This window comes from Rhodococcus sp. ACPA1 (genome assembly GCF_002300195.1).
GTDB classification, from domain to species: domain Bacteria; phylum Actinomycetota; class Actinomycetes; order Mycobacteriales; family Mycobacteriaceae; genus Rhodococcus_F; species Rhodococcus_F opacus.
In genome coordinates this window covers 518707-576377 of record NZ_NSDX01000006.1, presented here as the reverse complement: position 1 = coordinate 576377, position 57671 = coordinate 518707, and the positions used below count along the sequence as shown (strand labels likewise).

The 57671-nt window shown below is 65.4% G+C and carries 42 protein-coding genes, 1 tRNA gene and 2 pseudogenes (2 of these 45 only partly in view); 22 read left to right on the top strand and 23 right to left on the bottom strand.

What is annotated here, in order from left to right; genetic code table 11:
• The 7 genes from CJ177_RS32090 to CJ177_RS32065 form a co-directional block, all read left to right on the top strand.
• Positions 1-1020, top strand: the 3' portion of a protein-coding gene (locus tag CJ177_RS32090) for an acyl-CoA dehydrogenase family protein (protein ID WP_095869462.1). The gene continues 126 nt to the left of window position 1, outside the view; only the last 1020 of its 1146 coding nucleotides appear in the window; the start codon falls outside the window, past its left edge; its stop codon occupies positions 1018-1020.
• A 2-nt stretch (positions 1021-1022) separates the two neighbouring features.
• A complete protein-coding gene (locus tag CJ177_RS32085; RefSeq protein ID WP_095869461.1) occupies positions 1023-1952 on the top strand; it encodes an acyl-CoA dehydrogenase family protein in 930 nt (309 codons plus the stop codon).
• Entirely contained in the window at positions 1949-2893 is a 945-nt protein-coding gene (locus CJ177_RS32080) for an acyl-CoA dehydrogenase (protein ID WP_257014770.1), read from the top strand. The genes CJ177_RS32085 and CJ177_RS32080 overlap by 4 nt, the downstream gene beginning before the upstream one ends.
• A gap of 4 nt (positions 2894-2897) precedes the next feature.
• Complete coding sequence (locus tag CJ177_RS32075) at positions 2898-3731, top strand: enoyl-CoA hydratase/isomerase family protein (RefSeq protein WP_061042939.1); 834 nt, start codon at positions 2898-2900, stop codon at positions 3729-3731.
• A 1-nt stretch (position 3732) separates the two neighbouring features.
• Positions 3733-4857: an acyl-CoA dehydrogenase family protein gene (locus CJ177_RS32070; protein ID WP_095869459.1), complete on the top strand. Its 1125-nt coding sequence runs from the start codon at positions 3733-3735 to the stop codon at positions 4855-4857.
• Between the two features lie 113 nt (positions 4858-4970).
• On the top strand, positions 4971-5099 hold the full coding sequence (locus CJ177_RS48570) for a hypothetical protein (RefSeq protein ID WP_257014768.1): 129 nt from the start codon (positions 4971-4973) through the stop codon (positions 5097-5099).
• A gap of 87 nt (positions 5100-5186) precedes the next feature.
• Positions 5187-6581 carry an IS1380 family transposase gene (locus tag CJ177_RS32065; protein ID WP_095869458.1) on the top strand — a complete coding sequence of 465 codons (1395 nt, stop codon included), beginning with the start codon at positions 5187-5189 and terminating at the stop codon, positions 6579-6581.
• Positions 6582-6816: 235 nt separating this feature from the next.
• Here CJ177_RS32065 and ltrA read toward each other — a convergent pair whose 3' ends face one another.
• Positions 6817-8079, bottom strand: coding sequence for a group II intron reverse transcriptase/maturase (gene ltrA, locus CJ177_RS32060; RefSeq protein ID WP_095869457.1), 1263 nt, complete (start codon positions 8077-8079; stop codon positions 6817-6819).
• A 695-nt stretch (positions 8080-8774) separates the two neighbouring features.
• On the opposite strand from ltrA, the gene CJ177_RS32055 reads away from it, so the two are divergent.
• The 8 genes from CJ177_RS32055 to CJ177_RS32020 all read left to right on the top strand — a co-directional run bounded on the left by CJ177_RS32055 (position 8775) and on the right by CJ177_RS32020 (position 18328).
• On the top strand, positions 8775-10334 hold the full coding sequence (locus CJ177_RS32055) for an amidase family protein (RefSeq protein WP_306453412.1): 1560 nt from the start codon (positions 8775-8777) through the stop codon (positions 10332-10334).
• A gap of 524 nt (positions 10335-10858) precedes the next feature.
• Entirely contained in the window at positions 10859-12214 is a 1356-nt protein-coding gene (locus tag CJ177_RS32050) for an MFS transporter (RefSeq protein WP_095869455.1), read from the top strand.
• A 314-nt stretch (positions 12215-12528) separates the two neighbouring features.
• Complete coding sequence (locus tag CJ177_RS32045) at positions 12529-12867, top strand: hypothetical protein (RefSeq protein ID WP_095869454.1); 339 nt, start codon at positions 12529-12531, stop codon at positions 12865-12867.
• Between the two features lie 53 nt (positions 12868-12920).
• Complete coding sequence (locus CJ177_RS32040) at positions 12921-14324, top strand: MFS transporter (protein WP_257014766.1); 1404 nt, start codon at positions 12921-12923, stop codon at positions 14322-14324.
• Between the two features lie 148 nt (positions 14325-14472).
• Positions 14473-15129, top strand: a complete 657-nt coding sequence (locus CJ177_RS32035; RefSeq protein WP_095869536.1) for a hypothetical protein — start codon at positions 14473-14475, stop codon at positions 15127-15129.
• Between the two features lie 54 nt (positions 15130-15183).
• A complete protein-coding gene (locus CJ177_RS32030; protein ID WP_095869453.1) occupies positions 15184-16677 on the top strand; it encodes a DDE-type integrase/transposase/recombinase in 1494 nt (497 codons plus the stop codon).
• Entirely contained in the window at positions 16674-17489 is an 816-nt protein-coding gene (locus CJ177_RS32025; RefSeq protein ID WP_061700505.1) for an ExeA family protein, read from the top strand. Before CJ177_RS32030 ends, CJ177_RS32025 begins: the two co-directional genes overlap by 4 nt.
• A 765-nt stretch (positions 17490-18254) precedes the next feature.
• Positions 18255-18328, top strand: a tRNA-Gly gene (locus CJ177_RS32020).
• 478 nt (positions 18329-18806) lie between these two features.
• Here CJ177_RS32020 and CJ177_RS32010 read toward each other — a convergent pair.
• Entirely contained in the window at positions 18807-20033 is a 1227-nt protein-coding gene (locus CJ177_RS32010; RefSeq protein ID WP_095869451.1) for an amidohydrolase family protein, read from the bottom strand.
• 56 nt (positions 20034-20089) lie between these two features.
• Positions 20090-21580: an AbgT family transporter gene (locus tag CJ177_RS32005; RefSeq protein ID WP_257014765.1), complete on the bottom strand. Its 1491-nt coding sequence runs from the start codon at positions 21578-21580 to the stop codon at positions 20090-20092.
• A 206-nt stretch (positions 21581-21786) separates the two neighbouring features.
• Here CJ177_RS32005 and CJ177_RS32000 point away from each other — a divergent pair, with 206 nt between their 5' ends.
• Positions 21787-22851, top strand: coding sequence for an Lrp/AsnC family transcriptional regulator (locus tag CJ177_RS32000; RefSeq protein ID WP_095869450.1), 1065 nt, complete (start codon positions 21787-21789; stop codon positions 22849-22851).
• 55 nt (positions 22852-22906) lie between these two features.
• Here the strand turns inward: CJ177_RS32000 and CJ177_RS31995 are convergent, their stop codons facing one another.
• Positions 22907-24259, bottom strand: coding sequence for an amidohydrolase family protein (locus CJ177_RS31995; protein WP_095869449.1), 1353 nt, complete (start codon positions 24257-24259; stop codon positions 22907-22909).
• A gap of 73 nt (positions 24260-24332) precedes the next feature.
• Positions 24333-25748, bottom strand: a complete 1416-nt coding sequence (locus CJ177_RS31990) for an MFS transporter (RefSeq protein WP_095869448.1) — start codon at positions 25746-25748, stop codon at positions 24333-24335.
• Positions 25749-25820: 72 nt separating this feature from the next.
• Here CJ177_RS31990 and CJ177_RS31985 point away from each other — a divergent pair, with 72 nt between their 5' ends.
• Positions 25821-26117 (top strand): putative quinol monooxygenase, encoded by a 297-nt coding sequence (locus CJ177_RS31985; RefSeq protein ID WP_179443326.1) that lies wholly within the window; start codon positions 25821-25823, stop codon positions 26115-26117.
• Positions 26118-26171: 54 nt separating this feature from the next.
• Complete coding sequence (locus CJ177_RS31980) at positions 26172-26990, top strand: MurR/RpiR family transcriptional regulator (RefSeq protein ID WP_037179203.1); 819 nt, start codon at positions 26172-26174, stop codon at positions 26988-26990.
• 276 nt (positions 26991-27266) lie between these two features.
• Here the strand turns inward: CJ177_RS31980 and CJ177_RS48565 are convergent, their stop codons facing one another.
• The 3 genes from CJ177_RS48565 to CJ177_RS31965 all read right to left on the bottom strand — a co-directional run bounded on the left by CJ177_RS48565 (position 27267) and on the right by CJ177_RS31965 (position 34327).
• Positions 27267-27458 carry a hypothetical protein gene (locus CJ177_RS48565; RefSeq protein ID WP_095869446.1) on the bottom strand — a complete coding sequence of 64 codons (192 nt, stop codon included), beginning with the start codon at positions 27456-27458 and terminating at the stop codon, positions 27267-27269.
• 195 nt (positions 27459-27653) lie between these two features.
• On the bottom strand, positions 27654-32459 hold the full coding sequence (locus CJ177_RS31970; protein WP_095869445.1) for an NAD-glutamate dehydrogenase: 4806 nt from the start codon (positions 32457-32459) through the stop codon (positions 27654-27656).
• A 164-nt stretch (positions 32460-32623) separates the two neighbouring features.
• Positions 32624-34327 (bottom strand): CdaR family transcriptional regulator, encoded by a 1704-nt coding sequence (locus tag CJ177_RS31965; RefSeq protein WP_179443325.1) that lies wholly within the window; start codon positions 34325-34327, stop codon positions 32624-32626.
• Between the two features lie 163 nt (positions 34328-34490).
• On the opposite strand from CJ177_RS31965, the gene pruA reads away from it, so the two are divergent.
• Both pruA and CJ177_RS31955 read left to right on the top strand, forming a co-directional pair.
• Positions 34491-36128: an L-glutamate gamma-semialdehyde dehydrogenase gene (pruA, locus tag CJ177_RS31960; protein WP_095869444.1), complete on the top strand. Its 1638-nt coding sequence runs from the start codon at positions 34491-34493 to the stop codon at positions 36126-36128.
• Positions 36128-37111, top strand: coding sequence for a proline dehydrogenase family protein (locus CJ177_RS31955; RefSeq protein WP_095869443.1), 984 nt, complete (start codon positions 36128-36130; stop codon positions 37109-37111). Before pruA ends, CJ177_RS31955 begins: the two co-directional genes overlap by 1 nt.
• A gap of 988 nt (positions 37112-38099) precedes the next feature.
• On the opposite strand, the gene CJ177_RS49495 is transcribed toward CJ177_RS31955, so the two are convergent.
• The 5 genes from CJ177_RS49495 to CJ177_RS31925 all read right to left on the bottom strand — a co-directional run bounded on the left by CJ177_RS49495 (position 38100) and on the right by CJ177_RS31925 (position 45541).
• Positions 38100-38549: a hypothetical protein gene (locus CJ177_RS49495; RefSeq protein ID WP_373560062.1), complete on the bottom strand. Its 450-nt coding sequence runs from the start codon at positions 38547-38549 to the stop codon at positions 38100-38102.
• 125 nt (positions 38550-38674) lie between these two features.
• Entirely contained in the window at positions 38675-38812 is a 138-nt protein-coding gene (locus CJ177_RS49490; protein ID WP_373560061.1) for a hypothetical protein, read from the bottom strand.
• 899 nt (positions 38813-39711) lie between these two features.
• Complete coding sequence (locus CJ177_RS31935) at positions 39712-41103, bottom strand: short-chain fatty acid transporter (RefSeq protein ID WP_373560065.1); 1392 nt, start codon at positions 41101-41103, stop codon at positions 39712-39714.
• Positions 41104-41206: 103 nt separating this feature from the next.
• Positions 41207-42145 (bottom strand): ornithine cyclodeaminase family protein, encoded by a 939-nt coding sequence (locus CJ177_RS31930; RefSeq protein WP_095869440.1) that lies wholly within the window; start codon positions 42143-42145, stop codon positions 41207-41209.
• Between the two features lie 21 nt (positions 42146-42166).
• Positions 42167-45541, bottom strand: a complete 3375-nt coding sequence (locus CJ177_RS31925; RefSeq protein ID WP_095869439.1) for a molybdopterin-dependent oxidoreductase — start codon at positions 45539-45541, stop codon at positions 42167-42169.
• A gap of 113 nt (positions 45542-45654) precedes the next feature.
• Here CJ177_RS31925 and CJ177_RS31920 point away from each other — a divergent pair, with 113 nt between their 5' ends.
• The gene (locus CJ177_RS31920) at positions 45655-46359 is read left to right on the top strand and encodes a GntR family transcriptional regulator (protein WP_095869438.1); all 705 of its coding nucleotides are present in this window, start codon (positions 45655-45657) and stop codon (positions 46357-46359) included.
• A 331-nt stretch (positions 46360-46690) separates the two neighbouring features.
• Here the strand turns inward: CJ177_RS31920 and CJ177_RS48555 are convergent.
• The 6 genes and pseudogenes from CJ177_RS48555 to CJ177_RS31890 all read right to left on the bottom strand — a co-directional run.
• Positions 46691-46980 (bottom strand): annotated as a pseudogene (locus CJ177_RS48555) (IS30 family transposase); the annotation flags it as partial.
• Positions 46981-47339: 359 nt separating this feature from the next.
• Entirely contained in the window at positions 47340-47714 is a 375-nt protein-coding gene (locus CJ177_RS31910; protein WP_373560068.1) for a hypothetical protein, read from the bottom strand.
• 88 nt (positions 47715-47802) lie between these two features.
• Positions 47803-48129: pseudogene (locus CJ177_RS31905) on the bottom strand (LLM class flavin-dependent oxidoreductase); the annotation flags it as partial.
• Positions 48130-48469: 340 nt separating this feature from the next.
• Positions 48470-49615: an acyl-CoA dehydrogenase family protein gene (locus tag CJ177_RS31900; RefSeq protein WP_095869437.1), complete on the bottom strand. Its 1146-nt coding sequence runs from the start codon at positions 49613-49615 to the stop codon at positions 48470-48472.
• A gap of 153 nt (positions 49616-49768) precedes the next feature.
• Positions 49769-51217, bottom strand: a complete 1449-nt coding sequence (locus CJ177_RS31895) for an APC family permease (protein ID WP_095869436.1) — start codon at positions 51215-51217, stop codon at positions 49769-49771.
• Between the two features lie 290 nt (positions 51218-51507).
• Positions 51508-52719: a cytochrome P450 gene (locus tag CJ177_RS31890; RefSeq protein WP_095869435.1), complete on the bottom strand. Its 1212-nt coding sequence runs from the start codon at positions 52717-52719 to the stop codon at positions 51508-51510.
• A gap of 77 nt (positions 52720-52796) precedes the next feature.
• On the opposite strand from CJ177_RS31890, the gene CJ177_RS31885 reads away from it, so the two are divergent.
• Positions 52797-53585, top strand: a complete 789-nt coding sequence (locus CJ177_RS31885; RefSeq protein WP_095869434.1) for a FadR/GntR family transcriptional regulator — start codon at positions 52797-52799, stop codon at positions 53583-53585.
• Positions 53586-53863: 278 nt separating this feature from the next.
• Here CJ177_RS31885 and CJ177_RS31880 read toward each other — a convergent pair whose 3' ends face one another.
• The 4 genes in view from CJ177_RS31880 to CJ177_RS31865 are tightly spaced (at most 55 nt apart) and all read right to left on the bottom strand, a layout consistent with a single transcriptional unit that may run on beyond the window.
• Complete coding sequence (locus CJ177_RS31880) at positions 53864-54838, bottom strand: acyl-CoA dehydrogenase family protein (protein WP_095869433.1); 975 nt, start codon at positions 54836-54838, stop codon at positions 53864-53866.
• The gene (locus CJ177_RS31875; protein WP_095869532.1) at positions 54835-55914 is read right to left on the bottom strand and encodes an acyl-CoA dehydrogenase family protein; all 1080 of its coding nucleotides are present in this window, start codon (positions 55912-55914) and stop codon (positions 54835-54837) included. The genes CJ177_RS31880 and CJ177_RS31875 overlap by 4 nt, the downstream gene beginning before the upstream one ends.
• A 14-nt stretch (positions 55915-55928) precedes the next feature.
• On the bottom strand, positions 55929-56723 hold the full coding sequence (locus CJ177_RS31870; RefSeq protein ID WP_095869432.1) for an enoyl-CoA hydratase/isomerase family protein: 795 nt from the start codon (positions 56721-56723) through the stop codon (positions 55929-55931).
• A 55-nt stretch (positions 56724-56778) separates the two neighbouring features.
• Positions 56779-57671, bottom strand: the 3' portion of a protein-coding gene (locus CJ177_RS31865) for a CaiB/BaiF CoA-transferase family protein (RefSeq protein WP_257014763.1). 355 nt of this gene lie beyond the right edge of the window; only the last 893 of its 1248 coding nucleotides appear in the window; its start codon lies beyond the right edge, outside the window; the stop codon is at positions 56779-56781.

The window sequence follows — 57671 nt, the reverse complement described above, 5'->3', positions numbered from 1 at the left end:
GACTTCTCGCAAAAGTTCGTCGGCAAGCTGGCCGACAAGGGCTGGCTGACCCCACACTGGCCAACCGAGTACGGCGGCGGCGGTCAGGGCGCCTGGCAGCACTTCGTGCTCGGCGAGGAGATGTGGAAGCGGGGCGAACCGCGCGGACCGCAGTACATGAACGTCAACTGGGTCGGCCCGGCCATCATCAAATACGGGACCGACGAGCAGAAACAGGCACTGCTCCCGCCGATCGCGCGGGGAGAAGTGTTCTGGTGCCAGGGATTTTCCGAGCCCGAGGCCGGAACCGACCTGGCATCGCTGAAGACTCGCGCGGTCCGAGACGGTGACGAGTTCGTCATCAACGGCCAGAAGATCTGGACCTCGTACGCGAACGCCGCCGACTACTGTTTTCTGCTGGCGCGCACCGGATCCACGGCGGACGGCCGCAACGGCATTTCGGTGTTCCTGTTGCCGATGGACACACCCGGCGTCGAGGTCCGGCGAATCGACTGCCTGGTCGGCGAGCATTCGTTCAACGAAGTATTCCTCACCGACGTGCGGCTGCCCGTGAGCGCCCTGCTGGGCGAGGAAAACACCGGCTGGAACATCGTCCGACGTACCCTCGTCTATGAGCGGGTCGGGGCGCCACGCTATGCGCGGGCCGCCCTCGTACTCGACGGGCTCGCCGAGTGGGCCACGGACCGTGGCGAGTTGGCCGACCCCGGGGTCCAGGAGCAGTTCGGCGAGGCGCGGGCGTTGTGTGAGGCCGCGAGGGTTCTGGTGTACCGCGTGATCGACGAACGCGCCAAGCAGAAGGAACCATCCCCGCTGGCCTATCAGGCACGCGCGGCGATGGTGCAGGCCGAGCGCGCGGTCGGAGATCTGGCGTTGGACGTCATGGGGAGCGAAGCCCTGGTCGAGCACTCCCTCGGTGACGCCCAGTTCCGCAACTCTCTCGGTGCCGGAATCGCGGCCGGCAGCTACGAGGTCCAGCTCAACTTGATATCGCGCCTTATCCTGGGAATGCCGAAGGAATAGACATGGATTTCGAACTCTCGCAAACGCAGCGTCCTATCCTGGACGCGCTCGATGCACTGCTCGGCCGGTATGCCGGGGTGGAGCGATGTCGCAAACTCGCCTCGGTCGAAGGCTATGACCACGCCCTCGAACGAGAGCTGCGGGTCTCCGGCTTCTTCGACCTGTTCGACGAGGACAGTGTGGGTCCGCTCGGGGCGACGCTCGCGGTGGAGCGGATCGGCGCGAACTTGGGCACGATCGCCGCCGCGGCGCACCTGCTGGTGTGGCCCGCGCTCGGGATCGAGCCGCATGAGGGCCCACTCGCCCTGGTCCAGGACGGTGTGGAACGGCCCGTCCGGTTCGCGGCGGAGGCCACCTCGATCCTGGTCGCCGGACCGGATCGGTGCACACTGTCGGCGTCGACGGTGAGCACCGACTCCGCGGTGCCCTCGGCGTACGGGTTCTCGTTGGGACGGCTCGTCCCGGCCGACAAGGAACTCGAATTGGCCCCGGGAACGGCGGCGACCATGCTCAATTGGTGGCGTGTGGGCGCGTCCGCCGAGGCGGTCGGGATGATGCAGCAGGCACTGGACATCGCGGTCCAGTACGCCAAGGACCGGCAGACCTTCCGACGCGCGATCGGGTCGTTCCAGGCGCTGCAGCACCGCCTGGCCGAACTGACCATCCTTGTCGAGGGGGCCCGCTGGCTCACCTACGAGGCGGCCTTCCATAACGCACCCGCGGAGGCGTCGGCCACCGCGGCGGCGCACACGATGGCCGCCCTGGGCCGGCTGACGCGGGAGACGCACCAGATCATGGGGGCGATCGGGCTCACCCGGGAGCACGATTTACACCTCTACACGCTGCGCCTGCAGGCCCTTCGGACCGAGCTGGGTGGGTTGCGCGGGCATCGGCGGGCGCTGGTCACCGCACGCTGGGGCGTGCCCGCATGATGGACCGACCCGCGGGGTTGACCCCGGACCAGCAGGCACTGGCGGAGACGGTGCGCGGCTACTGCCGAACCCGGTGCACCGAGGACATCCAGCGCGGACTCGGTGCGCGTTTCCCGATCGGCTTCTGGACCGGCCTGGCCGACCTCGGAATCTTCGCCCTGGCGATGCCCTCGGAGGAGGGCGGGGCGGGCGAGATCGTCGCGGCGAGCATCGAACTCGGCCGGGCATCGGCACCCGGACCGGTGGCGGCGACCTTCTTCGCCGCACACGCGCTGCCCGAGGACCGGTCCGGTGCACTCGTCGCGGGCGCGGAACTGGTGTCGCTCGGGGTTCCGCCGCTCATGCCCTGGGCGGCGGTCGCCGAGGTGTTCATCGAATGGGCCGGCGACGGGGCGTGGCTGGCGCGGCGGGTCGGCGAGGTGGAGCCGGAGGACACGCTCGGCAACGAACCGTGGGGTCGCGTTTCGGTGGATCGGGAACGGCTCCTCGATCGTGTCCCGGCCGCCGCCGACCTCTTCCACCTCGCGGTGGCCGGGTACGCCGTGGGTGCCGGGCGGCGCGTCCTGGACACCGCGGTCGACCACGCGCGCAGCCGCGAGCAGTTCGGCCGGAGCATCGGGTCGTTCCAGGCGGTCGCGCATCCGCTGGTCAACGCTGCCCTCGAGCTCGAGGCCTCGGAGAAACTGGCTATCGTCGCCGCCCGCGCCGTCGACACCGCACCCGCGAACGGCGCGGGTCTCGCGGCGGCGGCGCGGCTGTCCGCGTCGAGGGCCGCGATGAGCGCCGCCTTCGCCGCGCATCAAACCCTCGGCGCCATCGGATACACCGTGGAGGGACCGATCGGTCATGTGACCCAACGTATCCGGCAGATCACCCTGCTGACGGATGCGGACTCCGGGCTCGGGAAGCGAGTCTTGACAGCATTTTCCGCAGAGAGGTAGAAGCATGAGCCAGCAAGTCGAGGAAGCAGCAAAGTCGACGGCCCCCGAGGTGCTGTTCGAAAAGCGTGATCACATCGCTTACATCACCCTCAACCGCCCCCACAAGGGAAACTCGTTGACAGGCACGATGATGCCCGTGATGAAGCACATCTGGGGTGAGGTCCGCGATGACCCATGGATCCGCGCGGCTATCGTCACCGGTGCCGGCGATCGACACTTCTGCACGGGGGCCGACGTGGACGCGGTCGCCTCCCGTGGCGGCATGAGCACCGGAACCGGCCCGCTTACCGACGAGGTGTACTGGTCGCCGCGTCAGAATCGGGTGTGGAAGCCGGTGATCTGTGCGGCCAACGGGCTGGTCGCCGGTGCCGGGCTGCACTTCGTCGTCGACGCCGACATCGTCGTGGCCGCGGACACCGCCAGCTTTATGGACACCCATGTCAACGTCGGCCTGGTCGGGGCGATGGAGAATATCGGGCTGGCCAAGCGCCTGCCCCTCGGGACCGCGCTACGGATGACCCTGATGGGCCGGGACTATCGGCTGCCCGCCGGGCGCGCGTACCAGCTGGGGTTGGTCGACGAGTTGGTCGCACCGGATGAGGTGATGGACACCGCGGAGCAGATCGCGAGCAGCATCGTGAAGAACTCCCCGGCGGCGGTGTCGCTGTCCCAGCAGGCGATCTGGAACTCGCTGGAGATGGGATACACCCAGGCCTGCGAGTACGGCTGGGCGTTATTGCGCATGCACTGGGCGCACCCGGACGCGAAGGAGGGCCCGCGCGCCTTCAGCGAACGGCGCCCACCGAACTGGACCACCCCCGAACGTCCGGAGGCCTGACATGGACTTCGGATTCTCGCCGCAGGAAGAACAGTTCCGAATCGAGGTACTCGACCTCCTCGACAAGTTCCGCGGTGTCGACGGATACTTCCACCGCGGAGTCGATGCCTGGAAGGCCGTACAGCAGGTCTACCGCGAACTCGGTGAGCGCGGCTGGCTCTCGCTGTCCTGGCCGGTCGAATTCGGCGGCGGCGGAATGCCGCCAGTCTACGAGTTCATCCTGTGGGACGAGATGGCGTACGCGCGGATCGCGCGACCTCCGATGGGGCCGGGTCTGGTCGCCAAGGCGTTGATGACACACGGGACCCCCGACCAGCACGACCGCTACCTCCCCGCGCTGCGCGCCGGCACCATGAACTTCTGCCTCGGCTACTCCGAGCCCGACGCCGGCTGCGACCTTGCCGCCGTGCGCACCCGCGCCACCCACGCCGGTGGGGTGTACCGCATCGACGGGGCCAAATGCTGGACCTCCAATGCCCATTGGGCCGACAACATCTGGCTGCTCGCCCGCACCGGGGAGCCCGGCAGCCGCTCCCGTGGGCTCAGCGTCTTCATCGTGCCGCTCGACTCCCCCGGCATCACCATTTCACCGATCCCGACACTCGAGGGTGGCCGCCTCAACGAGGTCCGGTTCGACCATGTCGAGGTGCCCGTCGAGAATCGGGTCGGCGAGGAAAACCACGGCTGGCAGGTCGTCGGTTCGGCCCTCGCCGTCGAACGGCACGTGCAGTTCCCACCGAAACGAGTGCGCCGCGACCTCGAGGACCTCATCGACTGGGTCGAGAAGAACGGCCTCGACGACACACCCCTGGTGACGCAGCGGCTGTCGGATCTCGCGGTCAAGGTCATGGAAGTCGAGGCGCTATCACTCGCACTCCTCGGCGAGGTCACCGCCGGCGAACCCTCGGCGGTCGCCGCGGCGTATCACAAGCTCGCCGGCACCACCCTGTGCCAGGACATCGCCCGAGCCGCGATGGAGTTCGGGACACCGGAGGCACTTGTTCGGGGCACTGACGTCGAATTCATGTGGCGCCAAGCGATTCTGGAGACCATCGGCGGCGGCACTTCCGAGGTCATGCGCGGCGTGATCGCCCGGCAGTCGTTGCATCTGGACAGCACGCTCTAACCGCCACCACGGCGGCTTCATCCGACGTCTCAGTCGAGTCCGGTCGTCGCGACGGCAACTCGGCCAACCCGTCGCATCTCTCCGTCAATTGCCCCTCAACCGCGAAAGTCACCATGACCGTCGCCGAAGCCAGCGAGAACCACACCACCATCGCCGACCTCGGCCGCGACGAAGTGCGCGCTGCCGCCGCCGAGGTCGGGCTGCGCCTAAACCTGGATCCGTGGAGACTACGCAGACCGTAACGGCGTGTGAATGACGAAAGCGCCTCCCGTAGTGAGACAATCAAGATTCTCACATCACGATCGTCCACATACGGAAGGGCACTTTCGGTGCAATCATCGCACACGTTCACGGCTGGGTCCGCGGTGTTCGACGAATACAATCTCGTGTCGGCGGCCGGGCTGGTCCCGGTCCTCGAACTCGCCGAACAAGCCGGCCTGTCGGAGCTGATCGACACCCATGTCGACCTCGCCTCCACGCGGGTGGCCTCGGGTGCCGCGAACCCGGCAGGGAAACTCACCTCGATCATCGCCGGGATGTGTACCGGAGCGGACAGCATCGACGACGTGGACACGATCCGCGCCGGCGGCACCCCGATTCTCTTCGACCAGGTGTACGCCCCGTCGACATTGGGGATCTTCCTGCGCGAGTTCACCTTCGGGCACAGTCTGCAGCTCGGGGCGGTGCTGCGCCGGCACCTGATCGCCCTCGCCGCCCGCACCCCGCTGCTGCCCGGCATCGCCGGCCGAGCCTTCCTCGACATCGACTCACTGCTGCGGCCGGTCTACGGGCACCAGAAACAGGGAGCGTCCTACGGGCACGCGAAAATCGCCGGCCGGGCCCTGCTCCGCAAGGGCCTGTCCCCGCTGGTCACGACCCTGTCCACCGCGAACAGCGCCCCGGTGATCGCGGAGATGCGGCTGCGCGCCGGCAAGACCGGATCCGGCCGCGGCGCCGCCTCCCAACTGCGCTCGGCAATCAGCACCACCCGCGCCTGCGGCGCGACGGGCAAGATCATGGTCCGCGGCGATTCGGCGTTCGGCAACAAGGCCGTCATCGGCGCCGCGGTCGCCGCCGGCATCGAATTCTCCCTGGTGATGACCCGAAATCCGCGGATCACCCGGGCCATCGAGAGCATCGACGAGCACGAGTGGACGCCGGTGCACTATCCCGGTGCGGTGACCGACCCCGACACCGGGGAGCTGATCTCCGACGCCGAGGTCGCCGAGGTCGAGTACACGGCGTTCTCCGGACGCCACAAGGTCACCGCCCGCCTGATCGTGCGCCGGGTCAAGGACGCCAACCACCCGGATGCGTTGTTCCCGATATGGCGGCATCACCCGTTCTTCACCAATTCCGACCTGCCCACCGTCGACGCCGACATCATCCACCGCAAACACGCGATCGTGGAAACGGTGTTCGCGGACCTGATCGACGGACCACTCGCTCACATCCCGTCGGGGCGTTTCGGCGCGAACAGCGCCTGGGTGCTCTGCGCGGCGATCGCTCACAATCTGCTGCGCGCCGCCGGCACCCTCGCCGGCGGCCGCCACGCCGTCGCCCGGGGTGCCACGCTGCGCCGGCACTTGGTCAACGTCCCCGCCCGATTCGCCCGGCCAGCACGCAAACCCGTACTCCACCTACCCGCGCACTGGCCCCGACAAGCGGACTGGACAACCCTCTGGGACAACATCATCGACTACGAACCGCCACAAGCGGCCTGACCCCAACACCCCGGCCACACGGCCCCGACCCAGGAACACCCAACGTGGACGAGCTGACAACCCGGTCAGCAGATCAGCCACGCCCGAACGCCGTCGCCCATCGGCATCAGCAAATAGATCGACCCGAAAATCACCGAGATCACCGATCCGTCGGGTGGCCCGGGGGAATCGCACCCCCGGGCTCCCACAGATCCCGGCGTGACAGTCTCCCGTCACCGGGCTCTTGTCATTCTGGTCACCAGACAGACGAGACGGATGGAACCCATTTCCAGTGCGCGAACATGCGGGGATACCGTGCGGTGATCCCCTGCCAGCACTCGATGGCTTTCTTCTCAGCCCGCAGCCGACGATATTTCTTGCGGATCCACCGCACCAAGTAGGCGTTGATGCGTGAGAGGACTTGATACAGGGCAGAGCGGTGAAACGCCCCGTAGTACTGCATCCATCCCCGCACGATCGGATTGATGCGTTGCGCGAGGTCGGCGAAGGCGTGACCGGTGCGGGTGTGCAGCCGCCAGGACCGCACCGCCGCACCGATCTTCTTCACAGCGTCCTTGCTGATCGCGGGCAAGAACGCGCTGAAGTGCTGCCCGTGCTTGTTCCGCGCCCTGCGCTGGCGGAACGTGAACCCCAGGAACGTGAACGACGTGTGCTCATACGAGCCGCGCCGCGTGCCGTCCTGGCAGTAGACGATCCGTGTCTTGTCGGGATGCAGACGCAACCCGACCTGTCCCATCCTGTCGCCGATCGCGGCCAGCACCCGCTTCGCTTGATGCTCGCTGGCGCAATGCACCACCGCATCGTCGACATAGCGTTCGAACGCGATACCCGGGAACTCCCGGGCCATCCACGCATCGAACGCATAGTGCAGGAACAGATTAGCCAGTACAGGCGAAACCGCAGAACCCTGCGGGGTCCCCCGGTCTCGTTGTTGCAAGACCCCGTCGGCCCGCTGCAGCGGCGCTTGGAGCCACCGCTTCACATACAGCAGAACCCACGGTTGGTCGGTGTTCGCTTCCACCGCTTTGACGATGAACTCCCAAGGCACGGTGTCGAAGAACTTCTCGATATCGAGGTCGATGACCCAGTTGCTCTTCCAGCACCGTTTCCGACACGCTCCCACCGCATCGAGCGCCGACCGGCCCGGGCGGTAGCCGTAGGAGTCGGGATGGAAGATCGGTTCGACCCTCGCCTCCAACCGCCTGGCCACCACCGTTTGAGCGACGCGATCGGCCACAGTGGGCACCCCTAGAATTCGGATTCCCGCGTCGTGCGGCTTCGGTATCTCCACCGCCAACACCGGAGGCGGAAAGTAACTCCCCGAGGACATCCGATTCCAGACCTGATAGAGATTGTTCTTCAGGTCCTTCTCGAACTCCTCGATCGAGCACCCGTCCACTCCCGGCGCACCCTTGTTCGTTCTCACCTTCTCCCACGCCTCGCGCACTTCCCACTTCGAAATCTCGAATGACTTGCCTGGCGATGTCAGCTCGCCCATGCGACTCCTCCCGGAACATGCCGGTTGATCGAGTGAACAAACCACGAATGACCTGGCCCCTTGGCTCCACCGCCACCGCGTCAAGCAGCGGTTTCACAGCTACTACGGGCCAGTCCGCCGGCGCGGACCCGCATCGGTACTCGATCCCTCACGGTTTCAGCCGCTCGGAACACTCCCTATCACCCATCCCTGAACCTTGGGGATGGGCAGTATCGGGCCACGCCTTCTCACGTTCCACGCAAGAGCGGCAGATCGGGCTCACGTCGCCTGATGCCGGACACCGCCTGGCCAGTAAGCGGGACTCCCGCCAGACTCCTCCCGGGGCTATCCGTATACCCCGGTTTTGATGTCATCCGAACCTGTTACGACATTTCATCGGCTGTAACGCTCGTCTTCCCGATCCCTGCCTGACGCATCTCGTGCGCCTTTTCCCACATCGCTCACCACGACGGTCTTCAGCCAACGCAGCAGTGGGCGGCTTGAAGCCCTCCCCCGCAGGACGGCTCCGAGGGGCCATACACCCTCATCTCTTACGCAGCACCGTTTCTGGAAGCTCTTCCTACATCAAGCTCCTTTCAACGTTCGTGACACACACGGATTGAGGCTAAACGACGCCGACTGCGATGCCTACCTCGCCGCTCTCGCGGGCAACGTCAACGCCTACCGCGCGGTGGCGGCCATGAACCGCCCCGGCGCTGGACACGCGGGAGGCAGATCGCAGCTGGCATGAACCGGCCGACAACCCGCTCAGTGCCTGGTATGTCCAGTGTCGCATGCAGACCCGCGCCGACGGGCCACTGGCCGGGCGCACGGTCGCCCTCGAGGACAGCGTGTGCCTGGCCGGGGTGCCGATGATGCACGGGGCCGCAATGCTACGCGGATTCATCCCGACCCAGGACGCCACCGTCGTGACCTGGTTGCTCGACGCCGGCGCGGTCATCGCCGGCAAGGCCCATTGCGAAGGCTTCTCGTTCTCCGGCGGCTCGCACACCTGTGCTGCTGGCCCCGTGCGGAATCCGCACAACCACCAGCGCAGCTCGGGCGGATCCTCCTCCGGCTGCGGTGCGCTCGTCGTCGCCGGCGAGGTGGACATGGCGCTAGCCGGGGACCAGGGCGGCTCGATCCGCATGCCCGCCTCATGGTCGGGTGCCTATGGACTCAAACCCACCCACGGCCTCGTCCCCTACACCGCACCAGTGGAGGCCACCTTCGACCACGCGGGCCCGATCACCGCGAACGTGGCCGACAACGCGCTGATGCGCGAGGTCCTCCCCGGTGAGGACGAGCTCGACCCCCGCCAGCGCAATCCGATCACCCACCCCCTATCGGCAGGCACTGACCGGCGAGTGGGCCGGCCTTCGGGTCGGGTACTCCGCGAGGGATTCGGCACGGCGGCCTCCGAACCCGATGTCGATGCCGCCGTCCGGGCCGCTGCCGACTCGTTGCATCGACTCGGCGCCACGGTCGAGGAGATCTCTGTACCGGCACATGCCCTCGGACCCGACATCGTCGCCCCGATCATTCTGGAAGGCGCACCGCCGCAGCTGATGTTCGAGGCAGGGCTCACTGCCAACTGGCACCACCACGGCACCGGCCTCCTCGACGCCACACGAGGTTGGCGCGACCACGCCGACGACTTCAGCGAATCGGTGAAGATCACCATGATCGGCGGCGCCCTGTTCCGCCGCCGATACGGCGGCCAGCTCTACAGCAAGGCGCTCAACCTGGTGCGCACCCTACGCGGCGCCTACGACGAGGCGCTCGGTCGCCACGACCTCCTGTTGTTGCCGACCATGCCGATGAAGGCGACACCGCTCCCGTCGGAGGACTCTCCCCGCGAGGTGATCACCCACCGAGCCGTCAACACCTGCCCCTTCAACGCCACGGGCCACCCCGCCATGTCCGTTCCCCGTGCCCTTCGTGACGGTCTTCCGGTCGGCATGATGCTCGTCGGGCGACACTTCGACGAACGATCTATCGCGCGGCGCACGCCTACGAACAGGCCCAGGACTGGACCACCCAGTAACCCGCGCGACATCCGAACTGCCACACCACCGGTAGCCCGTCCGCGCGGCCTCGGTCGAACCGCGTCCCGGTCAGCGCCACGTCACGACCTGCGGGGGCCCGGCACGGCCATCGTCGCGCTTCCCGAGACAGTGGCCCTCTCTAGCCCGTGCGCGCACCAGATCCCTGGGCTGGATCACTTTCCTCCCGTTTCAAGGTTGCCGGACTCACCAGAAGAGGATACTGTTTAGTGATGTTTCGCACATTTGATGCGCGATATCGGATCATTACCTCGTAATCAATGCCCTGAACCGTGCCGTAGGGGCCGACCGATGTGCCATCTCCTACCGGCGACCGGGTCGAGTCCGGTCAGACGGGTCGAGCGGACGGCGTGGGCGGGCGAGCGAGTTCGGCCCCAATCGGCAGCCGACCCACCGCGCCACGACACCGAGAGGACACCTTGCACACAAATAGTTCGGCCTTCCGCACCACACGTCCCACCGCCGTAGGCCGGATCGCGGCGGGCACCGGGACCGCCCCCTCGTTCTTGCCGAGCGCGACGCGTGTGGACGTTGTCGCTCCGTGCGCTCAGAGCATCGACAAGGGGCGCACGGCCCGTCGACGCGGTGAGTGAATACACGCGCGATGCGCCGGCGCCGGCGCCGGACCACGAAATCGACGGACGACGGCCCGCACCGCAAGCACAACGACGCGACCGCCCACGAAATTACACGCCCCACCCCAATCCTCAATCCCCGACCGCTGGGAGTCCTGCATGAATCCCCAACAGCCCCGACAGATCACTGAAGCTGCACCATCGCGCGACGAGTCCGCTCGGGCGGCCAGCCGGCACGCACAGCTCCGCAAGGTGGCCCTGTCAAGCCTCCTGGGAACCGTCATCGAGTACTACGACTTCCTGCTGTACAGCACCATGGCCGCGTTGGTGTTCGGGCGGTTGTTCTTTCCGTCCTCGAACCCGGCCCTATCAACCATTGCAGCGTTCGGCACCCTCGCTGCCGGCTATGTCGCACGACCGCTCGGAGGACTTCTGTTCGGGCACTTCGGCGACCGGCTCGGCCGGAAGTCGATGCTGATGGTGACGATGATGTTAATGGGGGTCGCCAGCTTCCTCATCGGAGTCCTCCCCACCTACGGGTCGATCGGCGTCCTGGCACCGGTCCTCCTCGTGGTGCTGCGGGTGGTGCAGGGTATCGCGGTCGGGGGCGAGTGGGGTGGAGCCGCACTCATGGTCGCCGAGCACGCCGACGCCCGACGCCGCGGCACGTGGACCGGGATCATGCAACTCGGATCCCCGATCGGCATGCTGTTCTCGACCCTGGCGGTCACCCTGGTCAGTCTGCTGCCGGACGGAAGCTTCTACTCATGGGGCTGGCGGCTGCCCTTCCTGGTGAGCGCAGTGCTGCTGCTAATCGGGCTCTACGTTCGAGTGAGTGTGGCCGAAAGTCCGGTGTTCGAGGAGGCGGCGGAGAAGGCGAAGCCCGGCGCGCAGGCCAAGGCGCCCGTGCTGCAGATCCTGCGAGAGCCCCGCTCGCTCATCCTGGCCTGCGCGGTAGGAATTGGGCCGTTCGCGTTGACCGCCCTGATCAATTCCCAAATCATCGCCTACGCCACCGGCATCGGCTACGGCCAGGCCGAGGTGATGCGGGCGCTGCTGTTCACTTCGGTGGTCTCACTGATCTGCATTCCCCTGCTGTCCGCGCTCTCGGACCGGGTGGGACGGCGCGCGGTGAGCCTGGTGGGGGCGGTCGGTGCCGTCTTGTTCGCCCTCCCACTGTATGCGCTCATCAATACCGGTTCCCTCGTCGTGATGATAGCTGGTCTGATGTTCGCGCAACTGCTACAGAACCTCATGTATGCCCCTCTCGCGCCGCTGCTTTCAGAAATGTTCGGAACCGGCGTTCGCTACACCGGGGTGTCTCTGGGCTATCAGTTGGCCAGCCTGATCGGGGCCGGTTTCACACCCTTGATCGCGAGCAGCCTCCTCGCGATGTCCGGGGGGTCGAGCCTGCCGCTGAGCGTCATCATTGCGGTAACGGCCGTCGTCACCATCGTCGCGATGTGCCAAATAGTCGAACCCCGCGGACGCGATCTCACCACCGATCCACTCTGAAACCCTGTCCCGAAACATAATCCGCGAATCATCACGACTGTCGCGTCCGGGAAGCCCATCCGCGAGCGTGTGAGACCACGGCACGTGAGGACCATCAACTGCACGCTCGCGAACTATGCCGAACACTCACACGCAGCAGACCCCTGATGCCTACGCACCAATTCCTCTCGGATGACGCGACCCGGTCCGTTCTCACCGTCGGAAATCGGAACACCTGTTCGAGGTTGGGTGTGGTAAGACCACTCCGCCTGCTCCCGCACCTCGCATATGAATCACGTGCACAGAAACAACACACACCACCATCAGGAACAGCGATGAACACCGACCACCCGCTCCACACCGCCGCCGTCCAGACGAGCCACCGGGCCGCAATCGACGGTCAGCTACGGAGTTACCAACGTCGAAAGCTCCGGGAGAGGCTGGCACGACAGAATCCGCACCGCCTCACCGGCGAGGCGGCAGAAATTCTTCGGTTTGCTCTGATCTGGGCGCCATACGGCGGAGCACCTGCCGAGGAAGTCTTCCAGAAATTTGGCATGGCACCGCACCGATTTGTCGACAAGCTCTGGCAGACAGTAGAAGAAGCCGGATACGACGTGAGGATAACCCGCGAATTCGCGGCCGTGTACACGACGGTCAGCAGCAGACCTTAACGCTGACCAATTACCTCTGGCGTATTCTGCGCCTTACCCACTGGTGGTGACGCTTGTACAACTCGACAGACACCAATACCGCAACACACATTACCGGCGACATTGCTCGCCGTCCGGCCATCGGACCGAAACGGTCGACCGCCCGCTGGGTCGGGATCCTGGCGATCCTGCTGTTGCTCACCGAGCAGGCCGCGCTCGCCTTCGGGTTGTTCGCCCCGGCACTACCGGCCATCGCCGAGCGGTTCCGGACCACCCACGTGGTCTGGGTGATGACTGCACTCGTGCTCTCAGCTGCGGTCTCCTCCCCCATCCTTGGCAAACTCGCCGACATCTACGGCAAGAAGCGCATCCTGGTGATCACCGCAGGCATCGCCAGCCTGGGTGCAATGGTTTCTGCAGTCGCGCCAACCTTCCCGATCTTGATCGCCGGTCGGTTCCTCGCCGGCGTCGGATTCGCCTTCACCGCGCTCGGCTATTCCCTCATTCGAGACATCTTCCCTTCACGACTGCAACCGCTTTCAATCAGTCTCGCGAACACCGGGGTGGGCATCGTCACGGTCGTCGCGCCACTGACGTCCGGTCTGCTAATCGATCGTATCGGCGTCGGCGCGGTGTTCTGGTTCTCCTTCGCGCTCTGCGCTGTCGGCGGGATCCTGGCACTCCTGTTCGTGCCGGAGACACCGATCCGAGCCAAGGCGTCGGTTGACTGGCTGGGTGCGCTGCTCCTGACGCTGGGGCTGTTCACTCTGATGCTCGGCCTCTCGCGGGGCGGCATCTGGCAGTGGACCGATCACCGCACCGTCGCGTGCTTCGCCACCGCCATCGTCAGCCTCACCGGCTGGGTGGTCTGGGAACGACGGTGCGTCGAGCCGCTACTCAGCCTCGACACGATCGCGAACCGGAAAGTCGGCCTGGCCCTACTGTCCGGTGGCATCGCTTACGGTGCAACGACTCTCATCTCGAGCATGCTGCCGATGTTCTTGCACACCCCGCCCGATAAGGTGTCCTACGGGTTCGGGTTGTCCGTCACCGAGATGGCCTGGTGGATGCTCCCCGGCGGGACACTGATCGTTCTCGGCGGCATCTTCGTCGGGCTCACCGCGAACAGTATCGGATTCCGCCGGCACCTGATCCTCGGCGCCACCCTGATCGGTGTCGGGGCGCTAGTGCTGGCGTCGCTGCCCCGCACGGCCGCCGTCGTGATCGTGGCCTATGCGATCATCGGGTTCGGTTCGATGATCTACGCGGCAATCCCGAATCTGATCCTCAGCGGTCTACCCGCAGACGAACGCGGGGTGGGCGCCAACTTCACCGGCATGGCACAGGCACTCTCTGGAGGACTGCTCTCCACAATCGGGTTCGCAGTACTCGGTGCACATGTGCTACCAGTGGGCGAACACAGAGTGCTGTTGAGCGTCGCTCGGGGTGCCGAGCAGCGGGTAGGTGTTCGTCAGTGACGTTGCCGATCTGGGTGGCGGCGTGAGTGTGGGGTTGATCTTGGTGGTCTGCACCGTCAGTGTGACGAGGAACTGATGGGTGCACGGCGCCCCCGCTGAATTCTTGGCGGAGCTCACGGGGGCACCGTGCGTAGTGCGGAAGGCACTGATGGTCACGGTAGAGGTCGATCCTGTCCGCGTCGAGTCCCGGCTGTCGAGCGGAGAGATGTCCTGCCCGTCGTGCTCGGACGGGGTGTTGGCGGGGTGGGGTTTCGCCCGGTCCCGCCCGGTGGTGGGCGTAGTCACCCCGGTGCGCCCGCGACGAGCTCGCTGCCGGGGGTGCGCGGTGACGCACGTGCTGCTGCCGGTGACGTTGTTGCTGCGCAGGGCGTATCTCGCGGAGTTGATCTGGACGGCGTTGGTGGCGAAGGCCCGCGGGAGCGGGCATCGCCCGATCGCGCAGCGGTTGGGCATCCCGGGGTCGACGGTGCGCGGCTGGTTGCGGGCGGCGGCGGCCCGCGCGGATGCGGTGCGCATCTGGTTCCTCACGGTCGCGGTCACGGCGGGTGTCGATGTCACGGTGCCGAGGGCATCGGATTCCGTGTGGGGCGACGTCCTCGCCGCGGTGGACGCGGCGCGGACCGCGATCACCGCGCGCTTCGGGAGTGCCGCGGTCCTCGGCGCGGTGACGGCCGCGCAGGTCGCGGTCGCGGCCAGTGCTGGTCGGCTTCTCTCACCAGGATGGCCGCCGGCCCCGAGATCGGATTCTGCAACACCAGTTGACCCTGCCACAGAGGAGGGTGATGCGTCATCGTCGCGGGTGTGACTGCCCGGCAACAGGTTCGGGCAGCATGAGCACCGGACGAAGGGGAGAAACTCGTTGCCTACCGACGATGAGAAACGACGTGATCGAAGCCATGCGGTCGGGTTGTTCCGCTACCAACTGATCTGCCCGGCCCTCGATACCGGGTTGTCGACGAAGGCCCGGGGCCGGCTGGTGCGAGAGATCGCAAGCCGCGAACACACCGACCCGTTCGGGGCGAAGGTGAGGTATTCGCGGGACACCCTCGACCGCTGGATCCGCCGCTACCGGGCCGGCGGCTTCGAAGAATTGATTCCCTCCCCGCGGGCGCGGTCGCCGCGGACCGACACCGCCACCCTCGAGTTGGCTGCCGCGCTGAAACGGGAGAACCCGGCCCGCACCGCCGCCCAGGTCGGGCGGATTATGCGGGCCTCGGCCGGCTGGGCGCCGTCGGAATCGACGCTGCTGCGCCACTTTCACCGGCTGGAGTTGATCGGCCCCGCCGCCGGGGACTCCCCGCCGGTGTTCGGGCGGTTCGAGGCGGAGAACCCGAACGATCGGTGGACAGGGGACGCGCTGCACGGACCGAGGATCGGCGGCCGCAAAACGTATCTGTTCGCGTTCCTCGACGATCATTCCCGGTTGATCACCGGCTACCGGTTCGGGTTCTCCGAGGACACCGTCCGTCTCGGGGTCGCGTTGGAACCGGCGCTGGCGGCGCGCGGTGTCCCGGCATCGGTCTACGTCGACAACGGATCGGCGTTCGTCGATGCGTGGCTGCTGCGGGCATGCGCGAAACTCGGCATCCGGTTGGTGCATTCGACCCCGCACCGCCCGCAGGGCCGCGGGAAGATCGAACGGTTCTTCCGCACCATCCGGGAGCAGTTCCTCGTCGAGGTCGCCGACACCACCGCCGAGGACCTCACCGCCGCGGGTATCAATCACCGAACCGCATTGTTGGAGCTCAATCGGTTGCTGACCGGGTGGATCGAAACCGAATACCACCGGCGGACGCACTCGGAAACCGGGCAGAGTCCACTCGTGCGGTGGGAGGCCGGCTGGTCCCGGCTGGGGCGGACACCGGCGATGCCGACGGCCGCCGATCTGACCGAGGCGTTCCTGTGGTCGGAATATCGGACGGTGACCAAAACGGCGACGGTGTCGTTGCACGGCAACACCTACCAGGTCGATCATGCCCTGGTCGGGCGGAAGGTGGAGTTGGTGTTCTCTCCGTTCGACATGGAGACCGTCGAGGTCCGCTACCGCGACGCCTCCCACGGGCGGGCGGTGCCGCACACCATCACCCGGCACGTGCACCCGAAAGCCCGGCCCGAAACACCGGAACCGCCGGCACCGGTTGTCACGGGTATCGACTATCTGGCGTTGACGGCGCACCTGCACCACGAGCAGGTGCGCAGCGATCGGCGGATCGGGTATCACGCCCTATACGGACCCACCGACAACGACAACGACAACGGTGGCGGTGGGCAGATTCCCGGGCAGCTGAGCATCGACGACCTCACCGATAGTCTCGCCGACGGGTCCACCGATCACCACGGGCGGCCGGCATGAGTATCCAACGCCTGCAGTCGTACTACGGGTTCACGAGGATGCCGTTCGGCCGCGGTCTGGCACCGGCGATGTTGCACCGGCACCCCGGCCACGCCGAAGCCGTCGCTCGCATCTCCTGGTGCGTCGATCAACACGCGCTCGGGGTGATCACCGGGGAGGTCGGCGCCGGGAAAACCGTCGCCATCCGCGCCGCGACCTCCGCGTTGGACCCGGCCCGACACGTCGTGATCTACCTGCCGAACCCGTCGGTGGGGGTGCGGGGAATGCTGCATCACATCGTCACCGCACTGGGCCGGGTGCCGAGTTTCTACACCGCGACACTTGCGCCGCAAGCCGCCGAAGCACTGGCCGCCGAATACGCCGAGCGGGGCCGCACGCCCGTGGTCGTGATAGACGAGGCACATCTGCTCGACAACGCGCAGATGGAAGCGATCCGGATGCTGACCAACCACGACATGGATTCGGGATCGCCGTTCGCGGCACTGCTGGTCGGGCAGCCGACGCTACGGCACCGACTGCGGCTCGGAGTACTCGCCGCGCTGGACCAGCGGATCGCGGTGCGCTACGCGCTGGCCGGGATGAGCCCGCCGGATTCGGCGGACTACATCACCCATCACTGCAAGATCGCCGGCCGCACGGATCCGTTGTTCTCCGACGACGCGGTCACCCTAATTCACAATGCGGCACGGGGATATCCGCGGGCGGTGAACAACCTGGCGGTGCAGGCATTGACGGCGGCGTTCGCCGCGAAAGCATCCATCGTCGACGAGAAGTCCGCACGGGTGGCCGTCACCGAAAGTGGCCACGATTGAGTCACTGATCGTGCGACGTCACCACGCCGACGATGCCGTCACCATTCCGACGAAGGCCCTCCCCGCAACCGCGGGCAGGGCCCTTCTCATATCGGCATCACCGTCGTCGACAGTGACGCCATCGTCGGCACGTTCAGCGACGGACAACAAGTGCTCTACTCCGCGAGCGGATTCACTATCGCGTTTCTCGTCGCGGCAGGGTCTGCACTGCTCGGTGCGGCCCTTGCGGTCGCAATTCCCAAGCACGAAAGAGAGCTCGATGACCTGTCAACCCTGAATTCGCTCGAAAGCGGAAAATAGCACCAACCGCGGTCAACGAACCACCTGCGGCGCCGCCGCTCAGGGCCGTGACGTCTCCTCGTCAATGCCTCGCTGGCGCGGTGCGAGCAGGCCACCCCCAATAATCCGCGTACTACGTAGACACGGTGGCCGTGTCCTGTCATCCCCGAACCCGCATACAAACGCGATCGTCACCAACAGGCGGGCGGCCATCGGCTGCGCAAGCGGTCCCACAGCTCCACCATCGCCAGCGAGGCCGCGGTCATCACCGACGACCCCGCCCGCGCCGCGCATGCGGTCCGCGGCTTTGAATACCAGGGGCGGCGTAACACCTCGGATCGGAACCCCTTACACAGGTGCGGGCGAGTCGAGCCCCGGCTCGAGTGTTGACCCCGCTGGATCCTCTCCGTGATCCCGTTACTCCGTGGGCGCGAGGTTTCCGCCGCGGGGTGTTGGGCCTGCCTGCAGTCGCCCAATATCGTGCGCGCCGATGTAGTTCAATGGCAGAACATCGGCTTCCCAAGCTGAATACGCGGGTTCGATTCCCATCCTCGGCTCCATCCAATCATTCCATCCATCCACCACTCCACCACGTTCGTAACCGGATGGGGCCTCGTCGACGCATCGGTGTCACCGCATACGACACCCGAGCACAGAAAACTGTCACCTTCTTCATGGACGCCACCGATGGCCCAAACGTCCACGCGAACCGAATCTCGCTGTCCGCGGCCGACGCATCCAACACCGTCGAACTGATCTTCAACGGACACGACGTTCTCCACGCATCAGTCATCCAGGCCCATCTCGGGTGTTTCAGACGTCCGTTCCGGCGCTGAGCTGCGGAGATGACGTGGTCAGCCGTACGACACCCGCGACCGGACCCCAAGGCAGCCCTAGGGCCGTAGAAGCTGGCGCAGGACACCCTCCAAACCGCCCTGCACTGAAGGGTTACCGGTGTCGCTCGGCGTCCTGCCGAGCGACACCGGCGCGCGCAGTTGTCGGTGGACTGCGCTCGATCCACCCACATGAGACCCGCTCTTAATTGTCTGGTCGGTTCACGAGCTGACCATCTTTGACGACGGCGTCGAGGTAGCGATCCGGTTGAGCCAATACGACTGCGTCCCCGAGGGGATCCGCATCCCAGATGAGCAGGTCGGCGTAGGCGCCGGGCGTGAGAATTCCGATTTTGTCGGGCATTTGGAGCAGACGTGCCGCGACTGTCGTGGCGGAGCGAATGATCTGCGTCGGTGACTGCACCTTGCTGCGGATGCGGAATTCCTCGCTCTGATACTTATGCATGCCTCCCAGGAGGTCTGACCCGAACGCGATGTTCACGTCGGCGTCCGAGGCTCGCCGCAGAGCATCGATACTGCCTTCGAGCACTTCTGCGACCTTTCGCCAACTGGTTTCCGAAAGTCCGTGTTCGCGACCCTCGCGTTCGAGTGCCCAGTAGGTGACCAGAGTGGGCACAAGGTAGGCGTTCAGTTCCTTCAGTAGGACGATGCTGTCATCGTCGAGTAGGTTGCCGTGTTCGACGCAGCGAGCTCCGGCGCGTAGTGCTCGGTTGATGGCGGCCGGGGCGTAGGCGTGGACGGTCACGTACGAGCCGACGGCGGTCGCTTCTGCGACAGCCGCTTCCAGTTCCGGTATCGAATACTGAGTCGAGTTGATGTGGTCGGTCGGCGAGGCGACACCGCCCGATGCCATGAGCTTGATGTGGCTGGCGCCTCGGCGTAGTTCCTCTCTGACCGCCAAGCGGACGTTTTCGACGCCATCGACGACACGACAGGATCCACCGCAGTAGGGATGGTCGTCGGATGCCTGAACTCCTGGGGAGCGCTTGTCGCCGTGGCCGCCGGTCTGGCTCAGTGCCTTTCCTCCGAAGATCAGGCGTGGGCCGCGGATCAGTCCTTCATCGATCGCGTGTGCGAGACCGAAGTCGGCGCCCCCGACATCGCGGACGGTTGTGAACCCGCGGGCGAGCATGTTTCCGAGGATTTGTGTGGCGCCGGCGGTGACGTAGCTCGGTGGCAGCGTTCTGAGCAATGTGGTGTCGGCGGTGACCGCGGTGGAATGGACGTGGCAGTCCACGAAACCGGGGAGAATCGACCGGCCACGCGCATCGATTACGGCGCAGTCAGGCGGTGGCTCGATGCCTTGGGCCATTTCTACGATCTGTCCGTTCCGGGACAGTAGATCGACCGAGGCGTATCCCGTGCAGTCTTCGGTGAGCACGTTTCCGTTGCGAACGAGCAGGTATGACACCTGTTTCTCCCTTTTCGAGGTGAGGCTGCGCGCCACGATCGGCGCGTGCGGGGCTGTTATCGGACGGGGTATCCGGGTCCGAGGGGAATGCCGAGGATCCACCACATGACGAACAGCAGGACCCAGCCGAGGAACATCGCCATCGCTATCGGGGCGGTCATGGCGGCGAGGGTTCCGATTCCGGCATTCTTGCGGTACTGCTGGACGAATCCCAGGGCCAGGATGAAGTAGACACCCATGGGTGTGACGACGTTCGAGCATGAATCAGCGATGCGATACAGCGCTTGTGTCGTCTGCGGGGGAATGTCGAGGAGCATCAACATCGGCACGAAGATGGGTGCGATCAATGACCACATCGCCGATCCGCTGGTAATGATCAAGTTGATCAAGCTGACGAGGATGAGTAGTCCGGCCGCGATCACCAGGGTGTGCGCGTCGGCGGCCTTCAGTAGGCCTGCGCCCCGCACCGCGATGACCTCGCCGATGTGGGTCCATCGAAAGTACGCCAGGAACTGGGATACTGCGAAGAACAACATCACGATCGGCGCGATGTCGCGCAGACCCGCCGTGATCAGCTCGGGTATGTCGCGGCTGGTCCGCACCGTTCCCACCGCCATGCCGTACACGGCACCGGTGACGGCGAACATCAGCGACAACACGACCGCAATCTCGGATACCACCGGGGATTCCAGCAGTGCGCCGCCCTCTCCGCGCAGCGGTGACCCGGACGGGAGCAATGCCAACCCGATCAGTATGAGCAGTATGGCGGTACACACCGCACTGTTGCGCAATCCGCGCCGCTGGTCGGCCGTCAGGCCGCGCGCGTTGATTTCGTCCTCGGTCTCGGCAGGCAGGTCGTAACCGTCTTGTTCGACGCGTTTGGCGATGAACAGTTCGACGACCAGCGTGATGATCAGGGCAAGTACTACCGAGGAGGCGAGCGAGAAGTAGTAGTTCGCGACCGGCCCGACTGTGACCGCCGAGTCGATTGTGTGCGCGGCCGCGGTGGTCAGGCCGGACAAGATGACGTCGGTCGGAGTTATCAGTGGGCTGGCATCCGTGCCGGCCGATATCGACACGAACGCGACCACGATACCGAGGATGGGGCTACGACCAACTGCCCGATACACGATGGCGCCCAAAGGAATCAACACGATATATGCAGCATCGGACGCGACATGCGCGATCATGGCGGTGAAGGCCAGCCCGAAAGTGACCATCTTGGGCGGCACCCGCAGCACCGCCGCACGCAGTGCAGTACTCAGGAGTCCGGCTTTGTCCGCGACCGCAACCCCGATCATGATGACCAGCGCGTTTCCCAGAGGCGGGAATGTCACGAAATTCTCGACGGCAGTGCTCAGCGCCATCGTGATTCCGTCCGACGATGCCAAGCTGCGAACGGCAACCGTGTCTCCGCTCCCGGGCATTGCAACGCTCACCGTGAAGGCAGCAAGCAGGGCAGATGCCGCAGCCAGGACCAGGCTCAGAATCCCGAACAGCCAGAACGGATGTGGAAGCTTATTTCCCACCCGTTCGACAGTGGACATGAACCTCATCAAGGTTCCAGTCATGAGCCCGTCGCGTCGGTCCACAATCTGCACGATTCCTCCACCCTTTCGAATGCAACAATTAGCAATATTATCGGTCTTATGTGAAACGTCAACCCTAAACAGCCAAACTAGTGCATCATTCAGTCATGGATGTTTGGTTGACTGAGTAGGGCATCGACACGCGCTCCACTAGGATCGAAGGTGTGCCCGACCACGAACGCCTCGACGAAGGCATCAACGAAACCGACCTGGACCTCATAGCCGCACTGCAGTGGTCACCGCGTGCCGGCGTCCGGGACCTCGCCGAGGTTCTCGGCGTCAGTGCCGCGACGGTCAGCCGACGCCTGAATCGCCTCATCGACAACGGCCACCTCCGGGTGGTCGCCCAGATCAATTGGTCCGCCCTGGACGAGGTACCGCCACGCTATGTGTGGATGTCCGCGGAACCGAAACTGGTCGCGTCGCTGGCGGCCGAAGTCTCGCAGCTGGAGCAGACGCAGTACGTGGCGATCACCACCGGGCCGAGCGACATCTTTGCAATCGTTCAACCGCGAAACCGCGCGGATGGTGCGGATCTGCTGATCGAAACACTCAGCGGCCTCGACGGCCTGGTCTCCAGCCGCACCGACACCGTCCTCAAGTCCCACAGAACAGCAGCGGAATGGCGGCTCAATCGACTCAGCCGGGAACAGTGCGATCGTCTCCAAGGCACTCGTGTTTCCGAGACGGTTCAGTCCGCGACACTGACCGAAGAAGCGTGGAGGGTGGCACGCCTCGTGCGACGAAACGGACGGATCGGGGCGACCGAGGTCGCGCGGGCCCTCGACCTTCCGCAGTCGACTGCGTACCGGGTGCTCCTGGGTCTCCTCGACCGGGGGATCGTGACCCCCCGCGTCGAAATCGAACCCGGGCTGATCGGCTACCCCATCGATGCGCTGATCAATCTGACCGTCCAACTCGGTGAACTCACCACCATCGCCGGAATACTCAGCAAGCATCCCTCGGCACGATCGGTCGCGACGGTGGCGGGAACGGCATCACTGACCTATATCGGAAGCTTCCGTTCCGAGCAGGACGTCGAGCGATTGATAACTGACGACTTGGCTAGCCTGAGTGGAATCAACCACATCGAAGTCTCCATGGTCCAACGAGTCCTCAAGCGGTACTGGATTCGCCGAGACGGGGTGCGACTTCTCGACGATGCCCTGAACTTTCCGTCGGTCAACGATGCCGTCGCCGACCCGAGATCGGTCGGCAACCTCGACTGAACAGCACTGCTGCGGCCTTCGCTCGAAGATCGCCGGGAAGGTCCGGCGCCACCCACTATGGATCTGCACTCCGCTTCGAACTTATCGAGCTTCGGCTGCGATCCGATCCGGAAGTTTCGTGCGCGTGCGTCATCGCTGTTGCGGAGCAGATCCCATCGGCCGCCCGGTACTGCGGCCGAGCTGTGGCGATGTCGGTGACGGTGCCGCCGTGGATCACGTGACGCAGGTGCCGCTCCGGTGTAGTGAGGACCGCGAGGTCCTGTTCCGGATCGCCGTCCAGCACGAGCAGATCCGCTAGAGCGCCCGGGGCGAGGGTGCCGATCTCTCGCTCCATACCGAGAAGGCGCGCAGCGGTGCTGGTGGCGCTGCGTATCACATCGATGTTCGGTTGGACGCGCGCACGGATGGTGAACTCGTCGAGTTGGCGTGTCTGCAGGTCTCCGAGCAGGTCGCTGCCGTAGACCAGGTTCACTCCTGCCCGGTGGGCCTGCTCGAGCGCGTCGACGGCCGCGGTGCGTACCTCGTCGAGCTTCTTCAGTGATCCTGCGGAGAGGCCGGACACCGCGCCGGCCTCGTACATCGCCTCGTAGGTGATGATCGTCGGTACCAGGAAGGCGTCCTGTTCGACGAGCAGACGGATCGACTCGTCGTCGATGAGGTTCCCGTGCTCGACGCATCGCACCCCGGCCTTCAGCGCCTGGTTCACCGCGCGCGGGTGGTAGGCGTGCACCGTGACGTACCGGTTGTGGTTCTCGGCCTCGACGACGGCGGCACGTATCTCTTCCGGCGTGTACTGGACTGCCGAGATCTCATCGGTCGGGGACGCGACCCCTCCGGAGACGACGAGCTTGAGATGATGCGCACCCTTGCGGAACTCATCGCGGGCCGCGTGCCGCACGGCATCGACGCCGTCCGCGATGCGTCCGAAGTCCGGTTTGAGCTGACAGCAGGGCTGCGAGTCGTCGTTGAGAGAGCGGAAGTCGCCGTGCCCACCTGTCTGCGAGAGCGCCTTGCCGCCGAAGATCAGTCGCGGACCGGGGGCCAGGCCCTCCTGCAAGGTACGTGCCATGCCATGGTCGGCACCGCCGACATCGCGCACGGTGGTGAAGCCACGTCGGAGCATGTCGCCCGCCGACCGCAACGCCCTCACCGTCGCGTAGCCCGGCGTCCATTGAGCGCGATCGGCGGCATCTGTGGAGGTCACCAGGATATGCACGTGGGCGTCGACCAAGCCGGGCATGACGGTGCCCCCGCCCGCATCGATGACTCGAATGTCACCGGCCGATGCCGGGGGTTCCCCCGCACCGCTGGCGGCGATCCGCCCGTCGGCGATGTCGATCCACACATTCTTCTGACGCTCTCCCGTCGAGGGTTCGAGCGTGTGGGCGTTTACTACCCGAGTGCGCATGGCGTCTCCTTGAAAGCTCTCGATAGTTGACGCGGCGGCAAGGATGTGGTCCTCAGCCGCCGCTCGATGGGTGTCAGTGGTCAGCGGGCCGGCTCTCGTCGAGGCTGTGGCCCGAGGTGCGTGCGCCGAAGGCCACCACCACGGCCACGGCCAGGACCAGGGCGCCCACCAGGACCAGGAACACGTTGATCCATCCAATGCGCGCGAAAAGGTAGCCGATAGCGATCGGTGCGGTGATCGCTCCGAGACGGCCCACGGCCGAGGCTGTGCCCATGGCCGTGGCACGCACCGCCGTCGGATAGAGCTCCGCGGTGTACGTGTAGTACACGCCGGCCGCCCCATTCGTGAACGCCGCCAGCAGGGCGGAACCGAGCACGAGGACCGGGGTGGTGTCGGCTAAAGCCACGACGATCGCACCGATCGTCGCTCCGAGTGCGTAGACGGCGAGGAGCCACTTGCGCTCCATCCGGTCGATCAGCACGCTGGCGACGTAGAAGCCGGGAATCTGTGCGAGAGAGGTGATGAGAGCGATGAGGAAGGAGTTCGTCAGCGTGATCCCCTTCTCCAGCACCAGAAGCGAGGGAAGCCACGAGGAGAAGCCGTAGTTCACTCCGATCAGAATGAACCACAGCAGCCAGATCATGATCGTCGTGCGGGCTAATCCCCCCGTCCACAATCCGGCCAGCGGAGCGAGCACACCCCGCTGCGGGGCAACCGGGGGCGATGCGGATGCAGCACCCTTCGCGGTGTCGATGGTGACCGGTGGAGCCCCCGCCGGCGTGACGCCGGATTCGCGTTCCATCTTCTCGACCACGTCGGCCGCCTCCTCGATCCGGCCCTTGGCCAGCAGGTAGCGGGGCGATTCGGGGAGCTTGCGTCGCCACCACAGCAGCAACACCACCGGAAGCGCACAGAGGACCGCGGCGATCCGCCATCCCACCGCGGGGTGGGGAGAGATGACCAACGGAGCGACCACTCCGGCGAGGACGTAGCCGAACGCGAGGAACCCGACGGTCCTGGTGACGAACTTGCCGCGGACACGAGCGGGGAGGAACTCGGAGATGTAAGGGGCGATGAGCGCGGTCTCCGCGCCGATTCCGATACCGGCAAGAGCACGCCAGATGAACAGCTCCGGCAGGGAGGTCGCGGTGCCCATCAGCAGGCTGCACGCGCAGAAGATGAGCAGCGACGTCATCATCAGCTTCCGTCGACCGAAGCGGTCGGCGAGAACACCGGCAACCAGCGCGCCGACCAGATACCCGAAGAAGATCGACGACAACAGCCATCCGCCGACCTCGGAGGGGATGTGCCAGATGATGATGAGCGCGGAGAGCGCGTAGCCCATGAGGGCGCCGTCGAACGAGTCGAAGGTGTAGCCGAGGCCGCCCATCACCATCAGACGCCGGTGAGGTTTCCCGGGTTCCAGATTGTCCAGTCGCGCCAGGAGGGCAGCGTTTTGCGTTTCTGTCGCACCCGCAGAGGTGGTCATGTCGATCTCCGTTCACCGTCGTTTCGGCGCAACATTAGATGCATGGCGGTGATCTGTGCAACACTTTGTTTCATGAGCATGCTCACGATCCTCACCCTTCACGTGCCCCGGGACCGCAGCGGCGACGTCGTCCGCTACTACGCGAGGGCTCGAATACTCGAGGAGTCAGGAGCCGTATCGGCACAGCTGTGCGTGAAATCGGACGATCCCGGCACCGTGGTCGTCGTCGCGACGTGGCCTGATGCGTCGGCGTACGAGGCCTGGCAGCAAGCGCCCGCGCGATCAGAGTTCTCGCAAGGAATCCTGGACGCTGCGGGTGATAGCGTGACAGCGACCAGCGAGGTGTTTCAGGTCGCCATCGACACTTGAGGCCCATGTCGTAGATCCAGTGGGAAGAGGCGCTCCGAGGTGACGGTTGGGACGATGCTCGCGCAACGGACGGAACGCGCGACCCTAGGGGCTCAGGCAGACCGGGTCCTACAGGTTCTCGCGCAGATGCCTCAGTTCGCCTCCTACGCGTCCGCGCGCGAAGTCGCCGAGCGCGCGGGGGTGAATGTCTCCACCGTCGTGCGGACCGCCCAACAACTCGAGTTCGAGGGGTGGAGCGACCTCAAGAAGGCGCTCCGCGCCGAATACCTCAACTCACTCGTGACAACGAGCCCCGAGCGCCCCATGTCAACCGATGCCGCCGCGCAAATGCTGAGGCAGGACGCAGCAAACCTCGCCACCGCCTCGTCCGCGGCCAACATCGCTGCCATCAAAAGCGTCGCTGACGCGATCAACGCGGCTCGCCGCATCATCGTGATCACCACCGGATCCGGTGCAGGACCCGCTCAGGTCCTCAGTTACCTGGCATCCATCTACGGATATGACATCCACATCGCGGCCGGCCCCGCAACGTCGCAGGCAGTATCAGTGTCGCAGATGGACGAACGTGACTGCCTCATCGTCATCAACGTGTGGCGCCTCACCCGTGCACTGCGTGGACTGACCCGACTTGGACGCGAGAGGGGCGCGACCATCGCCGTTCTCACCGACCTGCACTCGTCTCCCCTCAATGCGTACGCCGACCACGTCGTGATCACCCCGATAGAAGGCATCAACGCGACCCCGTCGCTGACAGCCATGGTCGCTGTCGTGCATGCCATCCTCGCCCAGCTCGAAAGCTCCGGTGCACGCTCCTCGGTCGGGCGCATCGAACAGGCCTGGGAAACTCTCGACCTCATGGACGATCAGCCCTAGGGCGCCGCACGCAATTCACCTCAGCCATCAATCATTTCGACCATGGTGGTTGACGGCCTGCCCACCTTCGAGTCCCATACCTTTCGGCGAACCTGCGGGGAAGGACGGTCTCGACGCGGGTGATGAGGGCTGGGCAGCGAGTTTTCACGTACCTCTTGCGATCCGTCGCAGCCGCCGATCACCGCGGACGTGATCCGAGCCCTGCGGTCCACCACCCCGGCCACCGTGACGCCGCCACGTCGTCGGCGTCACGGTCGTCCAATGCTCCGATTACAGCTACGCTGCAACGATATTGGCTTTCGCCTCGATCTTCGGCACGACCTGGTCCCAGACCCGGCACGAGCTTGCCAGCCCGTGGATCAGCATGACCGTCGGAACATTGCCCGAGAAATTCGCCATATAGGGAGTCATAAGCACCGTCATCGTGAGCGACGCCGGCCGGGCGGACGGTGCGTCATTTGACGTCATGAATACGTTCTCCGGGTTCGCCTGGTTCGATGAGCAGAGTCCAGTGGGCCCGCTCGTACGTTCTCGTTATCAACCGGGGTGCATCGAGGACGTGCAGACGGCCGTCCGAAGCGAGATCTACGGTGTGTTGGCGGCTGTACTCGTCGATCCTGGAACCAGATCGGACGGAAAGGCGTGGGGAGATGTTCGTTGGCGTCATATTGTCGAGTGCCCGATGCGCGCGCGGCCGACCATGGTCCGCACCTGTCGGGCCGCGACGGATAAGGTCGCTAGTTCCGTGGGCCCGGAGGCGAAAATTTCGTTCAAGATAGCGCGAGCACGCCCCAGTCGCGAGGTGTTGATGTGTTCCCAGTCCGCTATCTTCTCGAACGCGGTCTCAGTTGCCGCCGACCCAGACAGGACGTCGAGACACAGCAGTCGCATCGAGCCGTACACGTCGTCGCGCAGGGCGAGCCGGGCAAGGGCATTCCACCGGTCTGTGTCGTCGAGGCCAGAGATCGCGGTAAGCAGATGGTCGAGGCCCAGGTGCGCGTTGAGCGTGTAGTACAGCTCGGCGACCTCGCCGAGGTCCCGGCCTTCGAGATCGGCGATGTCGATGATGTCCATCGCGCAGAACCCGTGCAGCAGGCTGAACACCGCGGTGGCGTGGTGCTGATCGGCTCCCAGGGCGACCAGCTGTTCGGTCCGGGTCCGCACGACCTCCACGTCCGGGCCCTGCAGCCAGTTCGGCACCATCGGCATCAGCTGCGCCACGGCGCCGTATCGTGCGATCTCGGCGCCGATCGCGATCGGCTGCGGCCGGTGGTTGAGCAACCATCGCGACAGCCGATCGAGCAACCGTCGCATCTCGGCCATCATGGCATCGGACACCGCGGTATTCGTTGCGTGCGTGCGGATCTGACCGATCAGTACAGGAAGGTCGATGATCGCGCTGGCCGCCGCGAAAGCACGGACAGCGTCCACGCTGGAGGCGCCGGTGTCCTCGCAGAGCCGGAACACGTACGAGATCCCGCCGGTGTCGACTACCTCGTTGGTCACGACGGTAGCGATGATCTCGCGGCGCAACCGGTGTCCCGCGATCGCATCCGGGTAGTCCCGCCGAAGCCGGGCCGGGAAGTAGGCGAGCAGTCGGTCGGTGAATACATCCCCGCCAAGTAGATCGCTGGCCAGCAAGTCCGTCTTGAGTGCCAGCTTCACATGAGCAGTGAGGGTGGCCAGTTCCGGGGACGTCAGTCCCAGGCCCTGGCGGGCCCGGCGGTCCAGTTCGGTGTCGTCCGGCAGTGCTTCCAGCCCGCGGTCGAGGTCACGTTCGACGGCCAGCGCGCGGATCTGCCGGGTGTGAACACGCAACCGGGCCGCCGCGGTGGCCCGACTCGTACCCAGCAAGTCGTTCTGGGCAATGTTGTCGGCGAGCACCAGGGTTTCGACGTCACCGGTCATCTCCTGCAACAGGGTGGTGCGTTCCGCGGTGGTGAGACGGCCTACCGACACCAGCCTGTCGAGGAGGATCTTGATATTGACCTCATGATCGGAGCAGTCCACACCGGCCGAATTGTCGAGCGCGTCGGTGTTGATCCGGCCCCCCTGGAACGCAAAGTCGATTCGTCCCCCTGCGGTCACGCCGAGGTTGCCGCCTTCGCCGATAACCTGCGCCCGCACCCGGTCGGCATCGACCCGGACCGCGTCGTTGGACTTGTCGCCAACCTCGAGATGCGTCTCCGGGCGAGCCTTGACGTAGGTGCCGATGCCACCGTTCCAGAGCAGATCCACCGGGGCACGCAGGACGGCGGTGACCAGCTCGTGCGGCGGCAATCGCTGCACGTCCGCGGGAAGACCCAAGGCGTCACGCATCGGTGCGGAAATGGTAATCGACTTGGCGGTGCGTTCGAAGACACCACCGCCGTCGCTGATCAAAGCCTGGTCGTAGTCGGCCCAGGAGGAGCGCGGTAGATCGAACAGCCGGCGCCGTTCCTTGTATGAGGTCGCGGCGTCGGGGTTTGGATCGATGAAGATGTGCCGGTGGTCGAACGCGGCGACGAGTCTGATGTGCTCACTGAGGAGCATGCCGTTGCCGAAGACGTCTCCGCTCATGTCACCGATCCCGGCGACGGTGAAATCTTCTCTTTGGGTGTCGATCCCGATCTCCCGGAAGTGCCGTTTGACGCTTTCCCATGCCCCCTTGGCGGTGATGCCCATCGCCTTGTGGTCATAGCCGATCGACCCGCCGGATGCGAAGGCGTCCCCGAGCCAAAACCGGTAGTCGGCGGCGACGGCGTTGGCCTCGTCGGAGAAGGTCGCGGTGCCCTTGTCCGCGGCGACCACGAGGTACGGATCATCCTCGTCACGGCGGACAACGTCAGTGGGGGGCACGGTTACACCGGTCTCCGGATCGATGTTGTCGGTGACATCGAGCAGTGCTCCGATGAAGGCGCGGTAGCACTCGACGCCGGCCGCCCGGACGGCCTCGCGGTCAAGGGCCGCGTCTCCAGTCGACTTCGGCGGCCTCTTGACCACGAATCCGCCCTTGGCGCCGACCGGGACGATGAGCGCATTCTTGACTGCTTGGGCCTTGACCAGACCGAGGATCTCGGTGCGGAAGTCTTCGGAGCGGTCGGACCACCGTAGCCCTCCGCGGGCGACGGCGCCGTAGCGCAGGTGCACGCCTTCCACGCGCGGCGAATAGACGAATACCTCGAACCGGGGTCGTGGCTGCGGTAGTTCATTGAGCCCCCGGGGATCGAACTTGAGCGCCAGGGCACTCGATCGGCGGGTGTCTGGGGTGGGGCGCCGGTAGTAGTTAGTACGCGTCGTTGCCTGCAGCAGGTCGAGGTACGCACGCAGGATCCGGTCGGCCTCGAGGCCCACGACGTCGTCGATTGCGGAGCCAATCTCGCTGGCAAGGGCGGCTGCGACCACCGGGTCGGCATGATCCGGGTTGAACTGAGCGTCAAACAGCTGCACAAGTTGACCGGTGGTCACCGGATGCTGAGTTAGGACTGTGGCGATGCGCTCGGTGCTGTAGGGAAACCCCACTTGCCGCAGATACTTCGCGTACGCACGCAGCACGGCTGCCTCTTCCCAGCCAAGGCCGGCGCGGGACACGAGAGTGTTGAACTGGTCGACTTCGGCGGCACCGCACCATGCAGCGACGAAGGTGTCACAGAACCGTGGACCGAGCGCTCCGGCGCGGGGGTGCATGCGGGTTAGATCGGTCAACGTCTGGTCGTTGTGCAGCCCGAAGTCGTAGATCCACGCCGCTGTCCCATCGAGCCGGACGAGCGGGTAGGGCCGCTCGTCGAGGACGTCGACCCCGAGACTGTGCAAAATCGGGAGCACTTCGCTCAGGGAGACGCGTTCCCCGGCAATGTAGAGGGTGAGGCGCAGTTCCGTCTGCTCTCCAATGGACCGGGAGTAGAGATGGACGTCGACGCCGTGGGCGTCGAGCGCCTCGAGTCGGGTGATGTCGGCGACCGCCCGAGGCCCATCGAAGTCCTGCTTGTAGGACTCCGGGAAGCGGTAGGCGTAGTCGTCGCCGAACCCCGCCCTCGCCGGGCCCTCAACCCGCAACAGATCACGCAGATCGTCGTCCCAGGTGCGGGTGACGGCGGTCAGACTGCGCTGCAATCGATTCTGAACGGCGGCCCAGTCGCTAGCCGGGTCGCTGGTGCCGTCCGGCGCGAGATCGACGGTGAAGTGCACAAGCGCAAGCACGCTTTCGGTGACGCGCACGGTGGAATCAATATTCGAACCGGGGAACTCGTCGCGCAGGACATCCTGCATGGCAATGCGGGCTCGGGTGGCGTATCGGTCGCGGGGCAGATACACCAAGGCGGACATCTGTCGGTTCCCGGCGAGCGGGCGCAACAAGAGCAACAATTGTTCGCGGGCCGCGGCAGCGAGGACCGAAACGGCAGTGCGGAGAAGAGCCTCGGTATCGACGGAGAATAGTTCCGGTCTGGGATAGTCCTGAATGATCTCGAGCAGGCTCTGGCCGGAATGCGACTCGAGTCGATACCCGGCACGCGCGATGACCGTTCGCGCCCGCCGAGCGAGTACCGGGATGTCGAGGACATTCTCGTGTAGAGCGGTGACGGTGAACAGTCCCAGGAAATGGTGCTCGCCGATGACGGCGTCTCCATCTGTCTCGGTTACGACGACCAGGTGCGAAGGCATACCACGCCGCCCGTTAGGGAACTTCGGCCCCTGTGCCACAGTCAGTAACACGGGCCCGCCTGCCACCGGCGTCGCTGGGGTCCGCAGATCGCCAGCGTCGACGCGATACGTCCCGAGAGCGGAGGGGCAGCGATCCTCCCGTGTATCGTCGCCGCGATAGTAGTATCCGAGAAGGGTGAAGTTCCCGTCGCCCAGCCAGCGCAGCAGCGCCGCGGCATCGACGAGTTCGTCCTCGCTCCAGCTTGATTCACCCGCAGCGCTGGCCTTTTCCAGAGTGTCGGCGAGATCGCGCTGCTGAGCACGCATGACCGGCGAATCGGCATTGATCTGGCGGAGGGTGAGCAGCAGGTGCCAAACGGATTCCATCATGTACTCGCGGATCGAGTCCGAAGGCGGTGTTGCGAATTCGATCCGAATCCACGATTCGACGATCGTCTCTGCAGGGGGGCTGGCACCGACAGAGAGGTCGATGAGGGCACCGTCCGGCCCTCGGACGACCGAGATGACCGGATGCAGCAGGTGAGCGATTGTGGCCCCGGCCGACTCGACACCGGCGGTCAATGCGTCCACCAGCAGCGGCCTGTCGTCGGTGATCACCAGCAGTGCCGGACCTGTGCGTGCCTCGCGATCGGCCGGTAGGTAGGCCACCAGATCACTGGCTGCCGTACGCCGTGCGGCGAGGTCAAGGTGCTGACGCACGGTGGTGTCCACGGCCGCGGTGTCGTCCTGCGCGACATGACGGAAGAAGACCGATCGAAGACTGTCGAACTTATCGAGGTGCGCTGTGCCAAGTGTCGAAGCCTTCAGTTCCTCGGAATTTGTCGACATGCTCACTGTGAGCTCACCATTCCCTCTGTCAGGTTCCTCGCGCGTGGCCTCGTTGCCACTACCGTGACAGTCAGTAAACCTGCAGCGCACTGCGAAGTATTCGGCCCAGCGTCCGAAAAATGTTGACAGACTTTGGTTGGCCGACCAAACGCCGGGAACAGGCGTTATCCGATTTCTGTTCGGCGGTGCAGGGCAAGCTGTAATTCGAACAGCATCCGGTCGGAGGCATCCTGCAGGTCGATCCCGACGATCTCTTCGACCCTACGGATCCGATAGCGCAGGGTGTTCGGATGCACCTGGAGTACGGTCGCGGCGGCACGGACGTCGCCGTGGTCGGCGAGGTACACTTCCGCACTCTCACAGAGATTCGATGCGTGCGTGCTGTCGTAGTCGATCAGTGCATCCAGGCGTGGGTCGCGCAGTTCGGGATGCCGGCCGACGAGGTCGAGGATCTCCCCGAGAAGGACCGGAGTACGAGATTCTGCGAGCGTGGTCACTCGCCCTTCCGGGAAGGTCGCGGCAGTGCCGTCCAGGACTCGGTCCACCTCGCTCCGGGCACCGGCGACCTGTCCCAGGTCCGGCACCGGGATGGCGATCGCGGCACGCAGGACGATCGACCGCTTCGCTTCGAATTGGTCGACGAGTTGCCGGGTCCACGCCGCCACACTGCTTGCCGATTTGTAGCTCGGCAGTAGAACATACGCGCGGTCGCCGATGACGGTGGCCACCGACTCACGGCTGAACGAGCTCGCATGCAGGCGGAGCATGTTCCCCGAAGCGGCGAACTCGCCGATCGGCGCTGCGGCCTCCGTCGCGGTCGGCGCGAATCCGACGACTGCGGCCGGTCCGGTGACTGGCAGGTTCAGGGCATTGGCCACGGACGGGACGTCCACTCCTCCACCGCGCGCGCCGAACAGCCGTTGAATCAACAGTGCTTCGGTGGACGGGGCGTTGAGGCTTCGGGAGATGATGCGCGCGGCGATCGCCGACGCCCCCCGCAGCACGTCGGCCGCATCCGCGGTGAATGGTGTGTCCCCCTGCTGAACCCAGATCGAACCGAGCAACCGTGGTGCGGCCGAACCATCTTCGGAGGACTGCCGGATGCTGACCGCCAATCGCCGCTTGGTGGCAAGCTCCTCGTGTGCGGGCACGTCGACCACCTCGTCGCTTTCGCGGAGCCGGTCGAACACCCCCCATTTCTGCAGCACACGCAGATAATCTCGCGGCCCCTCCCGGCCGAGGATCGACAACGTCCGCAACTCGTCCGCCGCTTCGTCGGACGCCGAATACGCCAGCACGCGCGATTGCGCGTCCTCGATCGACACCATGCCACCAGAGTTCTGGGCCACGATCTGGGCGAGTCCGAACAGATCGGTGTCGGTGGCCAGCAGATCCGGGTCCCCCAGCCGGGCCTGCCGCCGACGGGAGCGATCGAGCATGCGCTGCACCAGCGGGAATACGTGGTCCCATCGAGCTTTCGGGTGTACGGCAACCAGCGCGACACCGGCACTGTGGGCGGCGGTCTGCAGCCCGCGGGATTCGGTCGCCATCTTCGACATCACCGCGCGCGGTCGGTGTGCGGGAGCGCGCTGTGCGACCTGGTCGAACCAACGCGCCGCCTCAGCCTTGCCGACCCCGACGTGGAGGAAGAGGTCCGGCATCGGAGATTGCGATTCGATCTCGACCGACAGGTCCGTACTATCGACGAGCGCCACCGAGGAGACCACGACGTCGTCACCGGCCGGGGCATCGACCAGCTCGACAACCGCACTGTCGAGCGCACTGAGAAGCTCACGCAGCGTGATGGTTTCGGTTGATTCCGCGGTTGCGGCAAGATCGTTCGGGAGTGTTCGATCGTCAGCGGTCACGGGCAGGTCTCCAATGGGGAACTCAGAAAGCGTCTTAGCCAAGAGTACAACTCTGCCCTGCAAAGTTTGTCCTCCTGGCTCATTGTCTGGGACTTGTTCTGGTGTTGACTTTGGCTAGTTCGAGCGGCGACTGTCGCGCCGCCACACGTTTGTAGGAGGTTCCATGGACGCCGTCACCACCACGCCCCAGCCGATCAACGAGCCGGTGGGCTCCTTCACGCCGGGGAGCCCAGAACGGGTGCGGCTGCAGGCGAAACTGGCCGAGCTGGGGTCCAACCCCACCGAGATCCACAACGTCATCGGCGGTGCGCACCGGCGCGGCACCGGCCCCGCGATCGACGTCGTCCAGCCGCACCGGCACGCCGCGGTCCTGGGCACCTTCACCAATGCCGGCGCCCAGGACATCCAGGACGCCGCCACCGCCGCCACCGCCGCTGCCCCGGGCTGGCGGGCACTGTCCTTCGAGGACCGCGCCGCGGTGTTCCTGCGCGCGGCCGACCTGCTGTCCGGCCCGTGGCGTGAAACCCTCGCCGCCGCAACCATGCTCGGCCAGTCGAAGACCGCGTACCAGGCCGAGATCGACACCCCGTGCGAGCTGATCGACTTCTGGCGCTTCAACGTCCAGTTCGCCCGCCAGATCCTCGCCGACCAACCGATCTCCTCCCCCGGCGTGTGGAACAAGCTCGAATACCGCTCCCTCGAGGGCTTCATCTACGCCATCACCCCGTTCAACTTCACCGCCATCGCCGGCAACCTGCCCACCGCCCCCGCCCTGATGGGCAACACCGTGGTGTGGAAGCCCTCGCAGACCCAGGCCGTCGCCGCGTACTGGACGATGAAACTGCTCGAGGCCGCAGGCCTGCCCCCGGGTGTGATCAACCTCGTCAACGGCCCCGGCGCCGAGGTCTCCGACATCGTCCTCGCCGACCCCCGCCTCGCCGGAATCCACTTCACCGGCTCCACCGCCACCTTCCAGCACCTGTGGCGCCAAGTCGGGAACAACATCTCGAACTACAACAGCTACCCCCGCCTGGTCGGCGAGACCGGCGGCAAGGACTTCGTCCTCGCCCACAGCTCCGCCAACCCCGACACCCTCACCACCGCACTGATCCGCGGCGCGTTCGACTACCAGGGCCAGAAATGCTCCGCGGCCTCCCGCGCCTTCGTCCCCAAGTCCCTGTGGGCGAAGATGGGCAACGACTTCATCGAGAAGGCATCGACACTGAAATACGGAGATGTCACAGACTTCTCGAACTTCGGTGGCGCCGTCATCGACCAGCGGGCCTTCGACCGCAACGCCGACGCCATCGCCCGCGCCAAGGCCACCCCCAGCCTGACCATCGCCGCCGGCGGCCACGTCGACGACAGCGTCGGCTACTTCGTCGACCCCACCGTTCTCCTCGGCGACGACCCCACCGACGAGGCCTTCCGCACCGAATACTTCGGACCGATCCTGTCCGTCCACGTCTACGACGACTCCGCCGCCGGATCGTTCGACAAGGCCCTCGACCTGGTCGACAAGGGGTCCGCGTACGCGCTGACCGGGTCGATCATCGCCGACGACCGCACCGCGATCGCCCAGGCCACCGACGACCTGCGATTCGCCGCCGGCAACTTCTACATCAACGACAAGCCCACCGGCGCCGTCGTCGGACAACAGCCCTTCGGTGGGGCGCGGGCGTCGGGCACCAACGACAAGGCCGGCTCCCCGCAGAACCTGCTCCGCTGGGCCTCCGCCCGCACCATCAAGGAAACATTCGTCCCGGCCACCGACCACCACTACCCGCACCAGGACATCTGATGGCACTCTCCGACCTGCTCCGGCCCGCCCTGCTCGCCGCAGCCCGCTCGCCCCGCATGGAACGCACCGTCACCAAGATCCCGGTGACCCGCAACCTGGTCGACCGGTTCGTCGCCGGTGAAACCGAGGACCAGGCCGTTGCCGCGACCACCTCGATCTTGGACTCTGGCCGCTACATCAGCATCGACCACCTCGGCGAAGACACCACCGACCTCGCCCAGGCCAACAACACCGTCTCGCACTACCTCACCCTGTTGTCCGCTCTGTCCCGCTTCACCCAGGACGGTGAGAAGAACAAGACGACCTTCCCGCCCTCCCCGGTGCGCAATGTTGAGGTGTCGCTCAAACTCTCGGCGCTCGGACAGTTCCTACCCCGCGACGGTCACAAGGTCGCCCTCGAGAACGCCCACAAGATCTGCACCGCCGCCGAGGAAGCCGGCGCGTGGGTTACCGTCGACGCCGAGGACCACACCACCACCGACTCGACCCTGTCGATCGTGCGCGAACTACGTCAGGACTTCCCGTCTCTCGGCACCGTGCTGCAGGCCTACCTCAAGCGCACCGAAGCGGACTGCAAGGACCTTTCCGGGCCCGGATCACGGATCCGGCTGTGCAAGGGCGAGTACAAGGAACCCGCATCTGTTGCCCATCAAGAAAAGACCGCGGTCGACGGGGCATACCTGCGGTGCCTGCGGATCCTGATGAACGGCCAGGGCTACCCGATGGTCGCCTCCCACGATCCGGCCATGGTCGGCGCCGCGCTGGCGCAGGCGAAGGCCACGGGTCGCACCACCGACGAATTCGAACTGCAGATGCTCTACGGCATCCGCGATGCCGAACAGCTCCGCCTCGTCGGCGAGCAGCAGCATCTGCGGGTCTACCTGCCCTACGGTGAGCAGTGGTACGGCTACTTCATGCGCCGCCTCGCCGAACGCCCCGCGAACTTGGCGTTCTTCCTTCGGTCACTGGTCTCGACGAACTAGACCCCGAGAATCTCGTTTCGAGACAACCACGATTGATGATCCCGCCGACATGAAGCTGACAAGCTTCATGTCGGCGAACGCAGGCATCTAAATGCGCGCGGTGACCCGGATTTGGCAACGCCTCTCCTGGTGGCATCGTGTGCGAATCGATGCTGCTCCGCACTCACAGCATCCGTACGCCGCGTGGTACCGGCGCCCACACAACACCACCAGTAACTGACTTCCGTGCAAGAACGCCTGACGTGGGCCCTCTGCGTTCAAGTTGGCGGCGGTCATCAATTGCCTTGTCTGTGTACCCAATAGACGTCCGTCTGCCCCCTCATCATCCTCGCACCGAGGTCGCCGACAGCGATACCCCGCCGCGTCAGCAACGCATCCACAGCGACGTTTGCTCCGGCATAACGATCTTTTACGTTCACCCGATCACTGCCGTAGGCACTGAACGGGATACATCTCCATCGATGCACACGAGGATTAGAACACCAACTACATGCTCGCCTTCGCCCAGAAATGGCGGCACTGGGGCGGCGGGTCCCGAGAAGAGATCCTTGTCGAGTTCGGCCTCTCCCAGGGTGTGTACTTCCAGCACCTGCTGTCACAGCTCAATCAGCGAATTGGCATAGCCGCGGGCCTTCCCGCTCCGGTCCTCCACCAGCTCGCCCAGAAATGCCGCTCACGCCTCCGGTATCGGCGTACTCACCCACGTCGGTTTGCGCAACCTACTGACTGCGATTCCAGACGACCTACAGGGAGTTAGCATGTCGCACCGGCGCATCAAACTGGCACCCCGCCGGTACAAATCAGCGCATTAGCGACGGCGGGCCGAACCAAATGTGCCCTAGCGTTTAGGCTGATCTCATACTATCTGCCACTGGAGCGGCGGCGTTGGAGATGTTGTGTCACGGTCAATCCCGCATCACCTTGCGGTGGTGTGGGATTGACCGTGTCCCATCCCACCGGATTGGCGTACGAACATGCTGTTTCGGATTCACCCCCCATCCGCTGTGTCACGGTGGGCAGACCACGGCGGACCCGTCGGTATCGCGGTGTCGTGCCGTCCTTGTCGCGGCTTGCGCACCGGCGCATGCTCGGCCACCCAGACCGCGTACAACTCGCCATGCCGACGGGTGACCTTGCGTCTGCCGAGCAGCGCGCGTGTGGCCAGGTTGACTCCGGCCACATGGTCTCGGTTTGCCGCCGACCCGGCAGCGTGGACACCCGCGTGATGGTAGCCGCCGGGGCGTGCGATCGGTTCGTCGCAGCCCGAACATAACGCGGACGATCCTCGGGTGGACACTGCGACCAGCGCGATGCCGATACCAGCGGCGGTATGAGCGAGGGCAGCGACGGCTTGGCGGCGGGCGGACTGCACGGTCCGGTTGTTGTTGACCCGTCCGTGTCCGCGGGTCTCGAGGGGGTGACCTTCGACCGCGATCATATCCGCGCGCGGCGCTGGCGTAGTCGGTGACCTGGCGGGCGAAGTGGAACGCCCGGTCCCGGTTGATCTTCCCCTTCTTGATACCCACCGCGGTGCGGTGGCTGTCTGGACGGCGATCTTCTCTTCTAGCCGTGCGCGGGCCGCGGGCGGGCGGTGGCGGCCGGTCGTATCAACCGGTGCAGCATCTGCCCCTCGCCCAGTAGGCGGGCCAGTTTGATTCCGAGGCCCCGGTCGGCGTAGGTAAAGCCCCGATAGTCCGACAACAGCCCTTCAGGATTTCGGCGCCGATGGCTGCGCCGCCGAGCGTGGACGGGGACCGGTCGACCCGACCGCGAAGGTGGGCGATTCCACGTCGTCTGCCGGAACGAGTTCAGTCGCGGCGCACCGCCACAGCAGTCCCCGGTGGTCGAGAACGAGCGTCGGCAGATGCCAGTCGCATGATCGCCCTGCCGCGCAGGTCCTGTGTTTCGGGATGGCGGCAGTCAGCCGGACCCACGGCCACTGCGCCCGCCCGCCGGGGTCGCGCCCGGTGGGCAAACTTCACCGTCAATCCAGCTCACAGCTGGCCACCGTGATCTGCGCGAGGTGCCGATCGGCGGCCGATAGTTGGGCCACCGCCGCAATCCGCGGTGGTACCTGCACCTCGGTGATCCGCAACCGGCAGGCCGGCCCCCCACCGCCGCAGCAGGCGCGGGCGGTGAACTGACCTCGCACGCCCCGGACGAAGCCCGCCGAGGCAGAGTCAACTGGTTCGGTCGGCGTCGCCAAAAACCCGGTGGCCGAATCTAATCGGTCCGACAGTGCCGTGATCGCGGTATCCCGGTACGCCAGGATCCGCCGGGTCGCCACCACCTGTGCCGTCGCCACCCGCGTGAGCCACGGACGGAACGTAAACACGGTCCGGATAGATTGGGTTACAGCCGAGGCAGGCCGAGGCGACCAAGTCCAGCCGCCCCCATCGACGTCGTCGAGACCGACCGGCTCGCCTGGCGTGCAGTAAGCACGCAGCGCCGCCGATCCTGCGTCTGAATGACAACCTGACGAGTCCCGCTCCGCACGGGAAGGCTTGGGCGAGTCGCGTGAGGTTGTCCCCGCCGCAGTGCAGGTGACGCCGTTGCCCGGGAACTCAGAGACCCAAAGCGCGAGATCCCGGGCCAACGGCTCATGGCTGGATCGGCGGATGATAGGGAAGCGTCAACGACAGGAGGGTCAGAAGCCCGAGAATGACTGGTGCGAGGGCAAGCAGATAGAGGAAGGTGAAACCGACGATGTCGCGCGCTTTGAGTCCTAGCACTCCGAGCAGCGGGAGCATCCAGAAGGGATTGACGAGGTTGGGGAGGACCTCTGCGGCGTTGTAGATCTGCACAGTCCAGCCGAGGTTGACGTGTAGATCGTTCGCCGCCTGCATGACGTAAGGTGCTTCGATGATCCACTTGCCCCCGCCGGATGGGACGAGGAACCCCAGGACGACCGAGTAGATGCCGAGCAGTGCGGGGAATAGGACCGGTGAGCCGACGCTGGTGAAGGCGGATGCCAAATAGTGCGAGACCGTGTTGCCGTCGCTGTCTGCTGCTTTGGTCATGATCGCGGCGATGGCGGCGTAGAACGGAAACTGGATCAGTACACCGGCTGTGGCCGGCACGGCCTTGGCTACGGCAGCGACGAACAGCCGTGGGCGCCAGTGCAGGAGCATTCCGAGGGTGAGGAAGAGCAGGTTGTAGGTGTTGAGCCCGGAGATTGCGACGATCGGATCTTTCTCTGCGAACTCTTGGATCGCCCAACCCGCGGTCAGGGCGACGACGACCAGGGTCAGCAGCGGACTGTACTCGAGCCACTCGCCCGGGCGGCTGCGGGGCTGGTGGTCCTCGATCGGGTCGTGGGGATCGATTCCCAGGTCACTCGCGGTGCGGACGACTGATCCGCGGGGAGCAGAGCGATGCGCCACAATCATGCATACAGCGATGATGATCGCCGCGAGCAGCAGTGACTGCCAGGAAAAGATAGTCTCTCGGAAGGAGATGACACCTGTGATGGGGAGGAGAGTGGGTGGGATGCTGGCGGGGTTTGCCTGAAGCTGGGCGGCGGATGAACTCAGTCCGAGCGCCCAACTGCCGCCTAGTCCCAGATAGGCCGCCGCACCGGCGGCGCGGTAGTCCATTCTCAGGCCTGCGCGCTCGGCAAGTCGCCGGACCAGCAGAGCGCTGAAGATCAGGCTGAATCCCCAGTTGAAGAGCGCCGAGACCAGGCTGACGAAGGCCACCATGACGATGGCTCCACGCCCGGTCTTGGGGATCAGCGCGATACGGGTGGTGAATCGGGCCACCGGCCCGGAGGTCGCGACGACGTAGCCGCCGATGGCAACCATCGCCATTTGCATGGTGAAGGGGATGAGGTCCCAAAATCCGTTGCCGAAGGTCTTTGCGACGACGGCGGGGGTGGCTCCGATACCCATTGCGGCTATCGCAACGGCGGTCACCGTCAGCAGGGCGAACACAAGTGTGCTGGGGAACCAACGCTCCGAAAAATTCGACGAGCGAGTAGCGAAGCGCGCCAGAAGACCTAGCTGCGGTTCCTCTGTATTGGTTTGTGATGCACGTGGAATGGACTCGTCAGCCATGATTTTGCTCATGTGGGGCTCCGTTGACGGTGGGTCGAGTTCAGGAGACGGGATGCAGTGCCGCGTCGTAGACGAATGCGGCGGAGGTGAGGTCTGCCAGGCCGCTGCCGACAGCCTTGAACAACGTGATCTGGTTACTGTCCTGACGGCCGTGTACTTCTTCCCGGCACAGCTGCGGAAGGTTGCCAGCGATGGACCTGGCATCGAGAATCCCATCGGCAATCGGTTGGGTGAGGTCGCCGGATTCCTCGAGTGCGACAGGGGTGTCGACGTACACGTTGCTGCGGATGATGCACTGGTCGTCGGATTCGCGCATGGTGGGTCGGAAGCTACCGATGAGATCGAGGTGGGCCCCTGGCTGGAGCCACCGCCCTCGGATGATCGGTTCGGTGGCGAGGGTGGCGCAGGTGATGATATCGGCGTTCGCTACAGCGGATGCGAGGTCGTCGGCTGTGCGTGCCTGTATTCCCTTCTGGCGCAGGTTCTCGGCAAGCCGCTCGGCGTTCGCGGCGAACTGGTCGTAAATGAGCACTGTCTGGATGTCGAACACGCTCCGGTATGCCTCTGCCGCAAGGCTTCCAATGTGTCCGGCACCGACTATCAGGTGGGTGGTACTGCCCCGACGTGCGAGGTATGAGGCGGCCAAGGCTGATGTGGCAACCGTGCGGCGGCGTGTCAATTCGTTGCCGTCTATGACTGCCAGGTGCTCCCCTGTGGAGGCACTGGCGAGAATGAAGGCGGATGACAGGGCAGGGCGGCCAGACACTGAGTTGGCAGGGAAGACGTCCACCAGTTTCACACCGAGGTATCGATCGTCCCACGATGGCATGACCAGAAGTGTTGCGTCTGTGGTGTCGTCGAGGGTGTGATGGTGTCGATTCGGCGTGGAGGCGCCGCGGATGAATCCCTTGCGGAGTGCGGGTATGAGGTCGTCGAATGCCAGCAGGGTCGCGGTGTCTTCGGCGTTGATCGTCAACATGTTGCAGTCTCCTGATTGTCGTCAAGCATCGAGGGTGAGGTCGGATAAGGGCATTGCTTGGCAGGTGAGGCACTGGTCGGTGGCGAGGTCGTCGTTCGTCTTGACCAAATGGGCGACCTGGCCGGAGAGCACGCTGATCGCGCAACTCTCGCATTGGCCGAGGCGGCATCCGCTGGGGAGCGCGACGCCCTCTCGTTCGGCGAATTCAAGTAGCGTGCCGTCGGATCTACGCCAGGTCAGTTCTTTTCCGGATCGCGCAAATCGGATGGTGGCCTGGGCATCATCGGAAATGGTGACCTCGGCGGGTGCCGAGTGAAACTTTTCGGCGAAGATGTCGAATTTGGGAACTTTCCGTTCGACGAGACCGTCGATGAGATCTTGGAGCATCTCTTCGGGTCCGCAGAAATAGAATCGTGCTCTCCGACGGATCAGATCAGCGTCGATGTGCTCGGCACGAACTCGGCCTCGGACGTCATAGTGCGTGCCTTCGCTTTCGTCCGAGGCTGGCCGACTGTAATGGTTGATGACTCGCAGAGTTGGAAGTCGTTGCTGCAGTGCACGAATTCGATCCGCGAAGACGTGGCTATCTCGATTGCGGCTGCCATAGTGCAGCACCACTTCCGGTGAGTGGTCAAATGCGCAGCCGGCCAGGGTCTCGAGATAGCTGAGGAACGGGGTAATGCCGATCCCCGCTGCGATCAGCACCACTGGTTGCGCGATCGCGGTGGGGATGACGAACAGACCGGACGGAGCAGAGACGTTGACTGTGGTCCCGGTCTGAAGTTGCTCGTGGATAAACCCGGAAAACTGCCCACCGACGACATGCCTGATCGCGAGCGTGTACGCCTGACGGTCGGTGGCGGTGGCCGGCCCGGTCAGTGAGTAGCTTCGGGACACCGCGGCTTCACCGTCCATCAGCGGATGTGACACCGTGATGTGCTGTCCCGGTAAAAAGTCTGGGAGAGGCCGCCCGTCCGATGGTTGTAACGTCAGGGCGCGCACCTCGTTACTTTCGGTATGTGTTGCCGTGACGACGAAGGGCACGGTTCCCGTCCATGTCTCAGTGGGTTCCGGTCTGATGTCGCAGCAGGCCGAACGCATCGGTACCGAGCCACTGATCGGGTCGTTCTGCTCGTCGTCGATGAGAAGGTTGTAGTTACTGCCTCGCGTGGCGACCGGGTCGAAGCCTGGCAAGCCGAGATCCGTGCCCTCTTGCCACCACCCGTACTCGGCGACGACGACTCGTGGGTGCAGCGACGAGTCGAGGCGGGCGCGCATACGGACCTCTGAGTTACGGGTGGACAAGACCACCCACTGGCCCTCCTCGATTCCGCGTCCAGCTGCCAACTCCGCACTGATGTCGACAGTGGGGTCCGGCGATCGCTTGCGCAGTGAAGAGATTCCGCGGTGTTGACTGTGACAGAAGTAGCCGTTCTTGGCGCAGGTCATGATGAGTGGATATCGGGAATCTTGTTCTTGCACTGGATGTTCGGGCACTGGAGAGTATCCGTGTTCGGCCAGACGCTCCGAGTAGACCTCGGCGCGACGCGTGGGCGTGGCGAATCCTGTCACACCGCCGTCGGCGTCCGGGGACGCGTACTTGCGGTATCGAGTTTGCAATGGGAGATCGATCCCGCCAGGGTGGCGGCGGAGTTCTTCCACGGTGACACCGAGGGGGTCGAGCTGATAGTTCCAGGCCGAGACGATGTCGCCACCGAAGAACTGGTCACCCATGCCCAGCCGTTGAGCGAGGTCGAAGATCACTTCGGTATCGGATCGGGATTCGCCGAGAGGTTCGATCATCTGCGGACGCAGCTGAATGTGCTCCTGCGCGCGCTCACTGATTTCCCATCCGACCTTGACGGCTTCGTGCTCCCACGGGGTGTTCACCGGCAGAACGATGTCGGCATATTGAGCGGTGGGATTGAGGAAGAGGTCCACGTGAACGAAGAACTCCAGGTTCTGCAGTGCCGCTGCCGTCCGACGAGGATCGGGCTGCGTGACCACGAGGTTGGCGCCGAATCCCACCAACGCGCGCAGCGGGTACGGCTGACCGGTGAGGATGGCGTTACACAGCTCGCGTCCGGAGACCCATCCTTGTGCCGGGGGTCCGAGCGGGTGCTGATCGAGTCCGAGCGCCTTCGCGCGCTGACCGGGATCGCATTGATCGACCCCAGTTACGGCGTTGACCGGGTGCTTGGGCAAGATGACATTCCCGCCTGGCGCGTCGAAGCTTCCGGTGAGCGCATACAGGCTCGCGATCGCCCGTTCGGTTTGTGTTGCGTTGGTGTGCTGGCCTACACCGGACCAAGCGTGATAGGCGACCGACTGCGCTTGGGCGAGTGCGTCGACGAACGACAGGAGCGCCTTCTCGTCTACGCCGGTGGTGGCACAGGTGCGCCCGAGCGACCAGGACCGACATGCCGCGGCGTACCGCTCGAACGCCGGAACGCATTCGACGTCACCGGCCAACGTCGAGATCGGGCGTCTGCCGAAAAGAGCGAACCGGTCGGCGTGAGCAGCGGCGAAGCGGGTGTCATAGGGCACCGGCATTCCTGCCTGCTCGTCCCACACCACATAGCCGTCCAGGCCCGGTGCCAAATCGTCGGCGAGCAGGAACCGCCCCGTATCCGTGCGGACAAGCAGGGGTCCATTACTCCATGCGCGCAGAAACGCACCGTCGTGCCCACTGCGGTCGATCAGAAGGCCGGCGGTCCCCAGCGCCAGGGCCGCGTCCGTTCCAGGCAGGACCCGCAGCCAGTGATCAGCCTGCATCGCACTCGTCGAACGGCGAGGGTCAATCACCGCTACAGCCGTGCCCTTGCTTCGGGTGTCGGCGAGGGCAGCGGACTGCGCCAGCCATGACTTGGCTGGGTTGTGGCCCCACAGGATGGCAAGATCTGTTGCTGCCCAATCTGCAGTGGGCAGGCTGGTACCGAAAGTGAAGGTGTGGGCCCAATCTTTGTGCCAGTTGCAGATTTCCGTCGAGTAGCAGGTGTTGGGGCTGCCGAAGAGGCGGATGAAGCGCTCGACCCAGTCGATCGAATCGGACATCGGAGTTCCGCTGGGTGAGGTCACGGCGAAGGCCACGGACTCGGGTCCGTTCTCGTCGCGGAACTGCCCCAGTTTGGCCGCGATCTCACTCATCGCCTCGTCCCAACCGATCTCCTCCCACTGTGGATCGGGGTTGGACTTCGGAGTGGTGCGACGCATGGGCCGCGTCAATCTCTGCGGGTTGTGCACGATCTCTGGCGCTGCGCGCCCCTTGGGACACATCGCGGCGCCGGTCGGGTGAGCCGAGTCCGGTCGGACGCCGGTCATGGCGCCGTCGTCGATGTTGTAGACGGCCCCGCACCGGGAACGACACAACGTGCAGTAACCCCGTACCTCTGACACTGCTACTCCTCTATTCCAACCGGTAACCGGTTACCGCCTACCGGCCGCGTGGTAGGAATAGAGTGCTACTTCACACCAGTAAAGTCAAGGAAAACGTGAAGAGGAGGTGACGAATGGCTGACCCTGAGATCGGACCGCTGAGATCCACCACACTGCGCGACCGAGTACTCGAAATCGTTCGGCAGGCGCTGGTATCCGGCGAGATCCGACCGGGTGACATGTACTCAGCAGCAGCACTGGCCACACGCTTAGGCGTGTCGAGCAGCCCGGTACGCGAAGCTCTCCTCACCCTGGTCAACCAGGGACTGATGGAACCGGTGCGCAATCGCGGCTACCGCGTCGTTCCCATGAGCGACCAGGACCTCGACGAGGTGTACCAGATGCGGATGCTCCTGGAGGTCCCCGCAACACTTGAAGCAGCGGAGAACGCCACCGTCGACGACATCGCTCAGCTCGAGTCACTCGCTCACGACATCGAAGCTGCGGCACGCGATGGCGAAGTCGTTGCCTTCCTCGACGCGGACCGCCGCTTCCACCTAAGCCTCCTCACGCTCTGCGGGAACAAACGCCTCGTCGCCACCGTCGCGGCACTGCGCGACCAAACGCGCTTGTACGGACTGGATGATCTGGCAGAACGCGGAGTACTCGCCGACTCCGCCAGCGAGCACCACGAAATTGTTGCAGCTATCCGAGCCAAGAATACGAGTGCACTGGACACGCTGATTCGTGCGCACCTCCGCCACGTACGTTCGGATTGGGCAGGCGCCGGCGAGCGCCCGACGAAGGACACTTCAAGTCGACACTCCCCCGCCGTGTAAACCTCGGCCAAACGGGCGCCGCCCCTTGAGGTAGCCGACGGTCTCTGCCATGAACCACTCCACCTGCGCGGAGACGAGCAGCGCTCCGCCGACAGCACCCGACTCGACCATCACGTCGACGCCCTTGGCGATCAACGCGCGGAGGTCCAAGTTTCGTCGCGGCGCATACTCCGCATCGAACGTCGTTGAACGTCGTCGAACGTCCGGATCTGACTACCGACAAGCGGTGTTCCCGTCGCTACCCGATCGCCCGCGAAGTCCGTTCGGTAAGTCGTCGGACGACGCCTTGGCCTGGTCCGATCAAAGTGGCGAGTCGTTCCGCCGGGGTGTCCTATTCCAGGATTTTTCGGGGCCGATCGTTGAGTTCGGCGGCCACCTCGTCGAGGTGGGCACGGGTGTGGTCTGACAGATCCGTGGCCTTGGGAAAGTACTGCCGCAGCAGCCCATTAGTGTTCTCGTTGGTTCCTCGCTGCCAGGCGAGTGCGGCTCACAAAAGTACACGGGTATGCCGGTGGCGGCGGTGAATTCGTGGTGGCGGGCCAGCTCGGTGCCCTGATCCCAGGTCACCGAGCGGGCAAGCTGCCGCGGGAGCTCCCACATCATGGCGATGAGCGCGTCCCGGTGTGGCGGCCGCCGGCAAAGGATTCCCACGGCGCACCCTCCGTGTGGAGATCCGCAGTGACGCCGGGTCGGTGGCCTGGCGCACCGTCCTCGAGGCCCAGGACACCGGCGCCATCCCACTGCGAGCTGCGCTGTGATAAACACCGACGGCTGGACCGAACGATGGCCAGTCCTCCGGCCTGATGGCACAATCGGTCGGCGTTTCGCCACGCAGTGACTCCTTGATCCGTTGGGATGGGTACCAGATCAGACGGAGGAGATGAAGAATGGACGTACCGGCCCCCGGTGACGCGGCCACGCCTGTCACTAAGACCGGTGTATCCGGCCACGCGGGACCCGATGCGCAGATCCACCCCGTCTCAGCGCCCCTCGGTCACCAGCAGGACGGCGCCCTTCGCCCGTGCCCGCGCCACCACGGCCCGGGCCCTCGACGGCGGCACGGCCGCGCCCGAAAGCCGCGAGCAGACCAAGATACGCATTCCGATCACGGCCACGTGCGAACCGCTGGCGGTGACCGCGGCGAGGAGGCCGACCAGCACCGACGTCGCCCCGGTGACGCTCGCGACGGGGCCCCGGGCGAGTTCGCCACGTGGGGGAAGGTCCGCGATCGGAGTGGGCACGGGAAGGGTGCGCAGGGGCGTGGCCACATTCAGTGTCGGGTCGTCGGCGGTCCGCTGCATCACCGCGGGCATGGCCGGTGGGGTGCCCTCGGACCGGGCGGAAGTCGCCGCCATCTTCCGGTAGTCGCCGTGATATTCCCCTTCTTCTCCGAGTCCACAGCGCTTTCATCGCCTGGACTCGTTTACGCAGCACTGCCCACCGGTGTCGGGGGTCGGTGCCGTGGTGCCTCATTTCCTCGCGGTTCCAGCCGGCTCCCACGCCGAGCAGTGTGCGCCCGCCGGAAATGACGTCCAAGGAGGCGACGACCTTCGCGGTCGTTATGGGATCGCGCTCAGCGATGAGGCTTATCCCGGTGGCGAGTCGGAGCCTCGTGGTGACCATGGCTGCTGCGGTGAGGGCGATAAATGGGTCGTAGGTGTGGGCATATTTCGAGGGCATTTCGCCGCCGCCAGGGTACGGAGACAGTCGACTGACGGGAATGTGGGTGTGCTCGGGTAAGAACAGCGACTCGTACCCTCGCTCCTCCATTGCCATAGCCAGCTGAGCGGGACCAATCGAGTATTCCGTGAGAAACACACTGCCTGCGATGTGCATGGTAGAACCTTCCTTGACAGAACCCGGACAACGTGTCTGCGCTGGATACTCTTCGCGGGCCGCGAGACACACAGAGATCGCGGATCAGACATCAGTGGACTGACTGCGCTGATGCGCTGCGGGTGACACTGATACCGGTAGCGTTCGAATCGCTACTTCGTCGACGTCAACGGCCGCAACAGCTTCAACTGGCCGTGGTCGACCGACCGCATGCGGCAGCGACTCGGCCGGTTCGACGAGGCGGCGTACGACGTGTCGCGTGAGCCGGCATCGGCTACAGCGACTTCGCGATGATCCCCTTCATCACCTCGTTGGCGCCCGCGTAGATCTTCTGGACGCGGGCGTCCTCGTACATCCGGGCGATCAGATACTCGCGCATGTACCCGTAACCACCGTGCAACTGCACGCACCGGTCGATCACCGCGCACTGCTGCTCGGTGAGCCAGTACTTGACCATCGCCGCCTCGGACGGGTCCAGTTCCCCACGCAGGTGCGCCTCGATGCAATGGTCCAGGAACACCGCACACGTGCGGGCGATGGTCTGGCACTCGGCGAGCTCGAACGCCGTGTTCTGGAACTCGAACAGACTGTGCCCGAACGCCTGCCGCGACTTCGTGTACGCAACGGTGTCCTCCACCGCACGAGTCATCGCACCGGACGCCTGCGCGCCGATGATCAACCGCTCCTGCACCAGCTGCGCCATCAGCTGCCCGAAACCCTGCCCCTCCTCACCGAGCAGGTTCGACACCGGCACCCGCACATCGGTGAACGACAACTCCGACGTGTCGGCGCCGTGCTGACCGACCTTGTCCAGGACCCGCCCGACAGCGAACCCGGGGCAGTCCCGCAGATCGACGATCAGCAGCGCCACCCCCTTGGCGCCGGCCTTCGGGTCGGTCTTGACCGCCAGCACGATCATGTCGGCAGACGCGCCGTTGGTGATGAACGTCTTCGACCCGTTGACGACGTACTCGTCGCCGTCCCGGATCGCGGTGGTCTTGATCGCCTTGAGGTCCGATCCGGCGCCGGGCTCGGTCATGCCGATGGCGCCGAGGATCTCCCCGGTCGCCATCGCCGGCAGCCAGGTCTTCTTCTGCTCCTCGGTGCCGTACGCGAGGAGGTAGTGCGCCACGATCCCCGAATGCACCGAGATGCCGAGCGCGAGGTCGCCGGCATAGCCCTGGGCCTCGAACACGGCGAGGTCGTGGGCGAACGTGCCGCCACCGCCGCCGTACTCCTCCGGGATCGAGCAGCACAGCAACCCCAGCTCGCCTGCCGCGAGCCACACCGCACGGTCGATGCGGTGCTGGGCGTCCCACTTCTCGTTGTGCGCGACCACCTCGCGTTCGAAGAACCCGACCGCGAGCTCGGACAGCGCCTTGACCTCGTCGTCGTGCCACGACGGAATGTGTTTGTTCATGGTGTTTCTTTCTCGGAGGTGTCGTTGTGCGGGCTCCGCGGTCGGGAGCCACGCGGGGCGTGGTCGAGGCCGCTGTGTTCAACGGTTGGGGCGCGGTGAAGTGGCTGGAAGGATGTGTCCTTCCAGCCACCACGGTTTTCAGATTCGAACTCGTCAGACCTCCTCGACCTGGGCGACCGGTTGCGGAGAGACTTCCACCGCGGTGCTCGGCGCTTGTCTGCGCTTGGTGATCGCAAAAACGGCGAGGAGGACGGCGAGGACGATCAGCACGATCCAGGACATGGCGTTCGCCGGCGCTGGTGGTGGGTTGATCACCCCGTTGATGTACATCCATGCTGTCGCCACTGCGCCGAAGACGGACGCGCCGATCAGCAACGGCCGGTACTCATGCGCCCGCACGGTGAGGACGATGGCGCCGACGGTGATCAGGACGTATGGGAGCACCCACAGGTACACGACTAGAGGAGCGACGGTGTAGTACGCCGACACCACATCTCCCGCGGTAAAGACGAGGGCGGCGACGAGGACGAACCCGGCGACGGACATCACCGCGATGCTGACGAAGGGGCTGTGGTGGCGAGGATGGATCCTCCCCAGCGGAGCGGGCAGGAGACCGTCATCGGCGAGGGTCATGGCGAAACGCGCACCATAGTTGATGAAGCCGATCAGTGCGGCGAAGGTAGCGACCGCGAGGACCAGATCGCTGGCGGTGGCGACCCCGGAGCCGAGACCGGCATGCAGTGCCAGCGCCGCGGGAGCCGACATTCCGGCCTCCAGTTCGGCGGACGCCGCCTGCAGCCCCGGGACCTGGAGAATCGTGACCAGGGGAAAGAGGCCGCCGAGGAGAACCGGGACGGACATGACCGCGAGAGGCACGTTGCGGCGGGGGTTGCGGGTCTCCGCGGCGAGTGCGGTACAGGATTCGAAGCCGACCAGGAAGGCAGCTCCGACGGCCATGCCCTGGAGCGTTCCGCTGAGGCTGAACTCGCTGAGGCTGAACTGATCGGCGAGATCGAGTCCGGTCTTGGCGGCGCTGGCGATGGTGATGACCAGGACGAGGGGGAACGACAACACGGCCAGGGTCACCGCGATCCAGACCGAGGTGTCGAGACCGCGGTAGGCGATCGCGGCGGCGAGGGCGAGAGCGACGAGGAAGATTGCCAGTTGCGGCCCGAAGGACAGGGCGTTGTCGACCCCGTGTGAGAGCAGGAAGCTACCGGCGAAGATCCCGACGACGGCGGCGAGTGCTCCGATCGCGGCGATGAACCCGGCGAGTAGGGCGGCCGCGGTCAGGTATCGGGCCCAGGGGCCGAATACCTCTCCGATGTAGGAGTACAGCGATCCGGTGGCGACGTATCGCCGGGCGAAGGCGGTGACTGCTCGCCCGACGCAGATGACGGCGATCGTGGACAGTAGTGATGCCTGCCATGCATTGGTGCCGGCGGTGCTGAACACGAGCAGGGGCACCAAGGCGATGCCGACTGCGGGGAAGAAGGACGCCAGCGACAGTGAGACCAGGGAGGTCCTGCCCAACCGTCCCGTCTCGAGATGCGCCTGCGCGGTGAGGTCGGCGCCGGTTGTGGGCGTGGATGGGTTGGTCATTTCACGCCGCCTTCGTCGCCGTGCCGAGGCACGCCGTCCTCAGACAGTTCCGTCCATTTCTGTGGACGGTGGATTCTCGCTCGGTCATGTGAGCTCCTTCGGTGAGGGTGACTGACCGGGGTGTGATGACGCGCACTCCGATCGATGAGCGAGAACGCTACTGCTGTGATACCGCTAACACAAGAGGTTTTATGTTAAAAGGTGAGCGGTAGGTTTCCCACGCGCCCTCGCCCGCGCAGGGCACCGCCGTGCCACCTGCCCGCGAGACGGCGTGCCGGTCACCACTGCCGTCAGTTCAGGCGTGCCGGAACGAAGCTCACGGGAAGCTCGATCGGGCCGGTGTTTCCGGTCGGCGGCCGATTACTGGGCGGCGCGGAGAATCGCGGCTGGGCCAGGCGCTGCGAAAGGGCTTGCAGCGCTTCGCGGATGTCGAGGCGGGCGACAAAGTGCCCGAGGCAGTGATGCCGCCCTCCCCCGAAACCGAAGTGGGGGGCGCGCTTGGCCGTGATGTCGAAGCTTGCGTCTCCGACTGCGAGGGGGTCGGTGCCGGAGGAGTAGGACATGAGGTGGAGCACCGTTCCCTCCGGGATGTCGACGCCCTGGAAGGAGAAGTCCTCGATGGCCAGTCGGGTGGTCCAGTGGATCGTCGGGTTGAAGCGAATGACTTCCTCGACCGCCTGGGCGGCAAGTTCCGGCTGGTCGGCGAGCAGCGCCCATTGATCGGGATGCTCGACGAAGGCCTGCATCATCAGTCCGAGTTGACTGCGGGTGGTGTCCATGCCGCCGAAGATCAGGCTGGTGATCAGCTCCCGAAGTTCCTGATCGCTCAGCCGGTCCCCGTTCTCGTCCGTTGCGATAACCAGTTGCGAGACGAAGTCGTCGGTGGGCTGGCGGCGGCGCTGGGCGACGAGTTCGTCGGCGCGGGCATAGAGCGCGAGGATTGCGGCTTCGATCGTGGCTCGCTGCTCGGCGATCTCGGGGCCGAAGGCCAGCCCCATGTCGGACGAGAGCTGCGTGAGCTCGCGCCAGTCCCCTTCGGGTAGGGCGAGCAGCCGGCACAGGGCGCGAGACGAGTACGGTTCGGCGAAGTCCGTCATGAATTCGCATGCGCCGGAGTCGGCGAACTGGTCGATGACATCGTGGGCGAGTTCGCGGAAACTCTCGGTCATCGTCGCGATGACCGAGTGGGAGAACGCAGGGTTGACCAGCTTGCGGATGCGGGCATGATCCTCACCCTCCATGCCGACCAGGGAGCTCTTCCACCAGTCCGAGAGCACACCGTCGGTGATGCCGTTCTGTGCAGGCCACGACCAGCTTCCCTGCCGGAGGCGGCGATCCTTCAGCAGAGCGCCCACCTCACCGTGACGTAGGACAGCGATTCCGTAAGTGGTTCGGGCATACCAGTTTTGCTCCCTGGCCGCACGGATCTCCTCGCCCATCGCAGAGAAACCCGGGTCGGTGATCTTCAGCAGATTGCCGTCGGTGGCAGATTCGATACTCATGTTTGAACTCTAACATTAGATGTTAGAGTTGCAAGCACTCGACTTTGCCTTCTCTAGACCTATATGATGTGAAGATAATGGATACAAATGACTCGGCGTCCGATTCCCGGGCCCCCTCACCGGCGTCCCTGCTCGTTCGCAGTGTCATCCTGTCCCCGATCGGCGGTGAGGGGCTGGTCGCGCAGACCGTTCGTCGGCTCGGCGATGCCATCGGCTTGGGCATCTTCGATGTCGGATCGCGACTTCCCTCCGAGTCGGAACTGGCCGACCAGCTGGGGATTTCCGCGATGACGTTGCGCGAAGCGCTGGCGGTGATGCGCGAAGCCGGCTACGTCGAGACCCGACGCGGTCGCCAGGGCGGCACCTATGTCAAACAGCTGGCACTGACGGTTCCCGAGCGCGAGGCGCAGAAGCGGATCGCGACGATCACCGACGAGTACATCACCGACCTCACCGATTACCGAGTCGCCATCGGCGGGGAGAGTGCGGCCCTGGCCGCCGAACGGGCGACGGCCGAGGATCTTGCCGGGATGCGGGATCTGATCGAACGTATGGACGCCGCAGAGGTATTCGAGGAATTTCGCAAGTGTGACGCAACCTTTCACGTCACCATCGCGTCCTGCACGCGGTCGCAGCGGCTGGCGCGGGCGGAGACGGAGGTGCAGGCAGAGTTGACCCCATTGATGGGGGCGTTCCGGGTGGGCCCGCAGGCGCGGCATACCTCCAATGACCAGCACCGCAAGATCTTCGCGGCGATCGAGGCCGGAGACGGCGAGCGGGCGCGCCGCCTGATGGCCGAGCACATGACCAGCAGCGCGGAAGCAATTCTGGGATTTACCCGCGCCGCGGCAAGCGCCGGCGGTTAACCCGAACTCAGTCGGTCGGGCGCGCGGGGGTGTGCCTGCGCGCCACTGTGTTTCAGGGTCTCTCGCCCCCTTGTTCCGGTCCCCCGAAGCCCAGGCGCGCGTGAACAAACGAAACACGCACGCCTGGGCCCGGGATCGACGGAGTGCGCCACCCTTCTGATCGCCGGCGCACTACCTCCTCCACGCCTGTTCGGGATGGCCCGCGGGGATCCCGGGGTGCCGCTCGCTCGGCCTGCCTGACCCGATCGAGGGTCCGGGCGGAAGGGTGTGGCGGCCATCTAGAGCCGGTGCGTGTGCTCCGGCTCGCTCAGCGTCCACAGGTCGACCTCGCGGTTCGGGAGGGTGTCCACGCCCCAGCTGCGCTGATGCAGACCCTCGTCCCGGTCGGCCCAGAGCAGCAGGGTGCGTTGCCGGAGCGTGGCGTCTGCGGTCAATCCGAGGGCACCGTGCAGTTGGTGCGCCTGGGTGGCGACATCGGAGGCGACATCACAGGCGAGCGCTCGGGCTACGGTGGCAGCGAAGCGGATCCGATCGGGAGCTGCGGTGTGCAGTCGCCGCGCGAACTCGGCGATCGCCTCGTCGAGTTGCCGCTGCGCGATCGTCAGCCTTCCCAGCTCCTGAGCCACGGCGGGAAGCTTGATCAGTGGCCGGCCGAACTGGACCCGGCTGGAAACGTAGGCGCGCGCCTGCTCGATCGCGCCGCGGGCTGCGCCCGCGATTTCCTGGACGAGCAGGAACTGGGCCAGCACACCGTCGGGTCGATCCCCGAGGTCCTCCGGGGGCTCGGTTCGGTGCAGCGGGCGGGCAGCGACGTCGCGGTCCACCGAACCCTGCGCCGCCCGGTCCTCGGTGGTGCCGTCGGCGCCGACAAAGGCGGTCGCGATCGGATCCCAGACCCCGAACGAGTGCGCGCTGACAACGATCGGCCCGGTGGCGATCGGCTCGGAGGCGAGGGCGCGCGCAACCAGGGTCTGGCGGACGGGAAGGGCGGCGCCGGCGTGGGCGAGGGCGCGGGTGACGGCTGCGGCGGCGTCGATGAGATCGGCCGCCTCGGCCAGCGCCTCGAAGCTGGTGCAGTCGACGTCTTCGAGGATCGTGGTCCATCCCAGTTCCTCGGCGGTCTTCCACTGGGCGTGGAAGTGTTCGGCCTCCGAGACGGGGCCGCCTGCGACCGGAAGTGCCCAGGTGGTCACCACATCGGCGACGGTCGCCGCGAGTTGTGCGGCTTCGTCGGTGAGAATCGTCGTGCTCATTGCATTTCCTTCGTGACGATGGACAGCATGACGGGGGCGGCGCCGCCGCGCAGGCCCGACTTCGGGGAGGTGATCACAGCCGCGTCGAACATTGCGCGTACGCGCCCATCGCACCGGCTCAGCAGGGGGCGGACGAAGTCGAGCATGGCCAGCTCGAGCCGGTTTCCGAGGTACTTGCTGGTGGCAGCCTGCGCGACCGGGCTGCGCCCGGCGTCGAGGTCGGCCGCGATGTTCCGCGCAAGAGAACGCAGCACCGTCAGCTGTGCGGTCAGCCCGCGAAGTGCGGCGCGGTCGGTGTCGTCGAGCACCCCGGTGTCGAGGACCGCGCCCAGGAGCGGGTACATCGACAGGAACCGTTCGGGGCCACCGCGTTCGAAGGCGAGCTGCGAGATGACCTGTTGCCAGCCGTGTCCCTCGGTACCGATCAGCCAACGGTCGGGCACGTGGACCTCGTCGAAGACGACTTCGTTGAAGTGATGTCCGCCGTCCATGCCGATGATCGGTTGCACGTGTACCCCGGGCGCGGAGGTGTCGACCACGAACTCACTCAGGCCGGCGTGCCGGTCCTCGCTCTTGGAGGTGCGGGCCAGGACGTAGAGGTAGTCGGCGAAGTGGGCGCCGCTCGTCCAGACCTTGCGGCCGTTGATGACCCATCCCTCGTCGGTGCGGGTGGCCGTGGTGCGGACCGCGGCCAGGTCGGAGCCGGCGTCCGGTTCGCTCATCCCGAGTGCGAAGCTGATCTCGGCCCTGGCCAGGCGGGGACAGAATTCATCCTGGAGCGCCCGGCTGCCGTGACGGATCAGGGTGGGGCCGATCTGCCGTTCGCCCGCCCAGTGGTAGGAAACCGGCGCGCCGGCCCGGAGTAGTTCCTCGGTGACCGCGAGTCGGGTGAGGTTCGATTCCGCGGCCCCGCCGAGGTCCTTTGGCCAGGTCAGCGCGAGTAGTCCGCGCCGCCCGAGTTCCCGGCTGAACGCGGGGTCGGCCTCGCCGCCCCAGGCGTCGCATCGGGGTTCGTAGTCCCAATCGGCGCACAGTTCGCGCACCTTCGCGCGCAGCGATTGTTCTCGTGTAGTCATCGTGTCCTGGCTTGTCATCGTCCCTCGAAGGCGGGGGTTCGTCGGGTGGTGAAGGCGTCGAGCGCCTCGATCGAATCGGCAGTGGTCATCGCCACCGCCTGGTGTGAGGCGATGAGATCGAGTGCCGACCGCAGATCGCCGGTATCGGATTGGCGTACCGCGTTCTTGATCATCTGGACAGCCACGGGTGGCTGACGGGCGATCAGGGTGGCAAACTCCTCGAGTCGGGTGTCGAACTCGTCGGCGGCGCAGACTTCGTCGACGAGATTCCAGTCGAGGGCCTGTTCGGCGGTGACGAATTCGCCGGTCCACAGCAGGCGCAGTGCGCGGGGGCGGCCGATCAGCCGCGGGAGGTAGAAGCAGCCGCCGTCACCGGGTACCAGGCCGACGCGGATGTACCCCTCGGAAAACCGGGCCGCAGCTGAGGCGATCCGGTAGTCACACATCAGGGCCATATCCATCCCCGCGCCGACGGCGGGGCCGCTCACACCGGCAATCAGGGGTTTGGTCAGGTCGTCGACCGCGCGTGCCACCTGGTGGACAGTGTCGGTCATCAGTTTCCAGTTGGTCAGCGGTGTGCGATCGATCTCGCCGATGTCGGCGAGATCAGCTCCGGCGCAGAAGGCCTCACCAGTGCCGCGGACTACCACTACCCGCACCCGCTCGTCACGCTGGAACTCGCGCACCGCCCGCGCCCAGTCCTCCAGCATGTCGACGGTGAAGGAGTTTTTCTTCTCGGGCCGGTTGAGGGTGATGCGCCCGATGTGGTTGTCGATGGTGACGACGAGGTCACCTCCGGAGAAGGTCATGACAGTGCGTCTCCATTCAGAGTGATGCGATAGGTCGGGGGTCGAGTGACTGTGGTCATGCCCGGCTCCGCTGCCGATGGTCGAGGTCGTCGAGGATCGACTCGGTGTGCTGCCCCTGTGCCGGGCAGTGTCGGCGCAGTTGCGCCGGTGTCTCGGAATACCGGACCGGGTGCCCGATCAGCTGGTACGGGCCCTCGGTGGGGTGGTCCGTCGTGGTCAGCAGACCGCCGTCCTGCGCGTAGCGGCTGGTCGCGCTCTCGGCGAGGCTGTAGACCGGATGCGCCGGAATGCTCGCGTCGTCGCACAGGCGCTGCCACTCGGCGGTGCTGAACTGTGCTGTCAGGGAGCGCATTCTGGCGTACAGGACATCGGAGTTCGCGACGCGGCCGGCCATGGTGGTGAACCGGGGATCGGTTGCCGCGGCGGGGTCGCCGGCGAATTCGAAGAAGTCCCGCCAGTTCGCGTCGTTGTAGGGCAGGATGCACATCCACCCGTCGGCGGTTCGGCAGGCCTTGCGTTCGCGGCTGAGTACCCGCCGGTATCCGTAATCGCTTTCGTCGGCCGGATCGAGGGTTGCTCCGGCGAGGTGTTCGACGAGATTGAAGGCGATCATGGTGTCCGCCATCGGGATTTCGACGTGCTGTCCGCGCCCGGTGCGGTCTCGGTAGTGCAATGCGGCGAGCACCGATTGCACCATCATCAGACCGCACACCTTGTCGGCCACCACCGAGGGGATGTAGTTCGGCTGGCCGGAGACTTGCTCGTTGAGCCACACCAGGCCGGTGGCCGCCTGGATGATGTCGTCGTAGGCGGCGTTGTCTCGCATCGCCGAGTCGGACCGAAACCCTTGTGCGGTGGCGTACACCACACGGGGATTGACCGCGGCCACGTCATCCCAGCCGAGCGAGAGTCGCTCGAGGGCGCCGGGACGGACATTGGTGATGAAGA

What these genes read in the sequence shown, in the direction of transcription:
- CJ177_RS32085 (WP_095869461.1), top strand. Translation starts at nt 1,023, where the DNA reads ATGGATTTCGAACTCTCGCAAACGCAGCGTCCTATCCTGGACGCGCTC.
- CJ177_RS32080 (WP_257014770.1), top strand. Translation starts at nt 1,949, where the DNA reads ATGATGGACCGACCCGCGGGGTTGACCCCGGACCAGCAGGCACTGGCG.
- CJ177_RS32075 (WP_061042939.1), top strand. Translation starts at nt 2,898, where the DNA reads ATGAGCCAGCAAGTCGAGGAAGCAGCAAAGTCGACGGCCCCCGAGGTG.
- CJ177_RS32070 (WP_095869459.1), top strand. Translation starts at nt 3,733, where the DNA reads ATGGACTTCGGATTCTCGCCGCAGGAAGAACAGTTCCGAATCGAGGTA.
- CJ177_RS48570 (WP_257014768.1), top strand. Translation starts at nt 4,971, where the DNA reads ATGACCGTCGCCGAAGCCAGCGAGAACCACACCACCATCGCCGACCTC.
- ltrA (WP_095869457.1), bottom strand. Translation starts at nt 8,079, where the DNA reads ATGGGCGAGCTGACATCGCCAGGCAAGTCATTCGAGATTTCGAAGTGG.
- CJ177_RS32050 (WP_095869455.1), top strand. Translation starts at nt 10,859, where the DNA reads ATGAATCCCCAACAGCCCCGACAGATCACTGAAGCTGCACCATCGCGC.
- CJ177_RS32045 (WP_095869454.1), top strand. Translation starts at nt 12,529, where the DNA reads ATGAACACCGACCACCCGCTCCACACCGCCGCCGTCCAGACGAGCCAC.
- CJ177_RS32035 (WP_095869536.1), top strand. Translation starts at nt 14,473, where the DNA reads ATGGTCACGGTAGAGGTCGATCCTGTCCGCGTCGAGTCCCGGCTGTCG.
- CJ177_RS32025 (WP_061700505.1), top strand. Translation starts at nt 16,674, where the DNA reads ATGAGTATCCAACGCCTGCAGTCGTACTACGGGTTCACGAGGATGCCG.
- CJ177_RS32005 (WP_257014765.1), bottom strand. Translation starts at nt 21,580, where the DNA reads ATGTCCACTGTCGAACGGGTGGGAAATAAGCTTCCACATCCGTTCTGG.
- CJ177_RS31995 (WP_095869449.1), bottom strand. Translation starts at nt 24,259, where the DNA reads ATGCGCACTCGGGTAGTAAACGCCCACACGCTCGAACCCTCGACGGGA.
- CJ177_RS31990 (WP_095869448.1), bottom strand. Translation starts at nt 25,748, where the DNA reads ATGACCACCTCTGCGGGTGCGACAGAAACGCAAAACGCTGCCCTCCTG.
- CJ177_RS31985 (WP_179443326.1), top strand. Translation starts at nt 25,821, where the DNA reads ATGAGCATGCTCACGATCCTCACCCTTCACGTGCCCCGGGACCGCAGC.
- CJ177_RS31980 (WP_037179203.1), top strand. Translation starts at nt 26,172, where the DNA reads ATGCTCGCGCAACGGACGGAACGCGCGACCCTAGGGGCTCAGGCAGAC.
- CJ177_RS48565 (WP_095869446.1), bottom strand. Translation starts at nt 27,458, where the DNA reads ATGACGTCAAATGACGCACCGTCCGCCCGGCCGGCGTCGCTCACGATG.
- CJ177_RS31970 (WP_095869445.1), bottom strand. Translation starts at nt 32,459, where the DNA reads ATGTCGACAAATTCCGAGGAACTGAAGGCTTCGACACTTGGCACAGCG.
- pruA (WP_095869444.1), top strand. Translation starts at nt 34,491, where the DNA reads ATGGACGCCGTCACCACCACGCCCCAGCCGATCAACGAGCCGGTGGGC.
- CJ177_RS31955 (WP_095869443.1), top strand. Translation starts at nt 36,128, where the DNA reads ATGGCACTCTCCGACCTGCTCCGGCCCGCCCTGCTCGCCGCAGCCCGC.
- CJ177_RS49495 (WP_373560062.1), bottom strand. Translation starts at nt 38,549, where the DNA reads ATGATCGCGGTCGAAGGTCACCCCCTCGAGACCCGCGGACACGGACGG.
- CJ177_RS31930 (WP_095869440.1), bottom strand. Translation starts at nt 42,145, where the DNA reads ATGTTGACGATCAACGCCGAAGACACCGCGACCCTGCTGGCATTCGAC.
- CJ177_RS31920 (WP_095869438.1), top strand. Translation starts at nt 45,655, where the DNA reads ATGGCTGACCCTGAGATCGGACCGCTGAGATCCACCACACTGCGCGAC.
- CJ177_RS31910 (WP_373560068.1), bottom strand. Translation starts at nt 47,714, where the DNA reads ATGGCGGCGACTTCCGCCCGGTCCGAGGGCACCCCACCGGCCATGCCC.
- CJ177_RS31900 (WP_095869437.1), bottom strand. Translation starts at nt 49,615, where the DNA reads ATGAACAAACACATTCCGTCGTGGCACGACGACGAGGTCAAGGCGCTG.
- CJ177_RS31895 (WP_095869436.1), bottom strand. Translation starts at nt 51,217, where the DNA reads ATGACCAACCCATCCACGCCCACAACCGGCGCCGACCTCACCGCGCAG.
- CJ177_RS31890 (WP_095869435.1), bottom strand. Translation starts at nt 52,719, where the DNA reads ATGAGTATCGAATCTGCCACCGACGGCAATCTGCTGAAGATCACCGAC.
- CJ177_RS31885 (WP_095869434.1), top strand. Translation starts at nt 52,797, where the DNA reads ATGGATACAAATGACTCGGCGTCCGATTCCCGGGCCCCCTCACCGGCG.
- CJ177_RS31880 (WP_095869433.1), bottom strand. Translation starts at nt 54,838, where the DNA reads ATGAGCACGACGATTCTCACCGACGAAGCCGCACAACTCGCGGCGACC.
- CJ177_RS31875 (WP_095869532.1), bottom strand. Translation starts at nt 55,914, where the DNA reads ATGACTACACGAGAACAATCGCTGCGCGCGAAGGTGCGCGAACTGTGC.
- CJ177_RS31870 (WP_095869432.1), bottom strand. Translation starts at nt 56,723, where the DNA reads ATGACCTTCTCCGGAGGTGACCTCGTCGTCACCATCGACAACCACATC.